Annotated in this window: 50 protein-coding genes and 1 pseudogene (2 of these 51 running past the window's edge); 27 read left to right on the top strand and 24 right to left on the bottom strand. The window is 72.1% G+C overall.

Annotated features, from left to right (window positions below; genetic code table 11):
- Positions 1-545, bottom strand: the 5' portion of a protein-coding gene (mug, locus tag ABD340_RS13520; RefSeq protein ID WP_344589242.1) for a G/U mismatch-specific DNA glycosylase. The gene continues 7 nt to the left of window position 1, outside the view; 545 of the gene's 552 nt are visible here — the first part of the coding sequence; it begins with the start codon at positions 543-545; the stop codon falls past the left edge of the window.
- A 62-nt stretch (positions 546-607) separates the two neighbouring features.
- Positions 608-3,379, bottom strand: a complete 2,772-nt coding sequence (locus tag ABD340_RS13515; protein ID WP_344589241.1) for an aconitate hydratase — start codon at positions 3,377-3,379, stop codon at positions 608-610.
- 450 nt (positions 3,380-3,829) lie between these two features.
- On the opposite strand from ABD340_RS13515, the gene ABD340_RS13510 reads away from it, so the two are divergent.
- The 4 genes from ABD340_RS13510 (at position 3,830) to ABD340_RS13495 (ending at position 8,452) form a co-directional block, all read left to right on the top strand.
- On the top strand, positions 3,830-4,024 hold the full coding sequence (locus ABD340_RS13510; RefSeq protein ID WP_344589240.1) for a hypothetical protein: 195 nt from the start codon (positions 3,830-3,832) through the stop codon (positions 4,022-4,024).
- A gap of 54 nt (positions 4,025-4,078) precedes the next feature.
- The gene (locus ABD340_RS13505; protein ID WP_344589239.1) at positions 4,079-7,150 is read left to right on the top strand and encodes a DUF4132 domain-containing protein; all 3,072 of its coding nucleotides are present in this window, start codon (positions 4,079-4,081) and stop codon (positions 7,148-7,150) included.
- A 102-nt stretch (positions 7,151-7,252) separates the two neighbouring features.
- Positions 7,253-7,996, top strand: a complete 744-nt coding sequence (locus ABD340_RS13500) for a PadR family transcriptional regulator (protein ID WP_344589238.1) — start codon at positions 7,253-7,255, stop codon at positions 7,994-7,996.
- A 6-nt stretch (positions 7,997-8,002) separates the two neighbouring features.
- The gene (locus tag ABD340_RS13495; protein ID WP_344589236.1) at positions 8,003-8,452 is read left to right on the top strand and encodes a DUF1707 SHOCT-like domain-containing protein; all 450 of its coding nucleotides are present in this window, start codon (positions 8,003-8,005) and stop codon (positions 8,450-8,452) included.
- Positions 8,453-8,679: 227 nt separating this feature from the next.
- Here the strand turns inward: ABD340_RS13495 and ABD340_RS13490 are convergent, their stop codons facing one another.
- Entirely contained in the window at positions 8,680-9,375 is a 696-nt protein-coding gene (locus ABD340_RS13490) for a response regulator (protein ID WP_344589234.1), read from the bottom strand.
- A complete protein-coding gene (locus ABD340_RS13485; protein WP_344589232.1) occupies positions 9,372-10,781 on the bottom strand; it encodes a sensor histidine kinase in 1,410 nt (469 codons plus the stop codon). Before ABD340_RS13485 ends, ABD340_RS13490 begins: the two co-directional genes overlap by 4 nt.
- 140 nt (positions 10,782-10,921) lie before the next feature.
- Here ABD340_RS13485 and ABD340_RS13480 point away from each other — a divergent pair, with 140 nt between their 5' ends.
- Together ABD340_RS13480 and ABD340_RS13475 are read left to right on the top strand one after the other, a co-directional pair.
- Positions 10,922-12,145, top strand: coding sequence for an FtsX-like permease family protein (locus ABD340_RS13480; protein ID WP_344589231.1), 1,224 nt, complete (start codon positions 10,922-10,924; stop codon positions 12,143-12,145).
- A complete protein-coding gene (locus tag ABD340_RS13475; protein WP_344589230.1) occupies positions 12,142-12,732 on the top strand; it encodes an ABC transporter permease in 591 nt (196 codons plus the stop codon). The genes ABD340_RS13480 and ABD340_RS13475 overlap by 4 nt, the downstream gene beginning before the upstream one ends.
- A 289-nt stretch (positions 12,733-13,021) precedes the next feature.
- Here the strand turns inward: ABD340_RS13475 and ABD340_RS13470 are convergent, their stop codons facing one another.
- From ABD340_RS13470 to edd, 3 genes are all read right to left on the bottom strand, one after another.
- On the bottom strand, positions 13,022-13,429 hold the full coding sequence (locus ABD340_RS13470; protein ID WP_344589229.1) for a PPOX class F420-dependent oxidoreductase: 408 nt from the start codon (positions 13,427-13,429) through the stop codon (positions 13,022-13,024).
- A gap of 561 nt (positions 13,430-13,990) precedes the next feature.
- Positions 13,991-14,611, bottom strand: coding sequence for a bifunctional 4-hydroxy-2-oxoglutarate aldolase/2-dehydro-3-deoxy-phosphogluconate aldolase (eda, locus tag ABD340_RS13465; RefSeq protein WP_344589227.1), 621 nt, complete (start codon positions 14,609-14,611; stop codon positions 13,991-13,993).
- A 61-nt stretch (positions 14,612-14,672) separates the two neighbouring features.
- Entirely contained in the window at positions 14,673-16,472 is a 1,800-nt protein-coding gene (gene edd / locus ABD340_RS13460) for a phosphogluconate dehydratase (RefSeq protein ID WP_344589226.1), read from the bottom strand.
- Positions 16,473-16,613: 141 nt separating this feature from the next.
- Here edd and ABD340_RS13455 point away from each other — a divergent pair, with 141 nt between their 5' ends.
- The 3 genes from ABD340_RS13455 to ABD340_RS13445 are packed head-to-tail and all read left to right on the top strand — an operon-like array spanning position 16,614 to position 18,923.
- Positions 16,614-17,741 (top strand): ROK family transcriptional regulator, encoded by a 1,128-nt coding sequence (locus ABD340_RS13455; protein WP_344589225.1) that lies wholly within the window; start codon positions 16,614-16,616, stop codon positions 17,739-17,741.
- Positions 17,742-17,760: 19 nt separating this feature from the next.
- Positions 17,761-18,189, top strand: a complete 429-nt coding sequence (locus tag ABD340_RS13450) for a helix-turn-helix transcriptional regulator (RefSeq protein ID WP_344589224.1) — start codon at positions 17,761-17,763, stop codon at positions 18,187-18,189.
- A 17-nt stretch (positions 18,190-18,206) separates the two neighbouring features.
- Positions 18,207-18,923: a creatininase family protein gene (locus tag ABD340_RS13445; RefSeq protein WP_344589223.1), complete on the top strand. Its 717-nt coding sequence runs from the start codon at positions 18,207-18,209 to the stop codon at positions 18,921-18,923.
- On the opposite strand, the gene ABD340_RS13440 is transcribed toward ABD340_RS13445, so the two are convergent.
- The 5 genes from ABD340_RS13440 to ABD340_RS13420 form a co-directional block, all read right to left on the bottom strand.
- Positions 18,837-19,829 carry a lysylphosphatidylglycerol synthase transmembrane domain-containing protein gene (locus tag ABD340_RS13440; protein ID WP_344589222.1) on the bottom strand — a complete coding sequence of 331 codons (993 nt, stop codon included), beginning with the start codon at positions 19,827-19,829 and terminating at the stop codon, positions 18,837-18,839. The two genes, ABD340_RS13445 and ABD340_RS13440, sit on opposite strands and share 87 nt — an antisense overlap.
- Positions 19,830-20,051: 222 nt before the next feature.
- Complete coding sequence (locus tag ABD340_RS13435; protein WP_344589221.1) at positions 20,052-20,876, bottom strand: methyltransferase domain-containing protein; 825 nt, start codon at positions 20,874-20,876, stop codon at positions 20,052-20,054.
- Complete coding sequence (locus ABD340_RS13430; protein WP_344589219.1) at positions 20,873-21,979, bottom strand: glycosyltransferase family 4 protein; 1,107 nt, start codon at positions 21,977-21,979, stop codon at positions 20,873-20,875. Before ABD340_RS13430 ends, ABD340_RS13435 begins: the two co-directional genes overlap by 4 nt.
- Positions 21,967-22,365, bottom strand: a complete 399-nt coding sequence (locus tag ABD340_RS13425; RefSeq protein WP_344589217.1) for a 6-pyruvoyl trahydropterin synthase family protein — start codon at positions 22,363-22,365, stop codon at positions 21,967-21,969. The genes ABD340_RS13430 and ABD340_RS13425 overlap by 13 nt, the downstream gene beginning before the upstream one ends.
- A gap of 10 nt (positions 22,366-22,375) precedes the next feature.
- Positions 22,376-23,362, bottom strand: a complete 987-nt coding sequence (locus ABD340_RS13420; RefSeq protein WP_344589216.1) for a zinc-dependent alcohol dehydrogenase — start codon at positions 23,360-23,362, stop codon at positions 22,376-22,378.
- A gap of 75 nt (positions 23,363-23,437) precedes the next feature.
- Here ABD340_RS13420 and ABD340_RS13415 point away from each other — a divergent pair, with 75 nt between their 5' ends.
- Positions 23,438-24,091 carry a CDP-alcohol phosphatidyltransferase family protein gene (locus ABD340_RS13415; RefSeq protein WP_344589611.1) on the top strand — a complete coding sequence of 218 codons (654 nt, stop codon included), beginning with the start codon at positions 23,438-23,440 and terminating at the stop codon, positions 24,089-24,091.
- 23 nt (positions 24,092-24,114) lie between these two features.
- Here ABD340_RS13415 and ABD340_RS13410 read toward each other — a convergent pair whose 3' ends face one another.
- The gene (locus ABD340_RS13410) at positions 24,115-24,768 is read right to left on the bottom strand and encodes a GTP cyclohydrolase II (RefSeq protein ID WP_344589214.1); all 654 of its coding nucleotides are present in this window, start codon (positions 24,766-24,768) and stop codon (positions 24,115-24,117) included.
- 266 nt (positions 24,769-25,034) lie between these two features.
- Between ABD340_RS13410 and ABD340_RS13405 the strand changes: the two genes are divergently transcribed.
- The 7 genes from ABD340_RS13405 to ABD340_RS13375 all read left to right on the top strand — a co-directional run bounded on the left by ABD340_RS13405 (position 25,035) and on the right by ABD340_RS13375 (position 34,368).
- Positions 25,035-26,336: an ABC transporter substrate-binding protein gene (locus ABD340_RS13405; protein ID WP_344589213.1), complete on the top strand. Its 1,302-nt coding sequence runs from the start codon at positions 25,035-25,037 to the stop codon at positions 26,334-26,336.
- Positions 26,337-26,487: 151 nt separating this feature from the next.
- A complete protein-coding gene (locus ABD340_RS13400; protein WP_344589212.1) occupies positions 26,488-28,164 on the top strand; it encodes a glycoside hydrolase family 13 protein in 1,677 nt (558 codons plus the stop codon).
- Between the two features lie 404 nt (positions 28,165-28,568).
- Positions 28,569-29,888, top strand: a complete 1,320-nt coding sequence (locus ABD340_RS13395) for an extracellular solute-binding protein (RefSeq protein ID WP_344589211.1) — start codon at positions 28,569-28,571, stop codon at positions 29,886-29,888.
- 84 nt (positions 29,889-29,972) lie between these two features.
- Complete coding sequence (locus tag ABD340_RS13390; RefSeq protein ID WP_344589209.1) at positions 29,973-30,962, top strand: carbohydrate ABC transporter permease; 990 nt, start codon at positions 29,973-29,975, stop codon at positions 30,960-30,962.
- The gene (locus tag ABD340_RS13385; RefSeq protein ID WP_344589207.1) at positions 30,959-31,867 is read left to right on the top strand and encodes a carbohydrate ABC transporter permease; all 909 of its coding nucleotides are present in this window, start codon (positions 30,959-30,961) and stop codon (positions 31,865-31,867) included. The genes ABD340_RS13390 and ABD340_RS13385 overlap by 4 nt, the downstream gene beginning before the upstream one ends.
- Positions 31,868-31,890: 23 nt before the next feature.
- On the top strand, positions 31,891-33,300 hold the full coding sequence (locus ABD340_RS13380; protein WP_344589610.1) for a GH1 family beta-glucosidase: 1,410 nt from the start codon (positions 31,891-31,893) through the stop codon (positions 33,298-33,300).
- Between the two features lie 57 nt (positions 33,301-33,357).
- Positions 33,358-34,368 (top strand): LacI family DNA-binding transcriptional regulator, encoded by a 1,011-nt coding sequence (locus ABD340_RS13375; protein WP_344589205.1) that lies wholly within the window; start codon positions 33,358-33,360, stop codon positions 34,366-34,368.
- An 11-nt stretch (positions 34,369-34,379) separates the two neighbouring features.
- Here ABD340_RS13375 and ABD340_RS13370 read toward each other — a convergent pair whose 3' ends face one another.
- The 7 genes from ABD340_RS13370 to ABD340_RS13340 form a co-directional block, all read right to left on the bottom strand.
- Positions 34,380-35,138 (bottom strand): SDR family NAD(P)-dependent oxidoreductase, encoded by a 759-nt coding sequence (locus ABD340_RS13370; RefSeq protein WP_344589202.1) that lies wholly within the window; start codon positions 35,136-35,138, stop codon positions 34,380-34,382.
- A 39-nt stretch (positions 35,139-35,177) separates the two neighbouring features.
- Complete coding sequence (locus tag ABD340_RS13365) at positions 35,178-36,095, bottom strand: PaaX family transcriptional regulator (protein WP_344589201.1); 918 nt, start codon at positions 36,093-36,095, stop codon at positions 35,178-35,180.
- Between the two features lie 34 nt (positions 36,096-36,129).
- Positions 36,130-36,885: an SDR family NAD(P)-dependent oxidoreductase gene (locus ABD340_RS13360; protein ID WP_344589200.1), complete on the bottom strand. Its 756-nt coding sequence runs from the start codon at positions 36,883-36,885 to the stop codon at positions 36,130-36,132.
- Entirely contained in the window at positions 36,882-37,715 is an 834-nt protein-coding gene (locus ABD340_RS13355; protein ID WP_344589199.1) for a TauD/TfdA dioxygenase family protein, read from the bottom strand. The genes ABD340_RS13360 and ABD340_RS13355 overlap by 4 nt, the downstream gene beginning before the upstream one ends.
- 13 nt (positions 37,716-37,728) lie before the next feature.
- Entirely contained in the window at positions 37,729-38,070 is a 342-nt protein-coding gene (locus tag ABD340_RS13350) for a hypothetical protein (protein WP_344589197.1), read from the bottom strand.
- Positions 38,070-39,371, bottom strand: a complete 1,302-nt coding sequence (locus ABD340_RS13345) for an aromatic ring-hydroxylating oxygenase subunit alpha (protein WP_344589196.1) — start codon at positions 39,369-39,371, stop codon at positions 38,070-38,072. The genes ABD340_RS13350 and ABD340_RS13345 overlap by 1 nt, the downstream gene beginning before the upstream one ends.
- A gap of 79 nt (positions 39,372-39,450) precedes the next feature.
- Positions 39,451-40,311, bottom strand: coding sequence for an enoyl-CoA hydratase/isomerase family protein (locus ABD340_RS13340; protein ID WP_344589194.1), 861 nt, complete (start codon positions 40,309-40,311; stop codon positions 39,451-39,453).
- A 70-nt stretch (positions 40,312-40,381) separates the two neighbouring features.
- Here ABD340_RS13340 and ABD340_RS13335 point away from each other — a divergent pair, with 70 nt between their 5' ends.
- The 7 genes from ABD340_RS13335 (at position 40,382) to ABD340_RS13305 (ending at position 48,981) form a co-directional block, all read left to right on the top strand.
- On the top strand, positions 40,382-41,341 hold the full coding sequence (locus tag ABD340_RS13335) for a TIGR03621 family F420-dependent LLM class oxidoreductase (RefSeq protein ID WP_344589193.1): 960 nt from the start codon (positions 40,382-40,384) through the stop codon (positions 41,339-41,341).
- 16 nt (positions 41,342-41,357) lie between these two features.
- Positions 41,358-42,818 carry an aldehyde dehydrogenase gene (locus tag ABD340_RS13330; protein WP_344589191.1) on the top strand — a complete coding sequence of 487 codons (1,461 nt, stop codon included), beginning with the start codon at positions 41,358-41,360 and terminating at the stop codon, positions 42,816-42,818.
- The gene (locus tag ABD340_RS13325; RefSeq protein WP_344589190.1) at positions 42,811-44,013 is read left to right on the top strand and encodes a CaiB/BaiF CoA transferase family protein; all 1,203 of its coding nucleotides are present in this window, start codon (positions 42,811-42,813) and stop codon (positions 44,011-44,013) included. Before ABD340_RS13330 ends, ABD340_RS13325 begins: the two co-directional genes overlap by 8 nt.
- The gene (locus tag ABD340_RS13320) at positions 44,013-44,924 is read left to right on the top strand and encodes an HpcH/HpaI aldolase/citrate lyase family protein (RefSeq protein WP_344589189.1); all 912 of its coding nucleotides are present in this window, start codon (positions 44,013-44,015) and stop codon (positions 44,922-44,924) included. Before ABD340_RS13325 ends, ABD340_RS13320 begins: the two co-directional genes overlap by 1 nt.
- Positions 44,925-44,968: 44 nt before the next feature.
- The gene (gene pnuC / locus ABD340_RS13315) at positions 44,969-45,610 is read left to right on the top strand and encodes a nicotinamide riboside transporter PnuC (protein WP_344589188.1); all 642 of its coding nucleotides are present in this window, start codon (positions 44,969-44,971) and stop codon (positions 45,608-45,610) included.
- Positions 45,607-46,695: an AAA family ATPase gene (locus ABD340_RS13310; RefSeq protein WP_344589187.1), complete on the top strand. Its 1,089-nt coding sequence runs from the start codon at positions 45,607-45,609 to the stop codon at positions 46,693-46,695. Before pnuC ends, ABD340_RS13310 begins: the two co-directional genes overlap by 4 nt.
- Before the next feature lie 87 nt (positions 46,696-46,782).
- Positions 46,783-48,981 carry a DUF4132 domain-containing protein gene (locus ABD340_RS13305; protein ID WP_344589185.1) on the top strand — a complete coding sequence of 733 codons (2,199 nt, stop codon included), beginning with the start codon at positions 46,783-46,785 and terminating at the stop codon, positions 48,979-48,981.
- 1 nt (position 48,982) lies between these two features.
- On the opposite strand, the gene ABD340_RS13300 is transcribed toward ABD340_RS13305, so the two are convergent.
- Positions 48,983-49,777 carry a putative hydro-lyase gene (locus ABD340_RS13300; protein WP_344589183.1) on the bottom strand — a complete coding sequence of 265 codons (795 nt, stop codon included), beginning with the start codon at positions 49,775-49,777 and terminating at the stop codon, positions 48,983-48,985.
- Positions 49,778-49,785: 8 nt separating this feature from the next.
- Positions 49,786-51,014, bottom strand: a pseudogene (locus tag ABD340_RS13295) (NRAMP family divalent metal transporter).
- A gap of 120 nt (positions 51,015-51,134) precedes the next feature.
- Here ABD340_RS13295 and ABD340_RS13290 point away from each other — a divergent pair.
- The gene (locus ABD340_RS13290) at positions 51,135-51,827 is read left to right on the top strand and encodes a GntR family transcriptional regulator (RefSeq protein ID WP_344589181.1); all 693 of its coding nucleotides are present in this window, start codon (positions 51,135-51,137) and stop codon (positions 51,825-51,827) included.
- A gap of 112 nt (positions 51,828-51,939) precedes the next feature.
- Positions 51,940-53,217, top strand: coding sequence for an erythromycin esterase family protein (locus tag ABD340_RS13285; protein ID WP_344589179.1), 1,278 nt, complete (start codon positions 51,940-51,942; stop codon positions 53,215-53,217).
- Here the strand turns inward: ABD340_RS13285 and ABD340_RS13280 are convergent.
- Entirely contained in the window at positions 53,214-53,621 is a 408-nt protein-coding gene (locus ABD340_RS13280) for a hypothetical protein (protein WP_344589178.1), read from the bottom strand. The genes ABD340_RS13285 and ABD340_RS13280 overlap by 4 nt on opposite strands.
- A gap of 64 nt (positions 53,622-53,685) precedes the next feature.
- Here ABD340_RS13280 and ABD340_RS13275 point away from each other — a divergent pair, with 64 nt between their 5' ends.
- Positions 53,686-54,165 carry a nucleoside deaminase gene (locus tag ABD340_RS13275; protein ID WP_344589177.1) on the top strand — a complete coding sequence of 160 codons (480 nt, stop codon included), beginning with the start codon at positions 53,686-53,688 and terminating at the stop codon, positions 54,163-54,165.
- Here the strand turns inward: ABD340_RS13275 and ABD340_RS13270 are convergent.
- A protein-coding gene (locus ABD340_RS13270) for a beta-galactosidase (protein WP_344589176.1) crosses the window boundary here: on the bottom strand, positions 54,162-56,306 show its 3' portion. 630 nt of this gene lie beyond the right edge of the window; only the last 2,145 of its 2,775 coding nucleotides appear in the window; its start codon lies off the right edge, out of view; it ends in the stop codon at positions 54,162-54,164. The genes ABD340_RS13275 and ABD340_RS13270 overlap by 4 nt on opposite strands.

Here is a 56,306-nt window from a genome sequence, read left to right as displayed (position 1 = left end):
GTAGCGCCCTCGCGCAGACGGGCGAACTCCTCGGCCAGCTTGTCCAGGGGCCATGAGGCGTTGAGGCCACTGGGGTTCGGTAGTACCCAGAGGCGGGCGGGGCCGAAACTCTCGTCCTGCGGGCCGATCCGCGTGCGGGGCGCGTGGAACGCGGTGCGGTACGCGGTGACTCCGGCCACGGCCAGGCAGGAGGGGTGATGGCGGTCGACCAGGGCGCGCAAACGGCGGCCGCCCTCGCGCAGTTCCTCGTCGGTCAGCTCGTCGGCGCGAGCCGTGGTCCGGTGCGCGAGGTTGGTGATGCCCAGGCCGTACGAGGGCAGGAGGTCCTGCTCGGCGGGCGCCAGCTGCCGGTCGGTGAAGCCCGAGCGGTGCAGGGCCGGCCAGAATCGGTTCCCCGGTCGGGCGAAATGGTGCCCCGTCGCACCTGAGTAGAGCCCCGGGTTGATGCCGCAGAACAGGACGCGCAGGGGCGCGCCCTCGGGAGGGAGGACGTCCGGGATGACCCGGTCTCGGGCCGCCTCCAAATCCGCCTTCGTAGGACGCATCAGAACAGGCTACGTGCGGAACGGGCCGCCCCTGCGAAGGGGCGGCCCGTCGCGGTTGTCCGTTACTTGCGCAGGAGGTTGCGCAGGACGTACTGCATGATGCCGCCGTTGCGGTAGTAGTCGGCCTCGCCCGGGGTGTCGATGCGGACGGTGGCGGTGAACTCCTTGCCGTCGGCCCTCACCGCGACCTCGTCCGGGACGCCCTCCTCGTTGAGCCTGGTGACGCCCGTGATGTCGAAGGTCTCGGTGCCGGTCAGGCCGAGGGACTCGGCGGACTCGCCCTCCTTGAACTGCAGCGGGAGGACGCCCATGCCGATGAGGTTGGAGCGGTGGATCCGCTCGTACGACTCGGCGATGACGGCGCGGACGCCCAGCAGCGCGGTGCCCTTGGCGGCCCAGTCGCGGGACGAGCCGGACCCGTACTCCTTGCCCGCGATGACGACCAGCGGGACGTCCTGGGCGGCGTAGTTCTGCGCGGCGTCGTAGATGAACGACTGGGGCGCGCCGTCCTGGGTGAAGTCGCGGGTGTAGCCGCCCTCGACGCCGTCCAGCAGCTGGTTGCGCAGCCGGATGTTGGCGAACGTGCCGCGGATCATGACCTCGTGGTTGCCGCGGCGCGAGCCGTAGGAGTTGAAGTCCTTGGCGGTGACGCCGTTGTCCTGGAGGTACTGGGCGGCGGGGGTGCCGACCTTGATGGCGCCGGCCGGGGAGATGTGGTCGGTGGTGACCGAGTCGCCCAGCTTGGCCAGCACGCGGGCGCCGGCGATGTCGGCGACCGGGGCGGGCTCCATGCCCATGCCGTCGAAGTAGGGGGCCTTGCGGACGTAGGTGGAGGCCGGGTCCCACTCGAAGGTGTCGCCGGTCGGGATCGCCAGCTCCTGCCAGCGCGCGTCGCCCTTGAACACGTCGGCGTAGTCCTGCAGGAACATCTCCTGGCCGATGGAGCTCTCGACGATCTCCTTGACCTCCTCGGCGGACGGCCAGATGTCGCGCAGGTAGACCGGCCCGTCGGCGCCGTCGGCGATGGGGTCGTTGAGGATGTCGATGTCCATCGAGCCCGCGAGCGCGTAGGCGACCACCAGCGGCGGGGAGGCCAGGTAGTTCATCTTCACGTCGGGGTTGATGCGGCCCTCGAAGTTGCGGTTGCCCGACAGGACGGAGGTGACGGCCAGGTCGGCGTCGTTGACCGCCTTGGAGATCTCCTCCTGCAGCGGGCCGGAGTTGCCGATGCAGGTGGTGCAGCCGTAGCCGACCAGGTTGTAGCCGATCTTGTCCAGGTACGGGGCGAGGCCCGAGCGCTCCAGGTAGCCGGTGACGACCTGGGAGCCGGGGGCCAGCGAGGTCTTGACCCACGGCTTGCGGGTCAGGCCCTTCTCCACCGCCTTCTTGGCCAGCAGCCCGGCGCCGACCATGACGTACGGGTTCGAGGTGTTGGTGCAGGAGGTGATCGCGGCGATGACGACCGCGCCGTGGTCGATCTCGAACGAGGTGCCGTCGGCGAGCGTCACCGGGGTGGGGGTGTTCGGCCGGGCGGAGCCGTTGGTGCCGTGCTCGCGCGGCTTGTCGCCGTTGCCGCCGTGCGAGATCGCCGGGGAGTCGGAGGCCGGGAAGGACTCGTCGGACGCCTCGTCCGTCGGCCCCAGGATGCTGCCGGCGGAGACATAGTCGCGGACGTCGCGGCGCCAGGTCTCCTTGGCCTCGGCGACCGAGATGCGGTCCTGCGGGCGCTTGGGCCCGGCGATGGACGGCACCACGGTGGACAGGTCGAGTTCGAGGTACTCGGAGAACTCCGGCTCGGCGGACGGGTCGAGCCACATGCCCTGCGCCTTGGCGTAGGCCTCGGCGAGCGCGACCTGCTCCGCGGAGCGGCCGGTGAGCCGCAGGTAGGACAGCGTCTCGCCGTCGACCGGGAAGATGGCGCAGGTGGAGCCGAACTCGGGGCTCATGTTGCCGATGGTGGCGCGGTCGGCGACCGGCAGCGCGGCCACGCCCTCGCCGTAGAACTCCACGAACTTGCCGACCACGCCGTGCTCGCGCAGCATCTCGGTGATCGTGAGCACCAGGTCGGTGGCGGTGGTGCCGGCGGGCAGCTTGCCGGTCAGCTTGAAGCCGACCACCCGCGGGATGAGCATGGAGATCGGCTGGCCCAGCATCGCGGCCTCGGCCTCGATGCCGCCGACGCCCCAGCCCAGGACGCCGATGCCGTTCTCCATGGTGGTGTGGGAGTCGGTGCCGACGCAGGTGTCGGGGTAGGCGACGCCTTCCCGGTCGAACACGACGCGGGCCAGGTGCTCGATGTTGACCTGGTGCACGATCCCGGTGCCGGGCGGGACGACCTTGAACTCGTCGAAGGCGGTCTGCCCCCAGCGCAGGAACTGGTAGCGCTCGCCGTTGCGCTCGTACTCGCGCTGGACGTTGCGCTCGAAGGCGTCGGGCGAGCCGAAGTAGTCGACGATGACGGAGTGGTCGATGACCATCTCGGCGGGCGCGAGCGGGTTGATCCGGCCCGGGTCGCCGCCCAGGTCGCGCACCGCCTCGCGCATGGTGGCCAGGTCGACCACGCAGGGCACGCCGGTGAAGTCCTGCATGATCACCCGGGCCGGGGTGAACTGGATCTCCTTGCTGGGCTGCGCCTGGGAGTCCCAGCCGGCCAGCGCGCGGATGTGGTCGGCGGTCACGTTGGCGCCGTCCTCGGTGCGCAGGAGGTTCTCCAGCAGCACCTTGAGGCTGTACGGGAGCCGGGCCGAGCCCTCGACGGCGTCCAGCCGGTAGATCTCGTACGACTTCTCGCCCACCTGCAGCGTGTCACGGCTGCCGAAGCTGTTCGCGGACACGGACTCCTCCTCCGTCACCGCCGCGCGTCCGGTCCGGGACGTGAGCGCGCGACGTTTGCGTCATGTGTCGATATACCGGCGCCCACCGGGCCGCCGTCCGTGCCGTCCGGAGTGCGGCGATCCGCGGCGGGCGGATGGTCGTCTTCCTGAATCCTGCCCTAGTGGCGGTCCTGCTCGAGACCCGGGTCCGCCTAACCTCCGCGGGACTTCTCTTGATGTCAAGCTATCTCCGATTTATCTCGATATCAAGTTACCTCTCGAAGGGCGGTCCCGCCGCCAGGACGGCCATGCAACCGCCTGGTCAAAGGCGATCCGCCGGACGTGCTGTGATACGTCGTCCGGCCGTCCCTCAGATCAACGCAGGCCGTCCGCGCCGACCGCTGGACGGGACGTGGCGGACATGCCGGATCGGAAGGGATCTGTCGGACCGTTGCCCTAGCGTCTGGCATCATGCGCATTCCCGACGAAGACACGCTGAACCTCCCCGACGGCCTGTTCGGCAACGCCCACCCGCGCCGGGGTGGGGCTTCCCCGCACGAGATCACCCTCGCCCCAGACGCCGTTGGAACGCTCCAGGAAGGCATCGACGGCGAGCGGGAGTACATCGCGTCCATCCTCGATCACGCCGAGAGCGACGCCGGGTAGGCCGAGCGAGGGCGTGCGTACCTGCGCGGCGAGGCCGACCCGCTGGGCGCCGCCGTGATCGCCCGGATCCTGCAACGCGGACCGCGGCGCGGACCCGGCGCCCTCCTCCAAGTCAGCGCGTGGATCGCCGAGCACGGGCTGCCGTTCGCCGCGTGCGCCGCCGCCGAGACTGCCGGAGTCAACACCGGATGGGGCAGGCTCGGGGCCAATTCCTATGGCTCGTACTGCGTCAGGACCGGCCACGACGGCCATGGCTGGCAGACGCACAGCGGGATCGGGATGGCGATGCGCCAGGTGCTGGCGGCGGCAAGCGAGGAGGACTACCGGAAAGCCGTGGACCGGCTGGCCGACCACCGTCGCACACCGTTCCTGCGCGCGACGGTGTCGTTCCTCGTGCCCCGCCGCGGGGACTGGGTGGACGAGTGCTGCGCCGAGCCGCCACGAGGGACCGCCGACGAGGAGAACAACGCGCGGCAGCTGCTGTGGTGCGCGGTGGGCTCCGCCGACCAGCTGGCCCGGCTGGGCCCCTGGGCGGACCTGCCGCCGCGGTCGTGTGAACCGTGGTTGCTGTGGACCGCGCTGGGCGGAGTCGGGCCGGACATCGCGCCCTTCCTCGCGCGGGCGCTGGACGGCCTCGGGGCCAAGGACCAGAGCCGGAAATGGCTGCCGGACATCCTCGGGCGGCTGCCGACGGACGAGGCATTCGAGCTGATGGCCGCGCGGCTCGACCAGAACCGCGTGATACCCGCGGCGAAGCGCATGATCGTGCGTTTTCCGGTACGCGCGGTGCGGGTGCTGGCCCGCGCCTCCAAGCGCTCGTCCGTCTCCGCGGGAATCGCTGGTGACCTGCTGGAATGGCATGCGCGGGAGCGTCCCGAACTGGTGGACGCGCTGCCGGACGACGCCCGCGCCGCCCTGGAGGAGTTCCAGCGCCTGCGGGGTCCGGAGGTGCCCGAGGAAGAGCTGCCGAAGCCGCTGGCCGCCCCTCCGTGGACGAGCGGCCGGAAGGCGTCCAAACCCGTCGTCGTGGACGGCCTGAAGGTGCCCGGTGTCCAGGAGTTGGTGTGGGCGCCCGGCGAACGCGACGAGTGGGCCGCGTGGATGCCGCGCGAGGAAGACCGATGGCTCGCGTTCGCTCGCTGGGGGTTCGACTTCCACGCCGACTGGGAGGCCTACATCAAGGAGGCCCGGGAGGCGGGCAAGGACGTCCGCCTGGCCCCGGGGCTCTTCATTCACGGGGACGAGAAACTGGTTCGGCCTCTGCTGGCGGACTGGGCCCCGAAGGACTCGTCCATGACCCAGCACTGGATGAGGCCCGTCGTGGCCAGGTTCGGGCTTGAGGTCCGCCCGCACGCACTGCACGCCGCGCAGGCGCATGTGGCCACGCGCGCGGCACTGCTGCTGCCGTACCTGGACGGCGAAGTGGCCTCGCTGATGGCGTACTGGTTGGCGGACCTGAAGTCGGCACGGGCCGTCGCGCGCGCCTGGTTCGTCCGGCACGGGGTGAACGCGGCACCGCTGCTGGCCCCGGCCGCCCTGGGCAAGCCCGGGAAGGCGCGCCGCCAGGCCGAGGCGGCCCTGCGCTTCCTAGCGTCCCGAACCGGCCCCGGCGAAACGATGGCGGCCGTCCGCGACGTCCATGGCGAGAAGGCGGCGTCGGCGGTCGAGTCGCTGCTCGCCGCCGACCCGCTGGACATCGTCCCGGCAAGGCTTCCGAAGATCGGCGACTGGGCGATGCCCGAGGCGCTCCCCCAGGTCCTGCTGCGCGGCCGGGAGCGTTCGCTGCCGCTCTCGGCGCGCGGGCACCTGCTGACCATGCTGTCGATCTCCAAGCCGGGCGAGGAGTACGCGGGCCTGGACGTGGCCCGCGAGGTGTGCGATCCGGAGTCGCTGGCCGCCTTCGCCTGGTCGGTCTTCCTGCGCTGGCGGCTGGGCGACGCGCCCGCCAAGGAGGGCTGGGCGCTGACCGCGCTGGAACTGCTCGGCGACGACGAGACCGTGCGGCGGCTCGCCCCGGTGATCCGCGCCTGGGCGCGTGCGGGCGGGCACAAGCAGGCGGTGAACGGCCTGGACGTGCTCACCGCCATCGGCACCGACACCGCCCTCATCCAGCTCAGCGGCATCGCCCAGGGGGCCAAGTCCAAGAGCCTGCGCTCGCGCGCCCAGGAGAAGATCGCGGACGTGGCCCGGGAGCGCGGTCTGACGCACGAGCAACTCGCCGACCGGCTCGTCCCGGACTTCGGCCTGGACGCCGCCGGCGGCCTCCTGCTGGACTACGGGACACGGCGCTTCCGGGTCGGCTTCGACGAGAACCTGGTGCCGTTCGTGACCGACGCTGACGGCAAGCCCCGCAAATCACTCCCCAAGCCCGGCGCGAACGACGACAAGGAACTGGCACCCACCGCATACAAGCGCTTCACCGCCTTGAAGAAGGACGTGCGCACAGCGGCATTCCAGCAGGTGCGGCGGCTGGAGGGCGCGATGCTGTCGGGACGGCGCTGGACGGCGGCCGAATTCCGCGGGTTGCTGGTGGACCACCCCTTCCTCTGGCATCTCACCCGGCGCCTGGTGTGGACGTCCGGCGGCACGACGTTCCGGGTCGCCGAGGACCGCACGTTCGCCGATCTGAACGACGACGTCTTCGTCCTGTCCGAGGACGCGGAGGTATGCATCCCGCATCCGGCGCGATGGGGTGAACCGCTGACGGCGTGGTCGGACGTCTTCGCCGATTACGCGATCGTCCAGCCGTTTCCGCAACTCGGACGGCCCGTCCACGTCCTGGCCGAGGCCGAGCGCGCCGCGGACCGGCTGGACCGATTCGAGGGCGGCCAGGTGCCCGCCGGAAGCCTGCTCGGCCTGAACTCCGGCGGCTGGGAGCGCGGTGCGCCGGAGGACAATGGCGTCTTCCGGACGTTCTCACGACCCACCTCCACCGGCGCCCATGTCGTCATCACGATCGACCCCGGCATCCCGGTCGGCCGGTCCGGGCCCGACCAGCGGGTCACCGGCGTGACGATCAGCGCCCACCCGCACGGCGCACCCGGCGGCCCCCGCTTCGGCGACCTGGACCCGGTCACGGCGTCCGAACTGCTCACCACCTTGACCGCCCTGACCGAGGCGACCTGACCGCGCGGCCCGTGGGAACCTTCTGGCCACCACCCCCGTTTTCGATATATCGTTGTCGTATCGCGAGAGATCAAAGAGAGATCTCGGAAGGCGGTGGAGAACATGGGGACGACGCATGGTCCGGGGGCGGATCTGCGCTGGGCCTTCGCGGCGGCCGCGCTCGGCGCGAAGGCCGCCCACCTGGCGGCGCACGCGGCCCGCGGGCATGAGCACGGACACGCCTGGGGGGCGGGCGGCTGCGGCCCGAAGTCCCGCGGGGACGTGCCCGGCGGTTTCGGCTGGTTCTTCGGGGGCGGCCCGGGGCCGTGGGGCCCGCCGCCCGGCCCCGGGCCCTGGGGACGCGGCCGCCCGCCGTGGGCGCGCGGGCGGGGACCGAGGGCGCGCAAGGGCAACGTCCGCGCGGCCATCCTGGCGCTGCTGGCCGAGGAGCCGCGCAACGGCTACCAGATCATCCAGGAGATCAACGAGCGCAGCGGCGGCGGCTGGAAGCCCAGCCCCGGCGCGGTCTACCCGGCGCTGCAGCAGCTCGCCGACGAGGGGCTCATCCGCGGCGAGGAGGGCGGGGGACGCCGGACGTTCCACCTGACCGACGAGGGCCGCGCCTATGTCACCGAGCACGCCGACGAGCTGACCGAGCCGTGGGCGGAGATGGCGCCCGACTTCGGCGAGGGCGTCCCGGACCTGTTCAAGCACGCGGCGCAGACCGGGGCGGCGCTGATGCAGATCGTCCACTCGGGGACACCGGAGCAGGTCGCGCAGGCCAAGGAGGTACTGGCCGACAGCCGGCGCAGGCTCTACCGCATCCTCGCCGAGGACGACGACGCGACCGACACCGCGGAGGGATGAACGACGGTGACCCGTCCGGATGAAATGCGCATCGGCGACGTCGAGCGCGACGCGGTGACGGCCGCGCTGCACGAGCACTTCGCGGCGGGCCGGCTCGACCGCGAGGAGCTCGACGAACGGCTCGGCGTGACGCTGGCCGCCAAGACCCAGGGTGACCTGAAGACGATCGTCCATGACCTGCCCGGCCCCAACGGCCTGCCCGAACCCGTACGGGCACGTGGGCACCGCCATCCCCGGTCACCCTGGGAGCGGCACGGCCATCCCGCCCACTTCCACGGCCATCGCCACCGCCACGGCCCGTTCCCCGCGCTCCCGCTGATGCTCGGCGTGTTCTTGATCGTGGCCTTCACGATCGGACCGGGCGCGGCAGTACTGACGGTGCTGCAAATAGCACTGCTGGTATGGACGGTCAGGGCAGTGCTGGCCATCGCCTCCCACCGCACCCGCCCCAGATAGCCGCCCAAAGGCGCCGCCCGCCACCAGAGTTCTTCCTGCTGTTGCGCCGAAAGCCGCGGTCCCGCACAACACCTCCCAATGACCAAGATCATTGGGAGGTGATGCGTTTCCCGTTGGATCCAAGACCTCCCGCAAACAGCGCGCAGAGCAGTACGCGGATCAACGCCGCATGCAAACACCATCCGGCTCATGCGAACACCGCCCCGCTTGCCGAGACGCCACCCGGCTCATCGAGATCCTGGGCCCGGTGAGCCGTTGACCGTCGCTGCTCGGGCCTTCTCGTCCAGGAGCGACTCGTAGGCGATCAGGCCGGCCTGGGTGCGGTTGGCGCACTGGAGTTTCTCCAGCAGGCGGGAGACATGGCCCTTGACGGTGGCCTCGCTCAAGCACAGGCGGCGAGCGATCTGGGCGTTGGACAGGCCTTCGCCCAGGCAGGCCAGCACCTCGGTCTCGCGTTCGGTGAGCTCTTCCAGCCGTGCCGGATGACGGTCGCGGGCGGGGTCGCGGCCGGTGGCGGCGGCGACGAGGCGGCGGGTGGCGGCGGCGGACATCACGGTGTGGCCGTCGGCGGCGACCCGTACCAGCTCGACCAGGTCTTCCGGCGGGGTGGACTTCAGCAGGAACCCGGCCGCGCCCGCGCGCAGCGCCCGGATCACGTAGTGGTCGGCGTCGAAGGTGGTCAGCGCGACGATCACCGGAGGGCTGCGGTGCGCGGCGATGCGCTCGATGGCGGTGAGGCCGTCCACACCGGGCATCCGCAGGTCCATGAGGACGACGTCGGGCCGGAAGCGCAGCACCGCCTCCACGGCGGCCGCGCCGTCGTGCGCCTCGCCCACCACCTCGATCTCGCCGGACGCGCCGAGGATGGTGCGCAGATGCGCGCACACCATCGGCTCGTCGTCGACCACCACCACACCGATCATGCGGCGGGCTCGCTCATGGGCGGGGCGGGGGTGGGCGGGGCGGACGTTGCCGGGGCGGACGTTGCCGGGGCGTGCGTTGCCGGGGCGTGCGTTGCCGGGGCGTGCGTTGCCGGGGCGTGCGTTGCCGGGGCGGACGTTGCCGCCGCGGGCGTCACCGGTTGGGCCGGGACGAAGGCGGGCAGCGACGCCTCGACGCGGAACCCGCCTCCGGGCGAGGGCCCGGACCCGAACGTGCCGCCGATCAGCTCCACCCGCTCGCGCAGGCCGCTGAGACCGGCGCCGGAACCGCTGCCGGCCAGCTCGGCGTCGGCCTCTCCGGACGGCGCGGAGTTGCGCACGGCGAGCCGCACTCCGTCGGACCGGTAGCGGACCTCCACCCGCACCCGGGCGCCCGGTGCGTGCTTGCGCACGTTGGTCAGCGCCTCTTGGACGATCCGGTACGCGGTGCGGCCGACGACGGGCGAGGCGAGCGGTGGATCGCCGGCCTCGTCCAGCTCCACCGGAACGCCCACCGAGACCGACTCGGAGATGAGCGCGGACAGGTCGGGCAGCGGTTCGGACGGTGGCGCGTCGTCGTCGCCTTCGGAGGTGCGGCGCAGCAGCCCGATCACATCACGCAGTTCCTCCAGGGCCTGGCAACCGGTGCCGCGCAGCTCCTCGGCGGCGCGCCGGACGGCCTCGTCGGGTGCGCGGACGCGCAGCGCGCCCGCCTGCAGCACCATGAGCGTCACCCGGTGCGCGACCACGTCGTGCATCTCCGCGGCGAGCCGGGCGCGTTCGTCGGCGCGGGCCTGCTCGGCCAGCAGGTGCCGTTCGCGCTCGGCGCGCTCGGCCCGTTCGGTGAGGCCGCGGACGACATGGCGGCGCGCGGAGATGTAGAGCCCGAGCAGCGCCCCGCCCACGATCACGACCACGCTGCGGAAGATCATCGTGTCCACGCTGTCGCTCTCCTGGCCGGGCAGCCGCTTCACCGCGGTGGACGGGATCACCGCACCCAGGAAGCACACCGGGAGGACGAGCATCACCACGGGCGGCAGGGCGAACCGGCTGTCACGGGCGAACGCGGTCGCGGCGTAGGCGGCGAACGGAGCGGCCGGCGGCCACCACGCCATCGGGTTGAGATCGATCCGTCCCTCCGTGCGCAGCAGCGTGCCGGGGGCGGCCAGCTCCACCGCGAGCAGCGTGACCGTCACGGCCACGGTGAACCACGCGACCGCCAGCGGCGCCCGCCGCCGGTAGATCAGCGGCAGGCCGGTGAGCGCCAGCACCACCGCGGTCGTGCCGCCGTACGGGTGCAGGACCGATTCGCCCTCCGCCATGGTCTGGAAACCGAACGCCATCGCGAGGAGTACGACGGTGGCGTCGGCGACGAAGTCGCGCAGCGGCCGGGTGGGTTTCAAGCGCACCCCACCACGGTACGCAGCGCGGGGCCGCCTGCCACCCCTACGAAAGTCGCAACGCTTCGACGATCACACGACCTTCGTCGGTGCGATTCCCCACTTTGCGCCCTGCCGGCCCGGGCCCGCCGTCGGCTGAGATCGAGAGCATGATGGTCAAGCTCGTCCTGCGGGGACTGGTCGCGCACCGGGCCCGGCTCCTGCTGTCGGTGATCTCCGTCGTCGCGGGCGTCGCGTTCGTGTCCGGCACGCTCGTCTTCTCCGCCACCCTCGACCGTTCGCTGGAGCGCGCCTTCGCCGACCTCGGCCGCGGCACCGACGCCGTGGTCCGGCCCACCAGGGCGTTCGACAACGCCCTGGGCGAGCGGGCCGCGGGCCGCACCGTTCCCGCGGGCGCGCTGGCCACCGTGCGAGGCGTCGCCGGCGTGGCCAAGGCCCGCGGCGAGATCGGCGGGTTCGCGGCCGTGGTCGACGGGCGCGGCAGGATCGTCGGGCCGGCGCCGCAGACCGGTGTGGACTGGACGGCCGACCCCGACCTGTCGCGGATGCGGCTGACCGCCGGGCGCGGGCCGGCGGCGGCCGGTGAGATCGCCGTCGACTCCCGCACCGCGGCGGCGTCCCGCCACCGGGTCGGCGATCGAATACGGGTGGCGCTGATGTCGGGCACGCGCACGTTCACCCTCACCGGCGTCTTCCGGTACGGCGACTCGGCGATCGGTGCCTCGGTCTCGATGGTCGCGTTCGAGCCGGGCACCGCGCAGCGGCTGCTGATGGAGCGGCCCGGCACGTACACCCAGATCACCGTCCACGCGCGCGACGGTGTGCCGCCCGAGCGGCTGCGCGTGGCGCTGGCCGCCGCGCTCCCGCCGGGTTCGGGCCTGGAGGCGATCACCGGGAAGCGGGCGATCGACGAGTTCGCCGAGCCGCTTCGCGACATCCTCGCGACACTGCGGAGGTTCTTGCTGGTCTTCGCGCTGATCTCGGTGTTCGTGGGGGCCTTCCTGATCTTCAACACGTTCGCGATGCTGGTCGCCCGGCGGACCCGCGAGATGGCGCTGCTGCGCGCGGTCGGGGCGTCCCGTGCCCAGATCACGCGCTCGGTGCTGGGCGAGGCGACGGGAATCGGCCTCGCCGGCTCCACGCTGGGACTGGCGGCCGGTGGCGGGCTGGCCTACGGGCTGTCCCGGCTGCTGTCGGCGGTGCTGGGCGAGGATCTGCCGTTCGGCGCCCCGGTGGTGCCGACCTCGGCCGTGGTCGCCGCGTACGGGGTCGGGATGGCGGTCACGCTGGCCGCGGCATACGTCCCGGCTCGCCGGGCGGGCCGGACACCTACGCCGACGTCAAGACCGCGTCCCCGACCGTCCCCACCATGATCATCGACGGGGACGGGTACCGCGTCCACGATCCCGGCACCGCACTCGAGCGGATCGAGCTGACCCTCGCCCCCGGCGCCGACCCGGCCGCGACCCGCCGCGCCCTGACGGCCGCCCTGGCTCCCTGGCCCAACGTCGACCTCAAGGACCGGCAGGCCGTCAAGGACGAGGCGGCCGGAGGCATCGACCTGTTCCTGAACCTGGTCCTGGTGCTGCTGGTGCTCTCAGTGATCATCGCCGCGCTGGGCATCGTCAACACGCTGGCACTGGCAGTCGTGGAACGCACCCGCGAGATCGGTATGCTCCGCGCCGTCGGGCTGCAACGCCGCCAGCTCCGCCGGATGATCCGCTACGAGGCCGTGATCGTCTCCCTGTACGGCGGCCTGCTCGGCCTGGGCCTGGGCGTCCTGTTCGGCGTCGCGCTGCGGCACGGGATGGCCGATGAGGGCATCGACGTGCTGGCCGTCCCGTTCACCCGGTTGGCCCTCTACCTCCTGGCCGCCACCACGATCGGCACCCTGGCCGCGATCTGGCCCGCCCACCACGCCTCCCGCATGAACGTCCTGAGAGCCGTCTCCACCGACTGACCCGGCGCCTCTACCCCCGCCCCAGGACCTGGACGTCCCCGAGTCCGAGGACGCCGGTACCCGAACGGCGGTGCTTCCAACCGACGGCGCCGCGCCAGTCGTGGTCGCCTCGGGACGCCGCGCCCGGCTCGTCCGGCGCCCCGCGAGAACTCCGAGAGGCGACCACTCAAATCCCCAGCCACTCCCCCACAACCAAGCGACCGCGGCGGGGTGCCACTACTGCCGCTCGCGTCAGCCGCCACTCCTCCGGCAGACGGCCGCCCAGGCGCGGCGCCAACAGCGCGCGTGGCTACTGGGGCGCCGACCCGGCGCCGACGTTTTCGAGGACCAGTTCGTAGTGGAGGGTCTCGTAGCGCAGGAGCTTGTGTGTAAGCGGCACCACCAGGCCCTGCTGTATGGGGTGCTTGCGCGCCAGCAGGCGCCGGATCGGCTTGGATTCGGCCTTGCTCAGCAGGCGGGTACGGCCGCGCACGGACGGCCCCGTGGCCTCGCCGCGGAAGGTGCTGTGCGCGACCGTCACATGCGGGTTGTTGTGCAGCCGCTTGGACTTCCAAGCCTTGTCATAGGTACGGAAGTACGCCAGCTCTCCGCTGACGACGATGTTGACGGCCGTGCCCACAGGCGTCCCGTCACGCTTGTACGTGGTAAGCCGCACAGTGCGCTGTTTGGCAAGGGTCTCCAAGGTCGGAATGCTCATACCCCGGAGACGGCTCGACCGCGCCAGTTGTGACACCGGCCGAAGCACGTCTTCCTAGCTCGAAACCTTCAGGTACCGCGCGAGCGCGCTACCTGGCCGGTGGTGCGATGCCGAAGGCGAGCTCTACCGGGCAGATCGCGAAGCGATGTCGCGCTCGCCCAGGCCCGGTCAGGGCGTGAGCCGCCAGGCGAGCGCGCTGGGCCGGGACTGCGAGAACGCAGCCTGGCCGGTGGTGCGATGCCGAAGGCGAGCTCCATCGGGCAGATCGCGAAGCGATGTCGCGCTCGCCCAGGCCCGGTCAGGGCGTGAGCCGCCAGGCGAGCGCGCTGGGCCGGGACTGCGAGAACGCAGCCTGGCCGGTGGTGCGATGCCGAAGGCGAGCTTCACCGGGCAGATCGCGAAGCGATGTCGCGCTCGCCCAGGCCCGGTCAGGGCGTGAGCCGCCAGGCGAGCGCCCTGGGCCGGGGCTACGAAAACACAGCCGCCAGGCGAGCGCCCTGACCGGGGTTGTATAAACACAGCCGCCAGGCGAGGGCCCTGGGCCGGGAGTTGAAACGCGGCCTAGTGGAGGGAGGCGGCTTTGCGGGCCAGGTTCTCCAGGTGGGACCAGTCGGCGTTGCGGACGGCGTCGGGCGGGGTCAGCCAGGTGCCGCCCACGCAGCGGACGTTGGGCAGTGCCAGGTAGCGGGCGGCGTTGTCCTGGGTGATGCCACCCGTGGGGCAGAAGCTGATCTGGGGTAGGGGGCCGTTTAGCGCCTTCAGGTAGGGTGCGCCGCCGGCGGGCTCGGCGGGGAAGAACTTCATCGCGGTGATTCCGTGCTCCAGCAGCGCCATCGCCTCGGAGGCGCTGGACACGCCGGGCAGGAACGGGAGTGCGGTCGCTGTCATCGCCGCGCGCAGGCGGTCCGTGCAGCCGGGGCTGACCAGGAACTTCGCGCCGGCCTCCGCCGCGCGCTCCGCGTCCTCGGGGTGGACGATCGTGCCCGCGCCCACGACGGCGTCCGGCACCTCGGCCGCGATGCGTTCGATGGCCGCCATCGCCCCCGCGGTGCGCAGCGTGACCTCGATGGCCGGCAGCCCGCCCGCGACCAGGGCGCGGGCCAGCGGGACGGCGGCGTCCGGGTCGTCCAGGACGACGACGGGCACGACCGGGGCGAGGTCCAGCAGTTCTTCGGCTTTCACACGGGCTCCAGGGTGTGGACGATGGGCGCGGCCGCGATTCGCGGAAGGATACCGCCGCCGCTCACGCGAAGACTCCGGCGCCGCGTTCGGCGGGGCCGACGGCGCGGCGGAACGCTGTGAACAGCTCGCGGCCGGTGCCCGTCTCGGCGGGCGGCGCGGTCGACGCCTGCGGCTCGCGGGCGGCGAACTCCTCGTCCGGGACCAGGACCTCCAGCAGGCCCTTGCCGGCGTCCAGGCGGATCGGGTCGCCGTCCCGGACGCGGCCGAGCGGCCCCCCGGCGGCGGCCTCCGGGGAGAGGTGGATCGCGGCCGGGACGGTGCCCGACGCGCCCGACATCCGCCCGTCGGTGACCAGCGCGACGCGGTGGCCGCGGTCCTGGAGGACCGACAGCGGCGGCGTGAGCTTGTGCAGCTCGGGCATGCCGTTGGCCTGCGGGCCCTGGAAGCGGACGACCGCGATCAGGTCGCCGTCCAGTTCGCCGGCGGCGAAGGCGTCCTGGAGCTGCTGCTGGGAGTCGAAGACGCGGGCGGGCGCCTCGATCGCGCGGTGCTCGTCCTGGACGGCCGACACCTTGATCACGGCGCGGCCGAGGTTGCCGCGGACGGTGTTCAGGCCGCCCTGCGCGTCGAACGGCTCGCCGACCGGACGCAGGACGGCGGGGTCGCCGGAGGTGGCGGGGGCGGGGTGCCAGGCCAGGCCCTGGTCGGTGAGCGCGGGGGTGCGGCTGTAGGCGGCCAGGGTGTCGCCGCCGACGGTCCGCGCGTCCTCGTGCAGCAGTCCGGCGCCAATGAGTTCGCCGATCAGGAACGCGGTGCCGCCGGCGGCGTGGAAGTGGTTCACGTCGGCGGTGCCGTTGGGGTACAGCCTGGTCAGCAGGGGCGTGACCGAGGAGAGCTCGTCGAAGTCGTCCCAGGTCAGCTCGATTCCGGCGGCGGCGGCCATGGCGACCAGGTGCAGCGTGTGGTTGGTGGAGCCGCCGGTGGCCAGCAGCGCGACGACGCCGTTGACGAACGCGCGCTCGTCCAGCATCTCGCCGACCGGTGTGGTCAGCCGCAGGACGCGGCGCGCGGCCTCGTCGGTGAGGACGTCGCGCAGCGCGGTGCCCGGCGGGACGAAGCTGGCGCCGGGCAGGTGGAGGCCCATGACCTCCATGAGGAGCTGGTTGGAGTTGGCGGTGCCGTAGAAGGTGCAGGTGCCGGGGGCGTGGTAGGAGGCGGCCTCGGCGGCCAGCAGTTCGTCCCGGCCGACCTCGCCGGCCGCGTGCCGCTTGCGGACCTTGGCCTTCTCGGCGTTGGGCAGCCCGGACGGCATGGGCCCGGCGGGCACCAGGATCACCGGCAGGTGCCCGAACGACAGGGCGCCGATCACCAGCCCGGGGACGATCTTGTCGCAGACGCCGAGGAGCAGCGCGCCGTCGAACATGTCGTGGGCGAGGGCGATGGCGGTGGACATGGCGACGACGTCCCGGCTGAACAGGGACAGTTCCATGCCCGCGCGGCCCTGGGTGATCCCGTCGCACATGGCGGGGACGCCGCCGGCGAACTGGGCGGTGCCGCCGGCGGCCCGGACGGCGGCCTTGATCCGTTCGGGGTAGTCGTGCAGCGGCTGGTGGGCCGAGAGCATGTCGTTGTAGGCGGAGACGATGGCGATGTTCTTCGCCTTCGCCCCCTTGAGCTGGAGTTTCTCGGCGGGGCCGCAGGCGGCGAAGCCGTGTGCGAGGTTGGCGCAGCCGAGGCCGGCGCGGGCGGGGCGGTCGTCGCGGGCGGCCCGGATCCGGTTCAGGTAGTCGGCGCGGCGGGCGGCGCTGCGCGCGGCGACGCGCTCGGTGATCCGCGCGACGACGGGATGCGGTGAGGTCATCGGGGCGGTCCTGCTTTCGGCCGGGTGGGGGTCATGGAGAAACTAGTCCGCTTCGGACAAGCATGACAACTTACTTAGGTATCGGGGTTAACAAAAGTCGGCCGTCTTGTGACAGCTTCACGGCCGTGCTTCACTGACCGGATGACCCGGCGCCCTTCGTCCAGCGGTGACGTGCTCCATCTGATCCGCGCGGACGGCGTCGCCACCCGCGCCGAGCTCGGCCGGGTCACCGGGCTGTCCCGGCCTGCGGTGGCCCTGCGGGTGAACGAGCTGATCGCGCACGGCCTGGTCACCGAGAGCGCCGACGGCCCCTCCACCGGCGGCCGCCCGCCGGCGCGGCTGTCGTTCAACGCCTCCGGCGGCGCCCTCCTGGTCGCCAACCTCGGCCGGTCGCGCGGCCAGGTGGCCGTCACCGACCTGGCCGGGACGATCCTCGCCCAGACCGCCGTCACCACCGGCCGCGCCCCGGAGGCGGCGCTCCCCGTCCTCCTCGCCGAATGGGCCCGGCTCCTGGAGCGGACCGGGCCCGCCGCGGTGCGCGGCGCGGGCATCGGCGTGCCGGACGCCGTCGAGTTCGCCCCCGCCCGCTGGGAGGGCGTCCCCATCGGCCCGCCCATCACCGAGCGCTTCGGCGTGCCCGCCTTCCTCGACAACGACGTGAACATCGCGGCGCTGGGCGAGTACCAGTCCCGGTTCCGCCGGGAGACCGGCGACCTGCTCTTCGTCAAGCTGTCCACCGGCATCGGCGCCGGCCTGATCGCCGGCGGCCGGGTCCAGCGCGGGGCGCTGGGGGCGGCCGGGGAGATCGGCCACATCCCGGTCCGGGACGGCGGCGGCGTCCAGTGCCGCTGCGGCAACCTCGACTGCGTGGAGGCCGTCGCGGGCGGTGCCGCGCTGCTGGACCGCTCCCCCGCCGCCGGCCTGGCCGATCTGGTCGCGCTCGCGCGCGCCGGGGATCCCGCCACCGTGACCCTGGTGCGGGAGGCGGGGCGCCGCGTCGGCGAGGTCGTCGCCGGTGCCGTCAACCTCCTCAACCCGGCCGTGGTGCTGCTCGGCGGCGACCTGACCGGCGCGTCCGAGCCGCTGATCGCGGGCGTCCGGGAGGTCGTCTACCAGCGTGCCACGGCGCTGTCCACCCGCGGGCTGCGGATCGAGCTCGGCCGGCTGGGCGACACCGCCGGGCTGATCGGCTGCGCGGCCCTCGTCCTGGAGCACATCCTGACGCCCGCGGCCGTCGACGCCGCTCTCACCCGCCCGGCACCGGCCTGACCGTGGGATGCTGGGGGTTGTGACCTCGGTTGACGATCTGGTGCGGTTGCGGCGGGCCCGCGACCGGATCGACCGCGAGTACGCCCAGCCGCTGGACGTGCCGGCGCTGGCGCGGACGGCGCTGATGTCGCCCGGGCATTTCTCGCGCAGCTTCCGGGCCGCGTTCGGGGAGACGCCCTACAGCTACCTGATGACGCGGCGGATCGAGCGGGCGATGGCGCTGCTGCGGCGCGGCGATCTGACGGTGACGGAGGTCTGCTTCGCGGTGGGCTGCTCGTCGCTGGGGTCGTTCTCCTCGCGGTTCACCGAGCTGGTCGGCGAGACGCCGAGCGCCTACCGGGCCCGCGCCCACGGGTGGGACGGCGCGATCCCCGCCTGCCTCGCCAAGATCTACAGCAGGCCGGTCAGGAGCCGGGATGCCGGAGCGGGTGCCCGGCCCCTGGCGTGATGAGAAGATCTTGCGGCATGGGCCCAGATCTGAGCGCGTACCTCCTGCCGATGACCACCACCGACGACGAGCGTGACCGGGCCGCCACCGTGGCGCTGCTGCCCGTGGGCAGCTTCGAGCAGCACGGGCCGTACCTCCCGCTCGTGACCGACACCGTGATCGCCTGCACCGTCGCCCGGGAGATCGCCGCCGCGCATCCGGTCCGCGTGCTCCCGCCCGTGACGGTCTCCTGCTCGCACGAGCACGCGGCCTGGCCCGGGACGGTGAGCATCTCGGCTCGGACGCTGTACGCCGTGGTCGAGGACATCGCCGCGTCGCTGCGCCGGGCGGGGGTGCCGAAGCTGGTCCTGGTCAACGGGCACGGCGGCAACTACGTGCTGGGCAACATCGTCCAGGAGGCCGGCGGCGACATGGCGCTCTTCCCCGGCGAGCCGGACTGGGAGACGGCGCTGACCGCCGCCGGGGTCCGCACCCCGGCGCTCAGCGACATGCACGCCGGGGAGATCGAGACCTCGATCCTGCTGCACGCCCATCCCGAGCTGGTGCGGCCGGGGTACGAGAAGGGCGACCGGCTCGCCGACGACCGGCGGCACCTGCTCACCCTGGGGCTTTCGGAGTACACCGAGTCGGGGATCGTCGGCCGCCCGTCACTGGCCTCCTCCCGTAAGGGCCGGGACCTTCTCGGGGCTCTCGTCGAGGCGTTCGGGGAGCTGCTCCCGGTCCTGCGCCGGTAGCGCCGGGACGACGGCGCGGACGATCAGCACCACCGCGCCGGGGAGGCTGGCGACCAGCGTGAGCACCCCGTACACGACGGCGACGGCGAGGCCCTGCTCGGCGCCGAGCCCGGCCGCGCCGAACGCCAGCGCGGTGGTGGCCTCGCGCGGCCCCCAGCCGCCGACGTTCACGGGCAGGCCCATCGACAGCAGCGCCAGCACGATGATCGGGACGAGCTTGGTGAGCGAGGCGTCCGCCCCGGCGACGCGCGCCGCGACCGCGAACAGGGCGATGTATCCCGCGAGCCCCAGGACGGAGGTGAGCGCGACCCCGGGCCAGGTGCCGCGGGCGAGCAGGACGAGCCGTGCGTCCGCCGTGGCGCTGGCGAAGGCGCGTCCCCAGCGGCCGCGGGCCAGGACGACGGCGAGGGCCGCGACCAGCACGCCCCCGCCCAGCACGGCCAGTCCCGGGGCCAGGCCCGGCGCCATGGCCGCGAGCAGCGCCGGCTGCGCGAGCAGCACGGCCGCACCGGCGGCGATGATGACGATCAGGCCGGCCAGGCGCTCCAGGACGACGGCGCGCACGGCCCGCGCGACGTCGCCGGCGTCACGGCCGTGGCTCACCGCGCGGTGCACGTCGCCGAGCACGCCCGCGGGCAGCACCGCGTTCAGGAACAGCGCCCGGTAGTAGTCGGCGACCGCGGCGGTCACGGGCAGCCGCAGGCCCAGCCGGCGCGCGACCAGCCGCCACCGCAGCGCGCTGGAGACGGTGGTCATGAACCCGATCCCGAGCGCGGCCAGGACGGCCGCCCCGTTGATCGTGCCGAGCGCGGCGAGCAGGGTGTCGGTGCTGTGCCACCAGACGAGCGAGGCGATGATGCCCACCGCGACGAGCGACCGGAGCCAGGGTCCGTAAGCGCGCGCCACGCCGCCCCCTCCGCGCAGGAGCGGACGCCCCCACGCCCCCCTGCGGAAACGCGCGCCCACCATTCCCCCCAGCACAGCCATACGTCCTCCCCGTTGTGGGGCCGGCCCCCACACCCCCCGGCCGAACCCGGTCCCCACGCCCTGCTCGATCACACGACCTCCTTGCGAGGGACGACCCCCCGCACCGTTCAGCACAAGCCAACGCCCACGTCACCGCGCCCGTCATGACGCCGCACCGCCCGGCGCGGGGAGCGCCAGCAGGTCGCGATGGTGGACGACCGCACGCAACTCCCCGGCCGCGCAGGCGTCGAGGCGCCGGCGCAGGTAGTCCTCGGCGGGCAGGTCGGGCCGTTGCTCGTGCGCGGCGGCGACCCACCCGCGCAGCCACTCGGCCACGAGCGCGGACTGCGCCCGACCCAGACGCCAGGGACTGACACTTGTACGGACGGCGGCGCCGCGGCGTTCGAACGCCTCGGCGGCGGCCGTGACGGCGTCCGGTCCGAGGAGGAGGCGGCCGTCCACCGAGCGGCGCTGGTGGGCGTTGAAGGCGGCGGTGAACGCGCCGTCCCACGGGTCGTAGGGAAGCAGCTTGACCCGTCCGATCACGCTGAGGGTCAGCAGCGCGGGGCAGCCGGCCTCGGTGATCGCCCCGGCGAGCCCGTCCACCTCGTCGAAGGTGAGCAGGTCGAGCAGCGCGGAGGCGGCGACCAGGGACGTGCCGGCCAGGTCTGCGGCGGTCAGCCGGGTGATGTCGCCCGTGCGGGTCTCGGCCGGGACGCCCGGCATGCCCGCCAGGGCCCGCTCGAGCAGCTCGGGGTCGCGGTCGTGCAGGATCCAGCGCTGCGGGCCGGGCAGGCGCCCGGCGAGCCAGCGGGCCAGCGACCCCGTGCCGCAGCCGAGGTCGCGGACGACCAACTGCCCGGACGGTGCCCGGGCCAGGTGGGCGCGCAGCGGGACGAGCAGGTCCGCGGCCCGGGCCGCGGCGTCCGCGCCCTCGCGCAGGGCCAGCCAGTCGGGCGTGAAACGAACGGCGTCCGAGAGGTTCATCGGGGCTCCTCCCCGTGCAGGTCCGCCAGCGTCGCGGCGAGGCGGCGGACGGAGTCGTCCCAGGTGGGCAGGGTGCCGCGGCGGGCCAGGGCGGCGTTGCGGAGGCGGAGCCGCAGGTCCGGGTCGTCGAACCAGCGGCGCAGCGCAGCGGTGAGCGCCGGCACGTCGCCCGGCGGGACGAGCATGCCGGGGATCTCGCCGCCGGGCGCCCGGCCCAGCGTGCCCGGCACGCCGCCGACGGAGGTGGCCAGCACCGGGATGCCGCGCGCCAGCGACTCGGCCACGACCATCCCGTACGTCTCGGCCCGCGACGGCAGCACGACCAGGTCGGCGGCGTCGTACGCGGCTTCCAGCGCGGCCCCGGTCAGCGGCCCGGCCAGCCGCACCCGGCCGGTCAGGCCGTGCCGCTGGACGAGCCCGTTGATCCGGTCGGCGTGCCCGGGGTCGCGGCGCAGCGGCCCGGCGCAGGTGCATCCCCAGGGCCTCGCCGCGAGCGCCGCGAGCGCCTCGACGAGCAGGTCGTGGCCCTTGCGCGGGGTCAGCGACGCCACGCACAGCAGCCGCGTCCCGTCGCCGAAGGGCGCGACCGGCGCCGGATCGGTGCCCGGTTCGGCGACGTGCAGCCGCGCCGGGTCCAGGCCGTGGTGCTGGATCAGCCGGCGCGACGCCCACGGGCTGGTGGTGACGACGGCGGCGGCCGCGCGCAGCACCTCCCGCTCCCGCCCGTCCAGGTCGGACGGGCCGGCGTCGTCGGCCAGCGGCAGGTGCACCAGGACGGCCAGCCGCAGCCGCCGCGCCGCCGGCACGACGATCTCCGGGACACCGCACGCCACCAGGCCGTCCAGCAGCACCACCGCCCCGTCGGGCGCTTCGGCGAGGGCGCGGGCCAGCGCCGCGCGCCCCGCCTCGTGCGGCAACGGCCAGGGGCCGGGCACGGCGACCTCGCGCACCGGGCGGCCGGCGGCGAGCAGCTCGCAGACGCGCCGGTCGTAGACGTTGCCGCCGCTGGGCACGGACGGGTCGTCGACATCGCCGGGCAGCACGACATGAACCTCGCGGGACGTCCCGGTGCCGTCCCCGCGGGACGCCGTCACAGTTCGCATTCGTAGCTCGCCCACGCGATGTGCGACTCGTGCAGCGTGACCGTGAGCCCGGTCAGCCCGGCGGCGCCGGCGCCCAGCTCGCCGGCGCGGATCCGCTCCACCAGCCGGTCGGAGACGACCTTGGCCAGGTACTCGGTCGAGGTGTTCACCCCGGCGAAGGCCGGCTCGTCGTCGAGGTTGCGGTAGTTGAGCGCGGCGAGCACCTCGCCGAGCCGCTGGGTGGCCAGGCCGATGTCGACCACGATCCCGTCCGGGTCGAGTTCGGCCCGGCGGAACGTCGCGTCCACCAGGAACGTCGCGCCGTGCAGCCGCTGCGCCGGGCCGAAGACCTCGCCCCGGAAGCTGTGCGCGATCATGAAGTGGTCACGGACGGTGACGCTGAACAAGGACTTCCTCCTAGGCGGTGCGGTCGTAGACGATGCGGTGGCACAGCGCGGGCAGCTCGCCGGACGCCAGCCGCGGCATGACGCGGGGCAGCTCGGCGAAGCCGCTCTCGCCGGTGATCAGCGCGTCGAACGCGGGATCGGCGAGCAGCCGCAGCGCCAGCTCCATCCGGTCGGCGTGGGTGCGCCGCGCCCGGCGCGCCGGGGACACCGCGCCGACCTGGCTCGCCCGCACCGTCAGGCGGCGGGAGTGGAAGGACTCCCCCAGCGGCACGCGCACCGGCCGGTCCCCGTACCAGCTCAGCTCGATGACCTCGCCCTCCGGCGCCAGCAGTTCCAGCGAGCGGGCCAGCCCCTCCTCGGTGGCGCTGGCGTGCAGGACCAGGTCGCAGCCGCCGGCGGCGTCGTCCGGCGAGGCGAAACCGACGCCGAGCGCCGCGGCCACCGCGGCGCGGGCCGGGTCGGCGTCCACCAGCTGCACCCGAGCGCCGCGGAGCCCGGCGAGCACGGCCGCGACCGCGCAGCCGACCATCCCGCCGCCGACGACGGCGATCCGGTCGCCGACCAGCGGCGCCGCGTCCCACACGGCGTTCACCGCGGTCTCGACGGTGCCGGCCAGGATCGCGCGGCCGGGCGGGACCTCGTCCGGCACCGGCGTGACCGCGGCGGCCGGGACCACGTACCGGGTCTGGTGCGGGTAGAGGCAGAAGACGGCCCGGCCGAGCAGCTCCGGGGGGCCCTCCTCGACCACTCCCACGTTGAGGTAGCCGTACTTGACCGGGCCGGGGAAGTCGCCGTCCTGGAACGGCGCCCGCATCGTCTCGCGCTGGCTCGGCGGCACGCCGCCGCCGAAGACGAGCGACTCGGTGCCCCTGCTCACGCCAGAGTAGAGCGTGCGGACCAGCACCTCGTCCGGTCCGGCGTCGGCCAGTTCGACGGCATTGATCTCACCGAGGCCGGGCTTACGTACCCAGAAGGCAAGTGCAGCCGTACGTTCCATCGTCGTCCCTCCCGGACGGCCGGTTCCCATCGAGTACGGCACCCGGTGAACCCGAAAGGACGACGACCCGACGTGATGATCTCTCTGCTGGCCTGGGCGGCCGGAGCGTTGTACGCGGTAACGCTCTGGGCGATCCTTCACAGTTGCAGGCGCGGTCCGTTCGGACCGGCCGACCGGGTCACGCTGGCCCGAGCCGTCCTGACCGGCGTCGTGACGGCGCTGGTCGTGGACGGCTCGGCGGTCGCGGCGCTGACCGCGACCGCCGCGGTGGCGCTCGCCCTGGACTGGGTCGACGGGCAGGTCGCACGCCGCACCGGAACGGTCTCCTCCTTCGGCGCGCGCTTCGACATGGAGACCGACGCCTTCCTGGTACTGGTGCTGAGCGTCCACGTCGCCACGTCCCTCGGCTGGTGGGTGCCGCTGATCGGCGCGATGCGGTACGCGTTCGTCGCCGCGTCCTGGTCGCTGCCGTGGCTGCGCGGGTCGCTGCCGCCGAGCTTCGCCCGCAAGACCGTGGCGGCGATCCAGGGGATCGTCCTCGCGGCCGCCGGGTCCGGTGCCATCGCCCGCCCGGTCGCGGCCGCCGCGGTGGCGGCCGCGCTGGGCGCGCTGCTGTGGTCGTTCGGGCGCGACGTCCGTTGGCTGTGGCACGACGCCCGCGACGCCCGCGACGGCGACGCGCGCGGCACGGTCGCCGAGGAGCTGCCCGAGAAGGTCCCGGCGTCCTGAGGATGAGGCGCCCGCCCGGGCGCTCACCCGCTCGCCTCGCCGAGCCGGGCGCCCGGGAAGGCGTCCAGCTGCGGCAGGTCGTGGCCTAGCCGGTCGCGCTTGGCGGTGAGGTAGGCGAGGTTGTCGTCGCTGGCGTTCACCAGCAGCGGCACCCGCGCGGCGACCTCGATCCCGCACGCCTCCAATGCGCCGACCTTGTCCGGGTTGTTGGTCATCAGCCGCACCGGGCCGACGCCGAGGTGCTTCAGCACCCGCGCGGCCGGGCCGTAGTCGCGGACGTCGATCGGCAGGCCCAGCGCGGTCGCCGAGTCGACCGTGTCCAGGCCCTGCTCGTCCTGCAGGATGTGGGTGCGCACCTTGGCGACCAGGCCGATCCCGCGCCCCTCGTGGCCGCGCAGGTACACCAGGACGCCGGCGCCCTCCCGGACGATCGCGTCCAGCGACGCCCCGAGCTGGTCGCCGCATTCGCAGCGGGTCGCCGCGAAGATGTCTCCCGTCATGCATTCCGAATGCACGCGCACCAGGACGCCGTCGCGCGCTCTCGGTTCGCCCCTCACCAGGGCCATGTGTTCGTTGCCGTCCAGTGGATCGCGGAACGCGACGGCTCTGAAGGTGCCCCTCCGGGTCACCAGGTCCGCTTCCGCGATGTCGTCGTAGCCAATGGCGTGGTCGCGCATCTTCCCCCTTGTCACCGTGTCGGTACCTCATCCCCCAGTACGTAACGGTCCGCCCCTAGGGTTGCGCTGAATCACACCAAATTACGCTCCGCGAGACGCGTCCCCATGTTCGCCCCGGCACCTGCCAGGGCCGGCGTTCACCGGGCCGGCCAGGGCAATAACGGTCCGGCCTCGATCCGGCGGAAAATTTCCGCAAAAGATCACCGGCCGGCAAGGGCGTTGCTACGTTCCGGGCACACCAGACGCCCATCTCGAGGAGCACTCCTATGCGGCCGACCCCCCTGGCCTGCGCGTTCGCCGGACTCGCGCTCACCCTGGCCGCGTGCGGAGGCGACGGCGGCGAGGACGGGGGCGACGCCGCCGGCGCCGGGCTCACCGGCCGCGGTCCGATCACCCTGGCGACCGTCAAGGACCGCTCCGGCACCTTGCAGGAGCTGGTCGACGCCTGGAACCGGGCGCGCCCGAAGGAGCAGGCCCGGATCATCGAACTGCCGGACAAGCCCGGCGACCAGCGCCGGCGGATGGTCCAGAACGCCAACGCCAAGTCCGGCGCGTACACGATCCTCAGCCTGGACGTGGTGTGGACGGCCGAGTTCGCCGCCAACCGCTGGCTCGTCCAGCTGCCCAAGGGACCGGACGGACTCGACACCACCAAGCTGCTGCCCGCGACCGTCACCACCGGCGAGTACCGCGGCCGCCTGTACGCGATGCCGATGACCTCCGCCGCCGGCCTCCTCTACTACCGCACCGACCTGCTGCAGAAGGCCGGCATCGGCGCCCCGCCGAAGACGTGGCGGGAGATGTGGGCGGCCTGCGACAAGGTCAAGAAGCGGCCCGAAGGCAAGGGCGTGGACTGCTTCCTCACCGAGGTCGGCAAGACCGAGGGCCTGACCGTCTCCGCCGCCGAGGCGATCGGCAGCGCGGGCGGGTCCATCGTCGGCGCCGACGGGACCCCGACCGTGAACACCCCGCAGGCCAAGGCCGGGCTGGACTTCCTGGTGAAGGCGGTCAAGGACGGCCGGATGCCCAGGGCCGCGCTGACCCTGGACGGCGAGGGCGGCCGCCGCCACTTCCAGGCCGGCAAGGCGCTGTTCCACCGGCAGTGGCCGTACCAGTACGACCTGGCCGCCAAGACGGACGGCTCGTCCAAGGTGGCGGGCAGGTTCGCCGTCGCGCCGATCCCCGGCCCGAAAGGCCCCGGCGCCGCCCGCCTCGGCGGCCGCAACTACGCGATCTCCGCCTTCGCCGAGAACAAGGCGACCGCGCTGGACTTCATCAAGTACATGGCCGACGGCGCGCAGCAGAAGGCCGGCTCGCTGGCCACCTCGCAGGCCCCGACCGTCGCGGCGCTCTACGACGACCCCGACCTGCTGGAGAAGTATCCTTTCCTGCCGACGCTGAAGACGGCGATCGAGAACGCCGGGCCGCGCCCGTCAGCGGCGAAGTACGGCGGCGTGACATCGGCGATCCAGGGTGCGGTGCACGGCGCGCTGAGCGGCAAGACCTCCAGCGGCGCGGCCCTCACCGGCCTGCAGGCCAAGCTGGGACGGCTCACGGCCGCCCGGTGAGGCGCGGTGGTGCTGGTTTTCCAGCGCCGGATCGTGGCGGGTCTCACCACCCGTGGGGTGAAGCAGCCGCCGGAGCCCGCGCAAGACTGGACACCGGGTCCCGCAAAGCCCACAGGCCCCTCAGCGGCACGCACTCTTCAGGCAGGACACCATGACGCAGAACACCACCGACACCACGCCCGCTTCCCAGGGTCCGCGCGAGCCGCGGGCCCGGTGGTGGCGAGACGCGGTCATCTACCAGGTGTACGTCCGCAGCTTCGCCGACTCCGACGGCGACGGCATCGGCGACCTGGCCGGGGTGCGCGCCCGGCTGCCCCATCTGGCGGGGCTGGGCGTGGACGCGGTGTGGCTGACCCCGTTCTACACCTCGCCGATGGCGGACTTCGGCTACGACGTCGCCGACTACCGCGACGTGGACCCGATCTTCGGGACGCTGGAGGACGCCCGCGCGCTGGTCCGGGAGGCGCACGGGCTCGGGCTGCGGATCATCGTGGACGTCGTCCCCAACCACAGCTCCGACCGGCACGCCTGGTTCCAGGCGGCGCTGGAGGCGGCGCCGGGCGGCCCCGAGCGGGCCCGGTACGTCTTCCGCGACGGCCGCGGCGAGGACGGCGCGCAGCCGCCCAACGACTGGGAGTCGGTCTTCGGCGGTCCGGCCTGGACCCGGCTGCCGGACGGCCAGTGGTACCTGCACCTGTTCGCCCCCGAGCAGCCGGACCTGAACTGGGAGAACCCCGAGGTCCGCGCCGAGTTCGAGGACGTGCTGCGGTTCTGGCTCGACCTGGGCGTGGACGGCTTCCGGGTGGACGTGGCGCACGGCATGGTCAAGGCCGCCGGCCTGCCCGACGTCGGCTCCGCCGAACAGGTGGGGATGCTGGGGCGTACCGTGCTGCCGTACTTCGACCAGGACGGCGTCCACGAGATCCACCGCTCGTGGCGGCGCCTCCTGGACTCCTACGACGGCGAGCGGATCGCGGTGGCGGAGGCGTGGGCGCCGACGCCCGAGCGGCTGTCGCTGTACGTGCGCCCGGACGAGCTGCACCAGGCGTTCAACTTCCACTACCTGACCGTGGACTGGGACGCGCGCGCCAAGCGGGAGGTGATCGACGACTCGCTCCGCACCAGCGGGCAGGTGGGCGCCCCCACCACCTGGGTGCTGTCCAACCACGACGTCAAGCGGCACGTCACCCGGTACGGCGACGGCGAGGTGGGCCTGCGCCGGGCGCGCGCGGCGGCGCTGCTCATGCTGGCGCTGCCCGGCTCGGCCTACATCTACCAGGGCGAGGAGCTGGGCCTGTCGGAGGTCCTGGACCTGCCGGAGGAGTTCCTGCGGGACCCGCAGCGCGCCCGCGATCCCGAGTCGGGGCGGGACGGCTGCCGGGTGCCGCTCCCCTGGTCCGGCGACGAGCCGCCGTTCGGGTTCGGACCGGGCGGGACGAGCTGGCTGCCGATGCCGCCGCACTGGGCCGCGCTCACGGTGGAGCGGCAGTCCGGCGATCCCGAGTCGATGCTGTCGCTGTACCGTGCGGCGCTGCGGATCCGGCGCGAGCACCCGGCGCTCGGCGACGGCACGCTGCGCTGGCTGGTCGGCCCGCCCGGGACACTGGTGTTCTCCCGCGAGGCCGGCCCCGACCAGCCCGGGGCGGAGGGCCGCCGGATCACCTGCGCGGTGAACGTGAGCGACCGTACCGTCCGGATCCCCGCCTACGGGCGGGCGCTGCTGGCCTCCGGCCCGATCCGGCCGGACGGCGAGTGCCTCGTCCTCCCACCCGACACCACCGTTTGGTACGAAGTCACGGACCCGGACGCACGGAACGGGGCCGAGTAAGTTCACGGGCGCGCCTGGCCTGTCTCGGCCAACGCTCGTGCGGGTTTGAGGTGGAGGGGCGCCCTCGCGCACCCCGCGTACGCGAGGGCGCCCCTCCTCCCTGGGGAGGGCGGTCCGGCGCGTCGGGGGAGGTACGGCCCGTCGCGCCGGGCGCCTTGGTCCGGTTCACATGGTCATGGGAGCGCTCCCATATCAGAGCTTCGCGTGTCCCCCCACCTCGTGTCAACACCTCGCCGACCGGTCCGATAACGGTTGTGTTGCGGAGCATTGACAAGGACATGACGTCCCGGCTTCGCTTCGTGGGAGCGCTCCCACAGCGGCGCCGCCCGGCCGGTTCGGCGTCCGCGACAGCACCTATCTCCACACCCATCCCATCTACCCGGCACGACCTGAGAGGGGTCGGAATGAGGGTCACCAAGCGAGGCGGACGCAGGACCGCTGCCCGGACCGCGATCGCCGCGCTGCTGGCCGGTGTGCTCGCCACCGCCTCCGCCTGCGGCGGCGGGGACGACGACGGCGGCGGCTCCGGGCCGGTCAAGCTGACCGTCGACGTGTTCGGCGAGTTCGGTTACGAGCAGCTCTACAAGCAGTACGAGCAGTCGCACCCCAACGTGAAGATCAGCCAGCGGAAGGTCTCCACGCTGGACGACTACAAGCCGCGGTTGCAGCAGTGGATCGCCACCAACAGCGGGGCCGGGGACGTGGTCGCGCTGGAGGAGGGCATCCTGCCCACCTACATGCAGCAGCGCGGCAAGTTCGTGAACCTCTTCGATCACGGCGGCCGCGCGCTGCAGCAGAACTTCCTGCCCTGGAAGTGGCAGATGGGGCTGAGCCCCGACGGCAAGCAGCTGGTCGGGCTCGGCAGCGACATCGGGCCGCTGGCCATGTGCTACCGCAAGGACCTGTTCAAGAAGGCGGGCCTGGCCACCGAGCGGGACGAGGTCGGCAAGCTCTGGCCGACCTGGGACGCGTTCCTGTCGACCGGGCAGAAGTTCCAGGACAAGGTGCCCGGCACCAAGTGGCTGGACGGGCCGACCGCGATCCTGCGCGCCACCGTGCTGCAGAACGCCGGCGCGGGCCCCGGCTACAGCTTCTTCGACAAGAACGACAACCTCGTCTTCGACACCAACCCCGCGGTGAAGCAGGCCTTCGACACCTCGCTGAAGTTCGCGCAGGCGAAGATGACCGCCGACATGGCGATCTTCACCCCGCCGTGGCAGACCGCCCTCAAGCGCGACACTTTCGCGACCATCCCGTGCCCGTCCTGGATGCTCGGCGGCATCGAGGAGTTCTCCGCCGGCTTCGGCAAGGGCAAGTGGGACGTGGCGTCGGTGCCCGGCGGCGGTGGCTACTGGGGCGGTTCGTGGCTGGCGGTGCCCAAGCAGTCCAAGAACCAGAAGGAGGCCGCCGAGCTGGCCAAGTTCCTGACCTCGGCGCAGGGCCAGGTCGGGGCGTACAAGGACAAGAACACCTTCCCGTCCTCGCCGCAGGCCGCGCAGGACCCGGCGGTCGCCGGGGCCACCAGCGCCTACTTCAGCAACGCGCCGACCGGCAAGCTCTTCGGTCAGATGGCCGCGCAGGTCAAGCCGGTGCATCTGGGGCCGAAGAACGAGGACGTCCGGCAGGCCGTGGAGAACATCCTGATCGCGGTCGGCCAGGGCAAGGTCAAGCCCGAGGAGGCCTGGTCGCAGGCGGTCGACGCGGCCAAGAAGGCCGCCAGGTAACCCGCCCGCCGACGCCGGATCCGTGGTGCGCCCGCCGCCCGGCGAGCGCGCCGCGGTCCGGCGCGAAACCTCGGAAGGAGGCGCATGAGCGTCTCTGTGCGTCCCGCCACCGGGGCCGCCGCTCCGCCCCCCGCTCCCGGGGGCGAGCCCCGCCGCGGCTGGCGGGCCCGGCTGGCCAGGATGGACCTGCGGGCCTCGCCCTACCTGTTCATCTCGCCGTTCTACCTCGTCTTCATCCTCTTCGGATTCTTCCCGCTGCTCTACACGCTGTGGGTGTCGCTGCACGAGTGGGGGCTGGCCTCCGGCACCCGCGAGTGGGCGGGCCTGGAGAACTACGAGTACCTGCTGACCGACTCCGACTTCTGGCACGCGACCGTCAACACCCTGGGCATCTTCGTCGTGGCGACGATCCCGCAGCTGCTGATCGCGCTGTTCATCGCCAACACGCTGGCCCGGCGGATGCGGGCGAGCACGCTGTTCCGGATCGGGATGGTGGCGCCGCTGGTCACCTCCACCGCCGCCGTCGCGATCGTGTTCACGCAGATGTTCGACCGCGACTTCGGGATGGTCAACTGGGCGCTCGGCCTGGTCGGCGCCGGCGACATCGACTGGCAGGCCGGCCGGGGCTGGTCGTGGCTGGCGATCGCGGTGATGGTGGACTGGCGGTGGACCGGCTACAACGCGCTGATCTACCTGGCCGCGATGCAGGCCATCCCCAAGGACCTGTACGAGGCGGCGGCGATCGACGGCGCGTCCCGGATCCGGCAGTTCTGGCAGATCACGGTGCCGATGCTGCAGCCGACGATCATCTTCACCGTCATCATCGCCACGATCGGCGGGCTCCAGCTGTTCACCGAGCCGGTGCTGTTCAGCGCCGGCGGCGGCATCACCAACCGGATGGACGGCGGCTCGCTGCACCAGTTCCAGACGATCACGATGTACATGTACGACAACGCCTTCACCGACGACCGCTACGGCTACGGCGCGACGGTGGCCTGGGCGCTGTTCCTGTTGATCATCGTGTTCTCCCTGCTCAACTTCCTGTTCGTGCGGCGCACGGGAGGCACCCGATGACCACGCTGAGCACGCCCCTGGCCGACGGCCGGGACCCGAAGCCCGGGAGGCGCGGGCCGTCCGCGCCCGGCCGGTTCCGCGGGCTCTGGGAGGCCAGCCCGCTGACCTACGTGACGCTGGTCGTGGCGGTGGCGCTGTCGATCTTCCCGATCTACTGGATGATCGTGGTGGCGACCCGGACCAACGAGGTGGTGGCGGACGTGCCGCCGCCCATGCTGCCGGGCGGCAACCTCGGCGACAACGTGGGGCGGCTGTTCGACAACCCGGACGCCTACTTCGCCCAGGGCCTGCTGAACTCGGCGATCGTCGCGAGCGTGGTGACGGTGTCGACGGTGTTCTTCGCCTCGCTGGCCGGGTTCGCGTTCGCCAAGCTGCGCTTCCGCGGCAAGAACGCGCTGCTCCTGACGATCATCGCGACCATGATGATCCCGGTCCAGATGGGCATCATCCCGCTCTACATGATCATGGTGGAGCTGGGCTGGCAGAACCAGTTGCAGGCGGTCATCGTCCCGTTCCTGGTCACCGGGTTCGGGGTGTTCATGATGCGGCAGTACGCCCAGCAGGCGGTGCCGGACGAGCTGATCGAGGCCGCCCGCGTGGACGGCTGCACCACCTTCGGCATCTACTGGCGGGTCGTGCTGCCGGCGCTGCGGCCGGCGGCGGGCGTGCTGGGGCTGTTCACGTTCATGCAGACCTGGAACGAGTTCATGTGGCCGCTGGCGGTGCTGAACCCCGAGAACCCGACCGTGCAGCTGTCCATCAACAACCTGGCCAACGCCCATTTCAAGGACTACACGCTCATGTTCGCCGGGACGACGGTGGCGATCCTGCCGCTCCTGGTCGTGTTCATCGTGTTCGGCCGCCAGATCATCGGCGGAATCATGGAAGGTGCGATCAAGGCGTGACCTCCGTACAGCACAGCGACAGCATGCCCCCCGCCGCGGCCGTGGCGTTCCCGACCGGGTTCCGCTGGGGGGCCTCCACCGCGGCGTACCAGATCGAGGGCGCGGCACGCGAGGACGGGCGCGGGCCTTCGGTCTGGGACACCTTCTGCCGCACGCCGGGCAAGGTGCTGGGCGGCGACACCGGCGACGTCGCCGTCGACCACTACCACCGGTTCCGCGACGACGTGGCGCTGATGTCCGGGCTCGGGCTGGGCGCCTACCGCTTCTCGATCTCCTGGTCGCGGGTCCAGCCGGACGGCGCCGGGCGGCCGAACCAGGCCGGGCTGGACTTCTACCGGCGGCTGGTGGACGCCCTGCTGGAGGCGGGCATCGAGCCCTGGCCGACCCTCTACCACTGGGATCTGCCGCAGGCGCTGGAGGACGCGGGCGGCTGGCCGGAGCGCGACACCGCGTACCGGTTCGCCGACTACGCCGGCCACGTGCACGCGGCGCTGGGCGACCGGGTGCGGCAGTGGATGACGATCAACGAGCCGTGGTGCGCGGCCTTCCTCGGCTACGCCTCGGGGGAGCACGCGCCCGGCCGCCGGGAGCCGGCCGCGGCGCTGCGGGCCGGGCACCACCTGATGCTGGGGCACGGCACGGCGGTGCAGGCGATGCGCGCCCGGCACCCCGACCACCGGATCGGCGCGGCGGTCAACCTGTACGCGGTCTCCCCGGCGAGCGGGGCGGACCGGGACCTGGACGCGGCGCGCCGCGTCGACGGGATGCAGAACCGGTTCTTCCTCGACCCGCTGCTGCGCGGCAAGTACCCGGCGGACGTGCTCACCGACCTGGAGGAGCTCGGTTTCGACGGGTGCGTGCTGGACGGCGACCTGGCCGCCATCAACCAGCGCGTCGACCAGCTCGGCGTCAACTACTACTCGCGGTTCACGGTGACCGGCGACACCGCGGTGACCGGGCAGGCGGTGTCGTCGCCGTTCTCGACGCATTCGCCCTGGGTGGGCAGCGAGTTCGTGAGGTTCGTGGACGGCGGCCGCCCGGTCACCGGGATGGGCTGGGAGATCGACGAGTCCGGCCTGTACGAGGTGCTGACCCGGCTGCACCGCGACTACCCGCCGGTGGACCTCTACATCACCGAGAACGGCGCGGGCTACGACGAGACCCTCAACGGCGAGGGGACGGTGCACGACGACGGCCGGATCGCCTACATCGACGCGCATCTGCGGGCCTCGCACGCCGCGATCGCCGAAGGCGTCCCCCTGCGTGGCTATTTCACCTGGTCGCTGCTGGATAATTTCGAGTGGTCATGGGGGTACTCCAAGCGCTTCGGGCTCGTCCACGTGGACTACGCCACCCAGCGCCGGGTGCCCAAGGACAGCGCGCGCTGGTACGCGGGCGTGATCCGGGCGGGTGGATTGCCGGATCACCGCTGAACGCGGGCGGCGGGCGCGGCGGAAGGGGCGGGAAAGGGCGATGGGCAGGCGAAGGTGGTGAGGCGCGCCTCGGCGCGTCCCACGCTGGAGGAGGTGGCGGCCCGGGCCGGGGTCGGCCGGGGCACCGTCTCGCGGGTGATCAACGGCTCGCCGCGCGTGAGCGAGGAGGCCCGGGAGGCGGTGCTGGCGGCGATCGACGAGCTGGGCTACGTGCCCAACCGGGCGGCCAGGACGCTGGTGACCCGGCGCACCGACACGGTGGCGCTGGTGGTGGCAGAGTCCGAGCAGCGGGTGTTCGACGAGCCGTTCTTCGCGGGGATCATCCGCGGGATCAGCCGGGAGCTGAACGACACCGGGCTGCAGCTGCTGCTCGCCCTGGCCCGCTCCCCCGAGGAGTACGCGCGGCTGGGGAACTACTTGACCGGGCAGCACGTGGACGGGGTGCTGCTGACCTCGCTGCACGGCGACGACCCGCTGCCGGCCAAGCTTGAGGCGGGCGGGGTGCCGACGGTGCTGGGCGGCCGGCCGCTGGGGCTGTCGCCGGTGTCGTACGTGGACGTCGACAACCGGCACGGGGCTCGGGAGGCCGTGGAGCATCTGCTGCGCGGCGGGCGGCGGCGGATCGCGACGATCGCGGGCCCGCAGGACATGGGCGTCGGCGTCGACCGGCTCGCCGGGTACCGGGACGCGCTGGCCGGGGCCGGGCTTCCCGAGCTGGTGGTGTACGGCGACTTCAGCGAGGCCAGCGGGGTCGCGGCGGCGGCGGAGCTGCTGGAGCGCGACCCCGAGCTGGACGCGCTGTTCGCCGCCGACGACCCGATGGCGCTGGGCGCGATGCGGGTGCTGAAGAAGCACGGGCGGCGGATCCCGGAGGACGTCGCGGTGATCGGGTTCGAGGACTCGGCCAGCGCGCCGATCGCCGATCCGCCGCTGACGACCGTCCACCAGTCGGTGGAGGAGATGGGGCGGCGGATGGCCCGGCTGCTGATCTCCCGGATCCAGGGCGTCGCGCTGGCCGATCCGGTCGTGATCCTGCAACCGCATCTGGTGGTGCGCGAGAGCGCCTGACCGGCCGGCGGTCAGCGGGCGACGTAGCCGCCGTCCACGGGGAGCGCCGTGCCCGTGACGAACGACGATTCGTCGCAGGCCAGGAAGAGTGCGGCGGCGGCCAGCTCGGACGGCAGCCCCCACCGGTCCATCGGCTGCGGCGGCGGCTTCCTGTCCGGAGGCGGCGCCGGGTTCTCCTCGGAGGCGCCGGCGAGGCCGGTCCAGGTCATGCCGGGGCAGATGGCGTTGACCCGCACGCCGCGGTCGGCGTAGTCGAGCGCCGCGCACTTGGTCATCTGGACGACGCCGCCCTTGGCCGCGGCGTACACCGAGTGCCCCTTCCAGCCCACGAGGGCAGCGGAGGAGGCGGTGTTGACCACGGAGCCGCCGCCGGTGCGCAGCATGGCCTCGATCCCGTACTTCATGCCGAGGAACACGCCTTTGAGGTTCACCGCGACGACGTCGTCGAAAGTGCTCTCGTCCTGTTCGACGATGGGCTTGCGGGGGCCGCCGAAGCCGGCGTTGTTGCACAGCACGTCGAGCCGTCCGAAGTGCCGTTCGGCGGTGCCGATCATGGCCCGCACATCGGCCGCGACGGACACGTCGGCGTGCACCGCGACGGCCGCGTCCCCGATCTCGGCGGCGATCGCGTCCTGCTCCCCGCTGCGGTCGGCGCAGACGACCTTCGCGCCCTGCTCGGCGAACAGGACCGCCATGGACCTGCCCATCCCCGAGCCCGCTCCGGTGATGACCGCTACCTTGCCGGCCAGCCGGCCGTTGCTGTGCGCCATGCCGTTCATCCCTATCTGTTCATCTCAACGTGCGCTTCGCTACGTCTTCGACGGCGGTGTGCTGGTCGTGGTGCGGTGGCTCGCCTTCGCCACGAGCGCGGGGGCGTGTTTGGCGAGGATCTGGCGGACGCGGGCCTCGGCGAGCGGCCCCAGGCCGTCGTAGATCCGCGCGAAGACGCGCTGCGCCCGGCGCCCGGGCCAGCCGGGCGGGAGCAGGCTCGCGGGCAGTTCGGGGTCCATGCTCACCAGCTCGCGCCAGGCGTCCTTGACGTTGGTCCGGGCCACGAGCGCCTCGGCCGTTCCGACCAGGCCGTGCTCGACGCGGTCGAGCAGCGGCTCGAACTCGGCGATGAACTCCTCGTAGCTCGCGTGGATCGCGGCGACGTCCCATGCCGTGAGCGGGTCGCCGCGGTTGACCGCGTACGTCACCTTGGAGCGCAGCACCGTCGCGTTCCCCACGTCGACGCTCTCGAAGAGCTCGACGGTCTGGTCGTGGTCGGCGTGCGGCGACACCCAGACGCCGTCGTACAGCGGGGCGTACCCGAGCCACCGCAGCCGCGTCTTGACGACGTACCGCAGGTCGCGCTGGTCGTCGGGGACGGAGAACATGACGGTCGTCCACGAGCCGTCCCACGCCCGGTCCTCGGTGCCGAACTCCACGACGCGCCGCTGGATCCGTTCCAGCACCCGGTCCGCGGTCGGCGCCAGCCGGTAGAACGTCCGGCGGCCCTCCCTGGTCGACTCCAGGACGTTCCGCCGCGCGAGGCGGGCGATCGCGGAGCGGGCGCTGGCCGGCGTGTTGTCGAACTCGGTGAGGAGTTCGACCAGTACCGCGGAGGGCAGGTGCCCCTCGGCCTCGAACCAGTAGTCGGTGAAGAGACCGAGGACGAGGTGCTGCGGGTTCGACCCGGCCTGGACCCGCGGCAGGTCGACGTCGATCTGAATGTGAGCTTCCATCACCATGGAACGCTATCCGCGGACAGGGTGGCCATCAGGTGTTGCGACCACCGTTCACGCCCATGATCTGACCGGTCACGTATCCCGCCTCGTCGGACACCAGGAAGGAGCACGCGGCGGCGATGTCCTCCGGGCGGCCCGGCCGCCGGACCGGTGTCGCCTGGGCGATGTCGGCGACGGTGCCGGCGAACATCCCGCGCCGCTCCGACTCCCTGAGCATCGGGGTGTCGATGAAGCCGGGCGGGATGGTGTTGACGGTGATCCCCTTCGGGCCGAACTCCAGGGCCAGCGCCTTGGTGAACCCGATCACCCCGGCCTTGGCGGCGACGTAGTGGGCCATGTACTGCTGGCCGCCCTGGGCGCTGGAGGAGGAGATGTTGACGATCCGGCCCCACCCGGCCTCGATCATGTCGGGCAGCACGGCCCGCGTGCAGTAGAAGGGGCCGTCGAGGTTGACCGCCATCATGCGGCGCCACTTCTCGTCCGTGATCGACATGAACTCCCGGAATCCGGTGATGCCGGCGTTGTTGACCAGCACGAGCACGGGTCCGAGCGCGTCCCGCACGGTCCGCACGGCCGCGTCGACGCGCTCGCGGTCGGAGACGTCGACGCCGCCGACGGCGATCGCCTCGCCGCCGTCGCGCCGCACCTCCTCGGCGACCGCCTCGGCGCTGCCGGCGTCGAGGTCGACGATCGCGACCGCCAGCCCGTCCGCGGCCAGGCGGTGGACGATCGCCCGTCCCATGCCCGAGCCGCCACCGGTGACGACGGCCGTGCGCCGCCCGCTCACTGGACCGCTTCCTCGCCGGCGAGGCTGGTGCGGTGCATCAGCCGCGAGGACGTCTCGGCGTAGGGCTGCGCCCGGTGGAGCATCCCGGTGTTGTCCCAGATGACCAGGTCGCCGGGGCGCCAGCGGTGCCGGATCGTGAACTCCGGGCGGGTCGCCCACGAGAGCAGTCGGTCCAGCAGTGCCCGGCCCTCCTCAGGGTCGCCGCCGACGACCTCGCCCGCGGTCGCGCCGATGAGGAGCGATTTGCGGCCGCTGCCGCGCGTCCACACCAGCGGGTGCTCGCGGGACGGGACCTTGGCCCAGGCCGCGCGCTCCCGCGGGTCGGGGTCGGGGTACACGAGCGACTGCGAGGCCGCGAAGCTGTGCACGACCCGGACGTTCTCCAGTTCGCGCTTCTCCTCGTCCGGCAGCGCCTCGTACGCGGCGTAGGTGTTGGCGAACTCGGTGTCGCCGCTGCCGTCGTCGGACACCTGGCGCGCGGTGAGCAGCGTCGCCTTGTTCGGGAGGGTGTCGGTGGTGCCGTCGATGTGCCAGAAGAAGGTCGCCTCGCGGTAGGCCGCGAGCTTGCTCTTGGACGCGTCGCGGGTGATCCGCTGGATCTCCGGGCGCTCGTGGCCGCCCATGGCCAGCGGCACGACCTCGCCGAGGAGGCGGCTGAACTCGACGAGGTCGTCGTCGCCGATGTCGGCCTCGCGGTAGATCACGACGCCGTAGCGGTCCAGCGCGGCGCGGCACTCGTCGGCCACGCCGCGGTCCACGAGCGCGCCGCCGCGCAGGCCGGCGATCTCGACGCCGGTGGTGGGCCCGATCGGGCTGGTGGTGATGGGCATCGGACGCTCCCGCTCAGACCGCCGGCTCGGCGGTGGTGTTGAAGAAGGCGGCGCCGGAGTCGGGGATGCGGGGCTGCAGGAACACGTTGACCGCGTACGAGGCGAGGATCATCGAGTAGAGGAGCCGCAGCAGCCGCGTCGCGTCCTCGGGCAGGTCGGCCATGTCGAGCCCGTTCAGGTACTCGATGGCCTCCTCCGCGCGCGGGGCGATGGCGTCGTAGAACTCGGCCAGCTCGTCGAACGACTTCGACAGGCGCATGTCGTAGCGTTCCTGCCGGGTGGGCAGCGCCCAGTCGGCGACGTAGGGCTCGAGGTCGGAGAACGCCTCGGGCAGGGTGCGGGCGGTCGTCGGCATCAGTCCTCCTGCTGGGCGTCGGCCTGGTATGCGGCGACGGTGTCCCGGACGGTCTTGTGGAACTTGCGGATGAGCAGCTCCTGGTCGCTCAGGTGGAACTGCTGGTTGGCGCGCGACGACAGCCCCGAGTGCGTGGCCTCGATCGTGTTCACGTCCTGCATGGCGAACTCGATGGTGCTGTCGACGACGAGTTCCTGGGCGAGCCGTTCCGCGGCGTTCTTGGGCGGCACGAAGTAGAGGTCGATGTCGTAGGTGTGCGAGCCGACCGACTCGGGCCAGTAGATGTAGGTGATGTAGAAGCCGCGGGCCCAGATCTGGACCGAGAGGTTCGGGAACAGCCAGAACTGGTCGTTGCCCCAGGACTTGATCTTTCCCTTGTTGAGGAACTCGGGGAGCGGGCCGAGGTCGGGCACGTCGTCCGGGCCGAAGAGCCCGGCCCTGAACAGGCGGTAGACCCACTTCTGGTCGCGTACCGCCGGGCCCGCCGTGCCGGGCTCGCGCGGCGGGAGCGGCGGCGGGCCGGGCACCGAGGTGAGCATGTGCGGCGTGAAGAGGTCGTAGTGGTAGGCGTCCACCGGCGGGACGAGCTTCTCGGCCTTCGAGACGTCGCGGTCGATGAAGCGGGCGTGCACGTACGGCGGGTGGTACCACTCGCAGACCGAGTCGACGGCGAGCTTCCAGTTGCCCTTGATGGGCGCCGAGAACCCGTAGTGCTGCGTCATCCGGTGGAACGGGTAGGCCTCCAGTTCGAGGATGCGGTCGCCGAGGAAGGCCCGCAGCGGGACCGGGTCGGCCGAGAGGTTGACGAAGATGAAGCCGGCGAACTCCTCGCAATGCACCGGCGGCATCCGCAGGGATTCCTTGTCGAGGTTGAAGAACTCGGCCTCGTTCGTGACGTGCGTGACCCGTCCGTCGAGGCCGTACCGCCACCCGTGGTACTTGCAGGTGAACTCGCGGCACGACCCCTTGGACTCCTCCTGCGGGTGCTCCTGCCACACGACCTTGTTTCCGCGGTGCGCGCAGACGTTGTGGAAGGCGTTGACCGTCCCGTCCCGGCGGCGGGCGACGACGATCGAGGCGAACCGGCCGGGCAGTTCGCGGGTGAAGAACGTCCCGGGTCTCGGCAGTCGCTCGGAGCGGCCGACGTACAGCCATGACCGCCTGAAGACCGCCTCCCGCTCGGCCTCGAAGAACTCGGGCGAGATCGAGTCCTCGTAGCTCACGGGCTCGGTGTCGAGGTCCTGGTAGCCGGGGGTGAACTTGCCCTTCCCGGTGGCCAGGCGCTGCTGCAGCTCCGTCATGCCGGTCTCCCTGTGGTCGCGTTCCGCCGATACTAGTCACATTTTCGGAGAACGAACAATATTCTGCCTTACTTTGTCCTTATCGCCGCTTCCAGGGCTCGTCGTCCCAGGCACGGTCCAACGGCTCCATCCCGCCTCCGAACGGGAAGAACTCCTGCTGGGCGTAGGTCTCGCGGGCGACGCCGTGGCCCAGCTCGTCGAGGTACGCCCGCTTGAGGTTCTGGGTGAACAGCTGCCGTGTGTAACGCAGCACCATCGGGGGGCGCTTCACGAGTTCGCGGGCGAGTTCCCAGGCCCGGTCGAGGACCTGGTCCTTCGGCAGGACCTCGTTGACCGCGCCCCACTCCATCGCCTCCCGCGCCCCCAGCTTCTTGCCGGTGAGCAGGAAGTAGCGGGCGCGGTTGTGGCCGACGAGGTGACTCCAGATCACGTGCTGGCCGTCGCCGGGGACCTGGCCGCGCGGGAAGTGCGACACGTCCTGGAACCACGCGTCCTCGGAGGCGAGCACGATGTCGCCCATCAGCGGGACCTCGGAGTGGATGTTGCACGGGCCGTTGACCACGCTGATCATCGGCACGTCCACGTCGAGGACGTTCATCTGCAGGTTGCGGTTGTACCAGGCCTTCTCGTCGAGCTTGTGGAGCCCCCTGACACCGGGCATGGCGTCGTAGATCGGCGGGTCCGGCAGCCCGCCGCCGGGCAGGCTGCCCCAGTCGGCGTTGTAGTTCTCCCCGGTGCCGGTGTGGATGAGGACCTTGATCTCGCGGTCGCCGGAGACGTCGGCGAAGGCGTCCGCCATGTCGTCGTGCGACTTCCAGTCCCACACCAGGCTGCCGCCGTCGGTGTGGCACTGCATGAGCAGGATGCCGTCGTCGCTCAGCTCGAACCGGTAGTTCGGGTACTCGTCCTTGTAGTCCTTGTACCTCGTGCGCTTGACCATGGACGTCCCTTCGTCGACGGGGGGGTGGCGCGGCGTCTGTTCGGCAGACTATTGTCGAGCGATGACAAATATGCCTCCTTTTCGCTTCGCCGTCCAGGCGACGAAGGCAACGTCGGCGGCGCAATGGCGCGACCTCGCCCGCAAGGTCCAGGATTTGGGCTACGCGACGCTGTTCGTGTCGGACCACTACCTGGGGCCGGGGCCCGCGGCCCGCGAGTCGCGGCTGCCGCCGCAGCACCTCGCGCCGATCGCCGCCATGGCGACGGCCGCGGCGGTGACCGAGACGCTCCGCGTCGGCTGCCGCGTCTTCTGCGCCGACTACCACGTGCCCGCCGTGCTCGCCAAGGAGGCGGCGACGATCGACCTGCTGTCGGACGGGCGGCTGGAGTTCGGCATCGGCGCCGGCTGGAGCGAGCTGGAGTACCGGGCGATGGGGATCCCGTTCGCACCGCCCGCCCGCCGCGTCGACAAGCTCGAAGAGGTCGTCGGCCTGCTCAAGGCGCACTGGGGCGGAGAGCCGCTGGATCTGCACGGCGAGTTCGCGACCGCGGCGGGTTATTCGGGCCTGCCGCGGCCGGTCCAGAGCCCCCGCCCGCCGATCATGATCGGCGGGGCGCGCAAGCGCGTCCTCTCGCTCGCCGCCCGCGAGGCCGACATCGTCAGCATCAACAACGTGCCGTTCGACGCGGTGAACGACGCCGGCCGCACCCCGGCGCAGGAGGCGGCGCACCGGATCGGGCTCGTCCGGGACGCGGCCGGCGAGCGCTTCGCCGAGCTCGAGGTGGAGAGCTCGCCCTTCTTCACCGCGATCACCGACGACCCCGGCGCCGCGGTCACCCGCGTGGCCGACCGGCTCGGGGTACCGAAGGCCGGCCTCATCGAGCACCCCAACGTACTGATCGGCTCGCTCGAGGAGGTCGTCGAGCGGCTCCAGGAACGGCGCGAGGTGTTCGGCGCCTGCTACATCAGCGTCCAGCAGGGCGAACTGGAGCGGTTCGCGCCCGTCGTCGCCCGGCTCGCGGGCAAATAGCAAGGAAGGCAGCAGAGTGGATCGGAAACGGCTGTTCATCGGCGGGGAGTGGGCCGCCCCCAGCACCGACCGCGTCATCGAGGTCGTCTCACCGCACACCGAGGAGGTCGTGGCCACCGTCGCCGGCGCGGCCCCGGCGGACGCCGACCGGGCCGTGGCGATGGCGCGCACCGCGTTCGACGAGGGCCCGTGGCCCCGGCTCGACCCCGCCGAGCGGGTCGAAGCCATCCGCAGGCTCGCCGGGATCTACCGCGGGCGCCGCAAGGAGATGGCCGAGCTCATCACGAAGGAGATGGGCTCCCCCATCAGCTTCGCCAAGTTCTCTCAGGCGACGCTGCCGATGGTGCTGCTCAACGCCTTCGCCGACATCGCCGGCACGATCGACTGGGAGCGGGCGCGCCCCGGGCACTACGGCCAGGACGTGCTCGTCCGCAAGGAGCCGGTCGGCGTCGTCGCAGGGATCGTCCCCTGGAACATGCCGCAGTTCCTGCTCATCGGGAAGATCGCGCCCGCCCTGCTCGCCGGGTGCACGGTCGTCGTCAAGCCGTCGCCGGAGACGCCCCTGGACGCGCTCCTGCTCGCCGAACTCGTCGAGGAGGCCGGGCTGCCGCGGGGCGTCGTCAGCATCCTGCCCGCGAGCACCGACGTGGGCCGCCACCTGGTGTCCCACCCCGGCGTCGACAAGGTGTCCTTCACCGGCTCCACGGCGGCCGGCCGCGAGGTCGCCGCGGCCTGCGGCTCCGCGCTCAAGCGGGTGAGCCTGGAGCTCGGCGGGAAGTCGGCCGCCGTCGTGCTCGACGACGCCGACCCCGCCGCCGTCGCCGAAGGGATCAAGGTGGCGGGCCTGATGAACAACGGCCAGGCCTGCGTCGCGCAGACCCGCGTCCTCGTCCCGGCCGCCCGGCACGACGAGTACGTCGCCGCGCTGGAGGGCATGGTGACGGCGCTCCAGGTCGGCGACCCCGGCGATCCGGCCACCGAGATCGGCCCGCTCGTCGCACGGCGCCAGCAGGACCGCGTCCGGGGCTACATCGACGACGGGGTGCGGGCGGGGGCCAGGCTCGTCGCCGGCGGCGCCGCACAGCCGGACGGGCTCGGCCACGGCTGGTACATCCGGCCGACCCTGTTCGCGGACGTCGACAACCGCATGCGGATCGCCCAAGAAGAGATCTTCGGCCCGGTCCTGTCCGTCATCGCCTACGACGGCGAGGAGGAGGCCGTCCGGATCGCCAACGACTCCGACTACGGGCTGTCCGGCTCCGTCTGGACCGCGGACGCCGACCGCGGGCTGCGGGTGGCCCGCGGCGTCCGCACCGGGACCTTCGGGATCAACCAGCCGTACATGATGGACCCCGCCGCGCCGTTCGGCGGCATGAAGGCCAGCGGCATCGGGCGCGAACTCGGCCCCGAGGGCATTTCCGGCTACCTGGAGTCGAAGTCCATCTCACTGGCTCCCGCGGAGAGCCGGGATGCCTGACCCGCAGGGGCCGCTGCACGGCCTGCGCGTCATCGAGGCGGCCACCCTCGCGGCGGGCCCGATCGTGGCCACCGGGCTCGGCGAGTTCGGCGCGGAGGTCATCAAGATCGAGCAGCCGGGCACCGGAGACCCCATGCGCACCTGGGGCGACCGCCGGGACGGGATCGGCCTGGTGTGGAAGAGCATCAGCCGGAACAAGAAGTGCGTGACCCTCGACCTCCGCAGGCCCGCCGGCCAGGAGCTGCTCCACCGGCTGCTGGACGCCGGCGACGTGCTCGTCGTCGGCAACCGGCCGAGCGCGCTGGAGCGCTGGGGGATCGACTACGAGGCGGTGCACGCCGCGCATCCGCACATCGTGTACGCCCACATCAGCGGGTACGGGCGGGGCGGCCCCAAGAGCGACCGGCCCGGGTACGGAACGCTCGCCGAGGCGATGAGCGGCTTCGCCCACACGACCGGCCAGCCCGACGGGCCGCCGACGCTTCCGCCGTTCATGCTGGCCGACGGCGTCGCCGGCATGGCGGCGACGTACGCGGTCATGATGGCGCTCTACCACCGCGACGTGCACGGCGGGGGCGGCCAGCTGGTGGACGTCAACCTCATCGAGCCGCTGTCCCGGCTGCTGGAATCGTCGACGCTGGCCTACGACCAGCTGGGGATCGTCAAGGGCCGGATCGGCAACCGGCTCGACGCCAGCGCCCCGCGCAACGCCTACCGCACCTCGGACGGCGGATGGCTGGCGATATCGAGCGCGTCGCCGAGCATCGCGGTGCGGGTCTTCCGCGCCATCGGGCGCCCCGACCTGGCGGAGCACCCCGACTACGTCGACCCCGTCCGGCGGCAGGAGCGCGCGGTGGAGGTCGACGGGCTGGTCGCCGACTGGGTCGCGCGGCGGACCCTCGACGAGGCCATGAAGGTCTTCGAGGCGGCCGAGGTGACCGCCGCACCCGTGTACGACGCGCCGGGGCTGCTGGCGGACGACCACCTGCGCGCCCGCGGCATGTTCCTGCCGGTGGACGACGCGGACTTCGGCCGGGTGACGGTGCAGGCGCCGGTGGCCCGGCTCAGCGAGACGCCGGGGCGGGTCCGGCACCTCGGCCGCCCGCTCGGCGCCGACAACGACCACGTGTACGGAGAGCTGCTCGGCCTCGGCCCGGACGAGATCGGGCGGCTGCGGACGGAAGGGGTCATCTGATGGGCGAGCCGCGAGCGCGCCGGTCCGAGCTGGCGACGCCGGCGAGCAACGAGCGCATGTGCGAGAAGGCGGCGGGCTCCGGCGCGGACCTGGTCTTCCTCGACCTGGAGGACGCCTGCGCCCCGCCCATGAAGGAGCGGGCGCGCGGCATCGCCGTCGACGCGCTGACCGGGCTGGACTGGGGGCGCACGGTGCGCGCCGTCCGCGTCAACGGGCTCGACACGTCCTGGTGCCACGACGACATCATCGAGGTCGTCACCGGGGCCCGCGAGGCGCTCGACGTGATCATCGTCCCGAAGGCGCGGACGGCCCGCGACGTCTGGTGGGTCGACGTCCTGCTGACCCAGCTGGAGGACAAGCTGCGGCTGCCGAAGCGGATCGGTCTCGAGGTGCTCATCGAGGAGGCGGAGGGGCTCGCGAACGCGACCCGGATCGCCCGCGCGAGCCCCCGGACGGAGGCGATCATCTTCGGCGCGGGCGACCTGTCCGCGTCGATGCACGCCAGGGTGGACGGCAACTTCGACCCGGTCGGCGACTACCCCGGCGACTTCTGGCACTTCGCGCGGGTCCAGGTGCTGACCGCCGCCCGCACGGCCGGGATCGACGCCATCGACGCGCCCTACCCGGCGTACAAGGACGTCGAGGGGTACCGCAGGGCCGCCGTGCACGCCGGACTGCTGGGGTTCGACGGCAAATGGGCCATCCACCCCGACCAGGTGCCCATCGCCAACGAGGTCTTCGCGCCGACGCCCGAGGAGGTCGCCGAGGCCAAGGAGGCGATGGAGGTCTACGAGGGCGCGACCGCCGAAGGCACGGGCGCGATCGGCCGCGACGGCCGCCTCGTCGACGCGGCCCACATGCGCCTGGCGGCCAACGTCCTGCACAGGGCCGCGCTGGCGAACGGCGGGTGACTGTTATCGTCTCTCTGACGATTTAAGACCCCCGGGAGCCGTCCATGACGCTGCACGATCTGCTCGGCCCGCTGCTCCAGCCCGCCTTCCACTTTGGAACGGTCCCCACCACCTGGGCCGAGCTGCTCGGCTTCGCCACCGGCGCGGTCAACGTCTGGCTCGTCGTCCGGCAGAACATCCTCAACTGGCCGATCGGCATCGCCAACGTGATCCTGCTCGGCCTGGTCTTCCTGGACGGCGGACTGTACGCCGACGCCGGTCTCCAGATCGTCTACATCGCGCTGCAGTCCTACGGCTGGTGGGTCTGGCTGTACGGCGGCGAGGGCCGCGACGACCTGCCGGTCACCCGCACGTCCCGCGACACCTGGATCGCCCTCGCCGCCGCGGGCGCCGCCACCACCGCGCTGCTCACCTGGACGCTGACGGCCTGGACCGACTCCACCGTCCCGTTCTGGGACGCCCTCACCACCGCCCTGTCCCTGATGGCGATCTACGGCCAGTCCCGCAAGCTGCTGGAATCCTGGTGGATCTGGATCACCGCGGACCTGGTCTACATCCCGCTCTACTTCCACAAGGACCTGAAGCTCACCAGCGCGCTCTACATCATCTTCCTGACGCTGTGCGTCCTCGGCCTGAACGCCTGGCGCGACGACCTGCGCGCCCAGGCCGCCCCGGCGCCCGCATGACGCACCGGCACGGGCTGGTGATCGGCAAGTTCTACCCGCCGCACGCCGGCCACCACCACCTCATCGACACCGCCGCCGCGGCCTGCGACCGGCTCACCGTCATCGTCGCCGCGTCCACCGTGGAGAGCATCCCCCTCGCCCTGCGCACCGCCTGGCTCCGCGAGACCCACCCGCAGCCGCACGTGGAGATCGTCCCGGTGGTGGACGACCACGAGGTCGACTACGGATCCGAGGACGCCTGGGACGCGCACGTCACCGCGTTCCGCGGCGGCCTCTCCGCCCCGGTCGACGCCGTCTTCTCCTCCGAGGCCTACGGCCCCGAACTGGCCCGCCGCCTCGACGCCGGGCACGTCCCCGTCGACCCGCACCGCGGCCGCTTCCCCGTCAGCGGCACCGCCGTCCGCGACGACCCGATCGCCGGCTGGCCGTTCCTCTCCCCGCCGGTCCGCGGCCACCTCGCCCGCCGCGTCGTCATCGTCGGCGCCGAGTCGACCGGCACCACGACCCTCGCCCGCGCCCTGGCCGCGCACCTGGCCTCACGCGGCGGCGCCTGGACCGCGACCCGCTGCGTCCCCGAGTACGGCCGCACCCACACCGAGGAGAAACTCGCCGCCGCCCGCCGCGCCGCGAACGACCCGTCCCTCTGGCTGGACGACCTCACCTGGACGCCCGCCGACTTCACCCTGATCGCCGAACGCCATTTGGCCCTGGAAGACGCCGCGGCCCGTACCGGCTCACCCGTCCTGGTCTGCGACACCGACGCGTTCGCCACAGCCCTCTGGTACGAGCGCTACCTGGACGAGCCCGCGCCCGAGACGTTCCACCGGCACAACGATCGCCACCACCTGTGGATCGTCACCGACCCGTCCGGCATCCCGTTCGAACAGGACGGCTGGCGAGACGGCGAATCCATCCGCGCCTGGATGTCGGCCCGCTTCCACGACGAACTGGAACGCCGTGCCCTCCCCCACATCACCGTCACCGGCCCGCACGAATCCCGCCTGACCCAAGCCACCGCCGCGGTAGACGCCCTCTTGGAAAAAGGCTGGACCTTCGCGCCGCCCCTCCCCGTCAACGAGTCATGACCCCCGTCCGAACAACGTCACCCCGAGCATCGGCACCCCACCCTGAACCGAGACGCTTGTCGGCGGGCGCGCCTACAGTGTGGGCGCATGAATGATCTTCTCCGCGCCGTTCCGGACGTGCTCGTCGATCCGCCGTGGGCGAGGGCGCCGGAGAACGAGTCCGCACCGATCGCCATACCGGGGCTGACACCTCCCGCACCCGGTCCGCTCTCCTGGAAGGAAGGCGAACAGGAGCGGTGGATCAGGATGGCCGGCCTCATGGTGTTCGTGCACTACCCGGACGATGATCCGTTCTGGGACGGGGCGCGGGCGCGGTTCCTGTCTGGGGAGACGGACTTCGCGCACCAGGCGAAGCAACTGGTGTTCGGGCCGGAGCGGGCGTTCGCCGACCTTCTTCCGTTGTTCCTGGAGCGGGCCGAAGAGCCCTCGAGGTGGCAGGGCATCAAGCTGTACGACCTCGATGATTACGAGCTCAAGCCGCTGGTGGGCCGCTACGGCGTGCGGGTGCGCGATCTGGTGTTCCGGGCCGCCAAACGGCGGCCCGCGGACTATGGCGAGTCGCTGCTCCCCTACCTCGACGTCGAGGTCGCGCAGGTGATGGTGGACTGGTTCGTCCGGCTCAAGGCGGCCAACGAGGTCGCTCGCGAGTGGCTGCTGCGGCACGGCCTGGACGCCGTTCCCCACCTCGTGCCCGACGCGGTCGGCAGGCGGCGCGCGGCGCGGGACAAGGCCGTGGCCGGGCTGCGGCTGATCGCACAGGAGTACGGCCGGGACGCGGTCGTCAAGGCCGTTCGCGTGCACGGTGACCAGGCCGCCGACGCGGTGTCAACGCTGGTGGACGCCGGCGCCCCCGCCGTGCCGGTGAAGGCGCCGAGGATTCCGAAGTGGTTGGACGTGGCGACGCTCCCCCGTCCGGCGACGACGGCGGGCGACCTGGACGACGCCGCGGTCCATAACCTCGTGGGGTTGCTGATGCTGTCGGCGGAGACGGCGCTGCCAGGGCGGGAGGCGATCCGGACGGCGTGCGAGGGGCTCCCGGAATTCGCTTGGGCGATCTTCGAGTCGTGGCGGGCGGCGGGCGAGCCGAACGGGCACGCCTGGGTGCTGACCCAGCTGGGCGAGCTAGGCGACGATGGGACGGCGCTGCGGGCGGCGCCGCTGGTCCGGGAGTGGGTCTCGGCGCGGAAGCACCTCAAGGCCGCCCAAGTGGTCGAGGACGTCCTGGCGAAGATCGGCACCGACTCCGCCCTCGTCCAGTTGAACCTCATGACGCGCCGGTCGTTCCCCGGCGGGGCGCGCGAGGACGCGCGGCTGGCGCTGCTGGACGCGGCACGGATGCGCGGGCTCACAGAGGATCAGCTCGCCGACCGCCTCGTACCGGACCTCGGCCTGGACGCCGGCGGGACGCTGACGCTGGACTACGGGCCGCGGCGGTTCGTGGTCGGCTTCGACGAACAGCTCAGGCCGTTCGTGACGGACGAGGACGGCAAGCGGCGCAAGACGCTCCCCAAGCCCGGTGTGAAGGACGACCCCGAGCTGGCACCGGCCGCCCACCGGCGCTTCACCGCCATGAAGAAGGACGTCCGCACCATCGCCGCCGACCGGATCCTCCGGCTGGAGAGCGCGATGGTGACGAGCCGCCGCTGGACGGCCGACGAGTTCCAAGCGTTCGTGGTGACGCACCCGCTGGTACGGCATCTGGCGCAGCGGCTGGTCTGGACGGCCGGTGCGGACGCGTTCCGCGTCGCCGAGGACGGCTCGTTCGCCACCGTCGAGGACGACGCGTACACGCTGCCCGAGGACGCGTCGGTCGGCGTCGCGCATCCGCTGCACCTCGACGTCCCGGCGTGGTCGGAGGTGTTCGCCGACTACGCGATCCTGCAGCCGTTCCCGCAGCTCGCGCGTCCTGTGGCGGTACTGGACGCGGAGGAGCGGGACGCACGGCGGCTGGTCCGGTTCGAAGGCCGCACCGTCCCGTTCGGTGCGGTGCTCCGGTTGGCGAAGCGGGGCTGGGAACGGGCCTACCCGCAGGAGAGCGGGGTCGAGCCGGGGATCTTCCGGCCGGTCGACGAGAAGCTCCACGTCGCCGTGGAGCTCGATCCGGGGATCGTGGCGGGCGAGCCCGACAGCTTCCCCGAGCTGAGGATCCGGCGCGTGCAGGTCGTCACCGACCTCGGCAAGTGGTGGTGGAACGACGAGCAGGATCCGCACGCACCGCACCTCGGCGACCTCGACCCGCTGATCGTTTCGGAGGTGCTGGTCGACCTTGCGGCGCTGAGCCGGTAGGTCACGGGACGATGTAGTCGCAATCGCGGGCGTCGGTGATGGCCATGTGGCCGGGGGCGTGGCCGATGGCGAACTTGGGGCGGGAGGCCATCACGGCGGCCTGCGGGGTGACGCCGCAGGCCCAGAAGACGGGGACCTCGCCGAGGCGCACGTCGACGGGGTCGCCGAAGTCGGGGGCGTCGAGGTCGGCGATGCCGAGTTCGGACGGGTCGCCCACGTGCACGGGTGCGCCGTGCACGGACGGGTAGCGGGCGGTGACGCGGACGGCGTCGGCGACCTGTTCGGCGGGGATCGGGCGCATGGACACCACCAGCGGGCCGCCGATGGCTCCGGCGCGGCGGCAGGGGCGGCTCGTCCGGTACATGGGGACGTTGCGGCCCTGCTCGATGTGGCGGACGGGGACGCCCGCCCCGAGGAGGGCGTTCTCGAAGGTGAAGCTGCAGCCGATGAGGAAGGCGACCAGGTCGTCGCGCCAGTATTCGGTGGCGTCGGCGACCTCCGCGACCGGCTCGCCATGCTCGTAGACGACGTAGGCGGGCAGGTCGGTGCGGAGGTCGCCGGCGAACACGCGGGTCGAGACGGCTCCGGGCTCGGTCACGTCCAGGACGGGGCAGGGTTTGGGGTTGCGCTGGGCGAACAGCAGGAAGTCGTAGGCGTGCTCGCGCGGCACGGCGATCAGGTTGGCCTGGGTACGGCCCGCGCACCAGCCCGCCGTGGGCACGCTCAGCCCGGCGCGGAACAGGGCGCGGGCCTGGTCGGGCGTCAGGACGGCGGGGTCGAGGGGCCGGTCGGTCATGACGTCACCTAGCTCCAGAGGTCGGGGATCTTGGTCAGCGAGTCCCAGCTGAGGTAGAGGGTGAGGACCCAGGCGGCGGCGCCCAGGGACAGCAGCCAGGCCGGGTAGCGGTAGCCGCCGAGGAGGTCGCGGCGGCGCCAGGCGACCCACAGCACGACGCCGAGGCCGACGGGCAGGATCAGGCCGTTCAGCGCGCCGGCCAGGATCAGCAGGTTGACCGGGGTGGTGCCGAGCGACAGGTACAGGACGGTCGACAGCGCGATGAAGGCGACGACCAGGCGGTTGCGATTGGCCTCGATCCAGGAGGAGAACGAGACCAGGAACGACACCGAGGTGTAGGACGCGCCGATGACCGAGGTGATCGCGGCCGACCACATGATCAGGCCGAAGACGCGCAGCCCGGCCTCCCCGGCGGCGTGCTCGAAGGCGGAGGGGCGGGGTTGGCGGCGGCCAGCTTGGCGCCACCGGCGACCACGCCGAGGACGGCCAGGAACAGCAGCGCCCGCATCGCGCCGGTGATGAGGATGCCGGCGACGGAGCTGCGGGTGATGCCCTTGACGTTCTCGGCGCCGGTGAGCCCGGACTCGATCATGCGGTGCGCGCCCGCGTAGGTGATGTAGCCGCCGACGGTGCCGCCGATCAGGGTGGTGATGGTGAGGAACTCCACCTGCTCGGGCGCCACCGTCTGGACGAGGGCGTCGCCGATCGGGGGCGCGGAGACGATCGCGACGTACAGCGTCATCCCGATCATGACGACGCCGAGCACGATGACGATCCGGTCCATCGCGATCCCGGCGCGGCGGCTGAGGAAGACCGCGATCGCGACCAGCGCGGAGATCGTCCCGCCGATCTTGACGTCCAGGCCGAGGAGGGCGTTGAGGCCGAGCGCGGTGCCGGCGACGTTGCCGATGTTGAAGATGAGGCCGCCGATGATGTCCAGCCCGGCCAGCAGGTAGCCGGCGCCGGGCACGACGCTGTTGCCGAGGTCCTGGGCGCGGCGGCCGGAGATGCCGATCACGCGCCAGACGTTGAGCTGGATCGCGATGTCGACCAGGACCGACACGAGGATGGCGAAGGCGAACGCGGCGCCGAGCTTGGCGGTGAAGACCGTGGTCTGGGTGATGAAACCGGGTCCGATGGCGCTGGTGGCCATCAGGAACATCGCGCCGATCAGGGCGCCGCGATGGGATTCGGCCGCTGACGCCGCCGGCTTGTCGAGCGCAGTGCGGTCGGTCATGTCGCTCCTCTTTTGGAGGGTACGCTTCCCAGCAGAGTAAATATCGTTCAACAATCCTGCAATCCTCGGATTGATAAGTTCAGCGATACGCTGGTCCCATCCCTGTCCGAAAGGAGACCGATGCCCGCGCAGGAGACCTGGATCGGCAGAATCGAGGCGGCGCGCGGCGAGCTCGACCGGTCGAGCACCGCCGCCCGCGTCGCCGGGCTGCTGCGCGAACAGATCACCGACGGGCTGCTGGCCCCCGGCGAGCGGCTGCCGGAGGCCGAGCTGTGCCGCGCCGCCCGGGTCTCGCGCAACACGCTGCGCGAAGCGTTCCGGCTGCTGGTTCAGGAACGGCTGCTGGAGCACCGCTTCAACAGCGGCGTGTTCGTCCGCCGGCTGAGCGTGGACGACCTGGCCGACCTCTACCGGGTGCGGCGGATCCTGGAGTGCGCGGGCGTGCGGGAGGCCGCCGCCGCACCGCCGGAGACCCTGGAACGCATCGAGGCCGCCGTCGTCGAGGGCGAGCGCGCCGCCGAGGCCGGGCACTGGCCGCAGGTCGGCACCGCCGACATCCACTTCCACCAGGCGGTCGGCGCGCTGTGCGGCAGCCCCCGGGTGGACGAGGCCATGCGCACCCTCCTGGCCGAGCTGCGGCTGGTGTTCCACGAGATGGGATCACCGCGCGAGTTCCACGAGCCGTACCTGGCCCGCAACAGGCTGCTGGCCGACATGATCGCGCAGGGCGAGTCGCACGCCGCCGAGCGCGAACTGCTGTCCTACCTGAACGACGCCGAGGCGCAGCTGACCGAGGCGTACCGCGGCCGGTAATGTGTCGACCATGGCGTTCTGCCGCCTCTTGCTCTGACCCGCTCCAGGAGCGCCGCGCGTGGCCGCGCTCCCCCTGTGACGACGACAGCACTCACCTTGGAGCGGTTTTCCCATGCCTGAAAACAATGCCCGCGTTCGCCTCGCCGACTGGATCCGCGCGAACGGCGCCACACTGGACACCCTCGACCCCGAGGCGCCGCTGGACGACCTGGAGCCGCTGCGCGAGATCATCGGCGACGCCCGCGTGGTCGCCCTGGGCGAGGGCTGCCACTTCGTCCGCGAGTTCACCACCGCCCGCCGCCGCATCCTGCGTTTCCTCGCCGAACGCTGCGGGTTCACCGCGCTTGCCTTCGAGTTCGGCTTCGCCGAGGGTACGGCCCTCGACCCCTGGCTGCGGGGCGAAGGCGAGGAGGCCGACCTCGCCGGGTTCGGCGGGACCACCTCGTCCGGAGTGACCGGGGAACTGGCCCGCTGGCTCCGGCGGCACAACACGACCAGCGCGCATCCGCTGCGCTTCCTGGGCGTGGACGTCCCGCAGGCGGGAGGGACGCTGCGTCCCGCCCTGGAACCGGTGGCGGATTACCTCCGCGAGGTCGACCCGGAGGCCCTGCCCCTCGTGGGGACGACCCTGGAGATCTCCGACCGGTACGCCGGCGGATCGGTCGCCGTGGCGGCCCCGCGCTGGGCGGACTTCGACCGGGCGGACCAGAACGCGCTGACCGCGGCGCTGAGCCGCCTGATCCTGCGTGCCCGCGCCCTCGAACCGCTCTACATCCAGCGCGGCGGCCGGCAGGGCTACGAGGTCGCCCTGCGCCACATCGAGGCGGCCTGGCACGCCGACTACATGGTCGGCGCCCTGAACGGCATCTTCACCGGCACCGGTCTCCCGGCCGACACCTCGGTGCGCGACCGCTACATGGCCGACACCCTGCTCTGGCACCTGGACCGCCTGGAACCTGACGCCCGCGTCGTGGTGGCGGCCCACAACAACCACATCCAGAAGACACCCGCCGAGTACGACGGCGAGCTCTTGGCCTTCGTCATGGGCCACTACCTCGCGGACGCGCTAGGCGACGACTACCGCGCCATCGCGATGACCCACACCGCGGACAGCGTCCCCGAGATGAACCCCGACGGAAGTCCCGAGGTCGGCTTCTCGCTCGTCGAGACACCGCTGGCCCCGCCTACCGCGGGCAGCGTCGAGGCCGCTCTCATCGACGCCGGTCTGGGCGGCGCCATCACGCTCACCGACCTCCGGCACGCGCGCGGCACCGCGTCCCCCAGCGGCATCCGCAGTCAGAGCGCCGAGATGGCCATGCCCGTGCCCGAGGCGTTCGACGCCGTCCTGACCACCCCGACCGCGACGACCCACTTCACGACGGCCTTCTAGCTCTTTGACGGGGAGCCGCAGGCCGGGTAGCCGACCGGCGGCTTCCCGGAGGGCGAGTCTCCGGGCCGCTCGACCCGAACGGTCGCGCCGCTCTTCGCACGGATGGTGCGGTCCCCCAGCGGCGCCTTCAGCCTCACCGCCTTCGACGACGAGATCGCCATGAGGATGCGGGCTTTGTCGGACGGGTAGCGAACGCGCAGGTCGATGATGACTCGATCGTCGAGCTCGGTGACCCGTACCTTGGTGATGTCGCCGACGCCGGTTTCGAACCGCAGATCGAGGCACCTTCCGTCGGCCGACACCACGGCCTTGGACGGGTCGACGGGCTGCCAGTCCGTTCCTTCCGTGCAACCGCCCAGGACCAGCAGAGCCAGGAGCACTGAGGCGAGATAGAGAAGTCTCATGGAGAGATCCCCCTCTACGGGGCTTCTACCAGCATGGCACGGCGTTGTGGTAGGACCTAGGCCCATGGTGGATGAGGTTGCGCTCCGGCATCTCCAGCGGTGCGTCGAGCTGGCTGAGCAGGCGCTGGAAGCCGGGGAAGAGCCGTTCGGGTCCGTACTGGTGGGCGGGGACGGCACCGTCCTGGCCGAGGACCACAACCGGATCGTCTCCGAGGGCGACGAGACCGCGCACCCGGAGTTCGCGCTGGCGCGCTGGGCAGCGGCGAACATGACCGCGGAGGGGCGGGCGGCCGCGACCGTCTACACCTCGGGCGAGCATTGCCCGATGTGCGCGGCCGCCCACGCCTGGGTCGGGCTGGGCCGGATCGTGTACGCGCACTCCTCGGCCCAGCTCACGACCTGGCGGGCGGAGTTCGGTGCGGCGCCGTCGCCGGTCCGTCCGCTGCCGGTCCAGGAGGTCGCCCCCGGCGTGGTCGTCGAGGGTCCCGTCCAGCGGTTCGAGGAGCGGATGCGCGAGCTGCACCGCCGGCTGCATTCCTCCTAACGGGATGTGCGGTGGTTGGCGACCGGGCGCAGGCTCGGCTCCCCCAGGGTCGACTTCTCTTCGGCGATGACGGCCAGGGTGAGGGTGTTGGGACCGCGCGTTCGCAGGATTCCGGAGGGCAGGGTGAAGTCGCGCTGGACGCCGCCGGAGACGTACTCACCGACGTTCCATCCGTTCAGGTAGATCAGGGCGCGATGCCGGCCGGTTCCGCCGCCGAAGCGGAGGGTCAGCGGGACGTCCTGATCGCTGGGCAGGCCGAGGCGGAAGTCCGTGCTCGACCAGGACACCCCCGGCCCGATGGGCGGAAGGCCCGGCCGGCCTGAGGGCATGCGCAGATGCCAGCCTTCGCGTTCGCCGTGGAGGCCGCCGGTGTTGAGCGGGCCTCGGACGGAGTCGGCCGTGCCGCCCTGGATCCGCCAGGTGATCGGGGACGTGGTGACCGAGGCGCCGACCAGGCCCCTGGGTTGCTTGTGGCGTAAGTCGTCGGCCGTCCAGTCGTCGTTGTGGCCCATGTTCTCCACCAGGACGGACAGGACCGCCGGCTCGCCCTTCGTGAGGAGGCCGGACGGGACGGAGAACTTGCCGGGCCCTGGGTCCGGGTTGACCGGGGCGTCGGAGTCCTTCTGTTCGCCGCCCGCGGCCGAGCCCAGGTAACGGCCGTTGAGCCACACCTGGTAGACGCCGCCTTTGCCGGTAATGGCGTTGAGGTCGACGGACGTTTCGGAGCCGGTCGCCCTGAAGCGACCCCTGTACCAGACGTGACCGTGGTGGTAGCCGTAGTCGTCGGCGTACAGGACGGGCAGTGTCTTGGGTTTGATCGGGCTGATGGTCGCGGTCTTGTCTGCGACGGTCCAGCGGGAGTCGTCGTAGGCAGGGTCCGCCTCGGGGGCCTCCGTACGGGTGCGCCAGCCGTTCAGGAGCGGGACGTGGACGGGTCTGGGTCCCGGGGCTTTCCCCAGGAGTGAGCCGCTCGGTGTAGTCCGGGTGTGGACGTGCTGGTGGTTGAGCGTGATGCGCTTGGCCGTGGTGAAGGCTTCGATGTCGGCGGGCTTGGATGTGTCGGCCCGTATAGCCAGTGTCGAAGCGTTGAGCCGGGCCGAACGCACCAGGTCTGTGCCGCGCAGGAGCACATCACCGGAACGCCAGAATTTCGCCGCCTCCGCATCGGTTCCCAGCAACAGCAGGAGAGGACGGCGACCGCCGTCGGTGATGAGGACGCGCACCAAACCGCTGTGCGTGTAATCGAGATTCAGGTCGCCGTTCCTGTACGACGCCCGTACATCGCCTTCCAGAACCCTCACCTTGGGGCGTGATGAATACCGGAGGACGGTCTTTCCTGGGATGCCGTCCGTTCCATAAAGGACGGCCACGTCACGGCCGCCGGAAGTGGTGTGCGTGAGGATTTCCGACGTGGACAGGGCGAGACGCTGACCGCCCATGTCGTAACCCGCCACGAGGATTTTCGCGTCCCGTCCCTTGAGCCGGACAGGTACGGAGTGCGTTCCGTCCGGGGTGTTCCAAGTGAGCGTGGACGTCTCGTCGGCGTTGGTCTTGCGGTCCGGGTGGCGTACCAGAACGAACTGCGTCCCAGTGTCAGGGTTGGCTCGGGCCTCGGTGTGGACGGCGGCGCTGGACGAGACAGGTGCCGTCGCAGTGTCGGTCTTGGTCAGCGGGGTCACCGTGGTGACGAACAGCCCCTGCCGCTTGAACTCGTCGTACTTCGTTGTGAGCTGCCGGTTCTCCGTTATGGGCGCGCCATAGTCGTAAGAGGTGTAAACGTCGTTGGGTTGGGCGAGACGTCCCCAATTGGTGCCGCCGAATGCCATGTAGTAGCCGAACATGGTGGCACCCGAGGCGATGAGGTTCGACTTGTAGTAGACCTTCATGAAGGCCGGGCCGGTCAGCTCGCGGCACTTCTCGTAGCCCGCGTTGTTAAGGTCGATGGCCCCGGCCTGGTATTCGGCCCCGTACGCGGGAGCCGTCTGGCTCAGGCGTTCGGTCACGCCTTCTCCCCAGGTGCCCCAGGTGTCGGGCTCCCGGCATTCGAATGATTGCGGGTAGTCGTCCACTCCGGGAATTTGCACGGCGCCCTGTCCTGTCGCCCAGGTGGGGGTCCAAGACGCGTCGCAGCACTGGTTGTG

Origin of the sequence: Actinomadura vinacea (assembly GCF_039532545.1) — a bacterium.
In the GTDB taxonomy this organism is placed as follows: Bacteria; Actinomycetota; Actinomycetes; order Streptosporangiales; family Streptosporangiaceae; genus Spirillospora; species Spirillospora vinacea.
This window is presented reverse-complemented; position numbering and strand designations above follow the sequence as displayed.

Bases quoted from the DNA above. Each gene is read 5' to 3' on its own strand.
- ABD340_RS13510 (WP_344589240.1), top strand. From the start codon at position 3,830: ATGCGCATTCCCGACGAAGACACGCTGAACCTCCCCGACGGCCTGTTC.
- ABD340_RS13500 (WP_344589238.1), top strand. From the start codon at position 7,253: ATGGGGACGACGCATGGTCCGGGGGCGGATCTGCGCTGGGCCTTCGCG.
- ABD340_RS13490 (WP_344589234.1), bottom strand. From the start codon at position 9,375: ATGATCGGTGTGGTGGTGGTCGACGACGAGCCGATGGTGTGCGCGCAT.
- ABD340_RS13480 (WP_344589231.1), top strand. From the start codon at position 10,922: ATGATGGTCAAGCTCGTCCTGCGGGGACTGGTCGCGCACCGGGCCCGG.
- ABD340_RS13475 (WP_344589230.1), top strand. From the start codon at position 12,142: ATGATCATCGACGGGGACGGGTACCGCGTCCACGATCCCGGCACCGCA.
- ABD340_RS13470 (WP_344589229.1), bottom strand. From the start codon at position 13,429: ATGAGCATTCCGACCTTGGAGACCCTTGCCAAACAGCGCACTGTGCGG.
- edd (WP_344589226.1), bottom strand. From the start codon at position 16,472: ATGACCTCACCGCATCCCGTCGTCGCGCGGATCACCGAGCGCGTCGCC.
- ABD340_RS13455 (WP_344589225.1), top strand. From the start codon at position 16,614: ATGACCCGGCGCCCTTCGTCCAGCGGTGACGTGCTCCATCTGATCCGC.
- ABD340_RS13445 (WP_344589223.1), top strand. From the start codon at position 18,207: ATGGGCCCAGATCTGAGCGCGTACCTCCTGCCGATGACCACCACCGAC.
- ABD340_RS13435 (WP_344589221.1), bottom strand. From the start codon at position 20,876: ATGAACCTCTCGGACGCCGTTCGTTTCACGCCCGACTGGCTGGCCCTG.
- ABD340_RS13430 (WP_344589219.1), bottom strand. From the start codon at position 21,979: ATGCGAACTGTGACGGCGTCCCGCGGGGACGGCACCGGGACGTCCCGC.
- ABD340_RS13420 (WP_344589216.1), bottom strand. From the start codon at position 23,362: ATGGAACGTACGGCTGCACTTGCCTTCTGGGTACGTAAGCCCGGCCTC.
- ABD340_RS13415 (WP_344589611.1), top strand. From the start codon at position 23,438: ATGATCTCTCTGCTGGCCTGGGCGGCCGGAGCGTTGTACGCGGTAACG.
- ABD340_RS13410 (WP_344589214.1), bottom strand. From the start codon at position 24,768: ATGCGCGACCACGCCATTGGCTACGACGACATCGCGGAAGCGGACCTG.
- ABD340_RS13405 (WP_344589213.1), top strand. From the start codon at position 25,035: ATGCGGCCGACCCCCCTGGCCTGCGCGTTCGCCGGACTCGCGCTCACC.
- ABD340_RS13400 (WP_344589212.1), top strand. From the start codon at position 26,488: ATGACGCAGAACACCACCGACACCACGCCCGCTTCCCAGGGTCCGCGC.
- ABD340_RS13395 (WP_344589211.1), top strand. From the start codon at position 28,569: ATGAGGGTCACCAAGCGAGGCGGACGCAGGACCGCTGCCCGGACCGCG.
- ABD340_RS13390 (WP_344589209.1), top strand. From the start codon at position 29,973: ATGAGCGTCTCTGTGCGTCCCGCCACCGGGGCCGCCGCTCCGCCCCCC.
- ABD340_RS13385 (WP_344589207.1), top strand. From the start codon at position 30,959: ATGACCACGCTGAGCACGCCCCTGGCCGACGGCCGGGACCCGAAGCCC.
- ABD340_RS13380 (WP_344589610.1), top strand. From the start codon at position 31,891: ATGCCCCCCGCCGCGGCCGTGGCGTTCCCGACCGGGTTCCGCTGGGGG.
- ABD340_RS13370 (WP_344589202.1), bottom strand. From the start codon at position 35,138: ATGGCGCACAGCAACGGCCGGCTGGCCGGCAAGGTAGCGGTCATCACC.
- ABD340_RS13365 (WP_344589201.1), bottom strand. From the start codon at position 36,095: ATGGAAGCTCACATTCAGATCGACGTCGACCTGCCGCGGGTCCAGGCC.
- ABD340_RS13355 (WP_344589199.1), bottom strand. From the start codon at position 37,715: ATGCCCATCACCACCAGCCCGATCGGGCCCACCACCGGCGTCGAGATC.
- ABD340_RS13350 (WP_344589197.1), bottom strand. From the start codon at position 38,070: ATGCCGACGACCGCCCGCACCCTGCCCGAGGCGTTCTCCGACCTCGAG.
- ABD340_RS13345 (WP_344589196.1), bottom strand. From the start codon at position 39,371: ATGACGGAGCTGCAGCAGCGCCTGGCCACCGGGAAGGGCAAGTTCACC.
- ABD340_RS13340 (WP_344589194.1), bottom strand. From the start codon at position 40,311: ATGGTCAAGCGCACGAGGTACAAGGACTACAAGGACGAGTACCCGAAC.
- ABD340_RS13335 (WP_344589193.1), top strand. From the start codon at position 40,382: ATGCCTCCTTTTCGCTTCGCCGTCCAGGCGACGAAGGCAACGTCGGCG.
- ABD340_RS13325 (WP_344589190.1), top strand. From the start codon at position 42,811: ATGCCTGACCCGCAGGGGCCGCTGCACGGCCTGCGCGTCATCGAGGCG.
- ABD340_RS13320 (WP_344589189.1), top strand. From the start codon at position 44,013: ATGGGCGAGCCGCGAGCGCGCCGGTCCGAGCTGGCGACGCCGGCGAGC.
- pnuC (WP_344589188.1), top strand. From the start codon at position 44,969: ATGACGCTGCACGATCTGCTCGGCCCGCTGCTCCAGCCCGCCTTCCAC.
- ABD340_RS13310 (WP_344589187.1), top strand. From the start codon at position 45,607: ATGACGCACCGGCACGGGCTGGTGATCGGCAAGTTCTACCCGCCGCAC.
- ABD340_RS13305 (WP_344589185.1), top strand. From the start codon at position 46,783: ATGAATGATCTTCTCCGCGCCGTTCCGGACGTGCTCGTCGATCCGCCG.
- ABD340_RS13300 (WP_344589183.1), bottom strand. From the start codon at position 49,777: ATGACCGACCGGCCCCTCGACCCCGCCGTCCTGACGCCCGACCAGGCC.
- ABD340_RS13290 (WP_344589181.1), top strand. From the start codon at position 51,135: ATGCCCGCGCAGGAGACCTGGATCGGCAGAATCGAGGCGGCGCGCGGC.
- ABD340_RS13285 (WP_344589179.1), top strand. From the start codon at position 51,940: ATGCCTGAAAACAATGCCCGCGTTCGCCTCGCCGACTGGATCCGCGCG.
- ABD340_RS13280 (WP_344589178.1), bottom strand. From the start codon at position 53,621: ATGAGACTTCTCTATCTCGCCTCAGTGCTCCTGGCTCTGCTGGTCCTG.
- ABD340_RS13275 (WP_344589177.1), top strand. From the start codon at position 53,686: ATGGTGGATGAGGTTGCGCTCCGGCATCTCCAGCGGTGCGTCGAGCTG.